Consider the following 56570-nt stretch of genomic DNA (forward strand, 5'->3'; position numbering starts at 1 on the left):
ACGAGGCCGATGAACGTTTCGTTTGCTGCAGCAACAAGGTCGGCGCGCCCATGGTGCCTGGGCTCTTCAACCCGGCCGAAATCGCGGGCCGGCGCCTCGACGACGTCCGTGTCTATTTTTCGCGCCCGTCTGGACCCATCAAGCGGCGGCATGTCAGGGCCCACCGCGATCGACTAAACGGCGTCGTCGATTTGATTGCCGTGGAGGATCCGCAAGTCCACGCGAAATTCCTGCTCTGGGGCAATGATGATGTCGTCGTGAGCACGATGAATTGGGGCTCTCAGACCGGTTCGCCCGACAATCCTCTCGACGAGATTGGCCTGCATCTGGAAGGGGAAGGCCTGGCTACTTCCCTCTTGGCGAAATTCGAGGGACAGCTCGGGGACTGATCGACCCATACGACGGGTTATATCAACTTTGTACGCGCAATGATCTGTATCTGGTGCCGAAACAAATTTGAACGCCTTTCGACTGAGCACGGCATCCCTGAGGCTCTCGGCTGCCCGGAAGACTTGGTCTTGCGCGACGTGATGTGCGTAAACTGCAACAACGCTTTGGGGACGCTGGATCAGGCCCTATTAAAGCAGTTCGAGGTGGTGACTGTCGTCTATGGTGTGCCCCGAAAGGGCGGGCGTAGACCTACAATTGACAGCTGGCGCGCCATCAGCAGCAAACACTCGGCGACTGGACAGATATTTTTCTCAACGCTGGGCCTCAAACTGTGGAAGCAGAGGGAAAGCGCCTGCGCCAGCGGCCAAGTCCAACGGTATTTTTGACACGTGGATAGAGCCGGAGGCCGGCCGGCTCGGATTCAGCCAGCAGTTCGGGAATGACCCTCGTTTTGTGCGTGCGCTTTACAAGATCGGGCTCAACCTTATCGCAAGGCACTATGGCGTAGCCGAAGCAGCTGACACACGATACGAACATATTCGTGTGTTTGTATGGGGCCGACCTGACGCGCCAGCACCGCGTGCGGCGAGGGACACAACTCAAACCTTGGGACCTGTTACGAGTGCGTCCACTCCGATCGCAAAAGACGGACGTGATTTTCCGGTGTTTAGCGTAACGATCCTTGGTCTGATGTTCTTGATCGACATGTCACCGCAGCAGCCGGGCCTTCGTGATTTGGAAGCCGCGGCGGCTCTCCGTAATGAACCGCTCGTTTTTCTGCCGCCAAGACGGCCGTTATCAAGTTGCTGAACTTCCAGGCTGGCTGCAGCCGTTTTCACTCGCCCTAACCGTATTGGGCGCCTTGAAGGATTATGGCAAATCTCGAAGCTGGCAATGCGATGGCGCGCAATCCAGCGAAACTTCTTGAGCTCGATGCAGTGCATACCGACACTACCGCTTGCCGTAACGACGCCTCAAAAGCGCCAAACATTGCCGCATCGTTTGCTCGTCCTTTGTGTGGACGGTCGGAGAGACTAGGCCGGGCAGCTCGGGATCGCCGGCTGTCATGTAGAGGCGAAGCATATCGGGCCGCGGAAGCAGCTTGGATGCTTCTCGCTCCAGCTCATCCACCCATTTCGCTTTCTTGATCAACTCTGCTTGAAAGCTGCGCAGCAGACGGGTTGCAATTTCGAGATACCCTCCAGATCGTGCAGCGGCTTCGCGCGGCGACATCCCGTCGAGGTTCGAGTGTGGTGCCTCTAGCCAATTCGAATGGGCATCGCCGATCCACGATATTGAAAGAGCCGTGATTGTCTCCAGCCGCTCCAAACGCTGCAGTCGCTCTGCTTCCTCCTCTTGGGCCTTGCGCTGGGCGGCCCGGCTGTCGTGGATCGAGCGCATCGTCTTAAGCACGCCGCGAACCGGCAGCCCAAGATCGTGGGCCTCCTGCTCAGATTCATCTTTGAGAACTGCAAGCGTGGTCGCGAGAGCTCCTTTCAACGCCTGCCAAGCAGCATCGCCCTTGATAGCGATTTGCTTCAGGGATTGCTGGCCATCCGGCGCGTGCTCCATCCAGGATGCGACTTCGAAGCCCTGTCGCTCAACATCGGATCCAAGGAGGGCTATGCTTTCGCCGAGACCTTTCAGAGATGCTAGCCGAGCCGCCAGCTGTGCAGCCTCTCGATCGGCACGATCTTGCTCAATACGGCGCTGATGCAATTCGGCGGATCGCCGCTGCGTCTGCTTCCATGCCCAGCCCGTATCTTCGACTACTCCCTTGACAGCAAGATATCGCAGGAACTTGACCACGGCCCGTTCGGCACCGCCCTTAGGAAGGTTAGCGTCCACCAGAAGCGAGTCCTCGTTCTGGCTGCGGCTAGCGAACTCTTCCGTGATCCAACCGCGCGTACGGAATTCTCCGATCACGGAGAACGGGGTGACGCCACCGAAACGCGGCACCATGTCACAAAGGATGCCAGCCTGCCATACCTTGGGATGAACCGTGAAATATCCCTCTCCCACGGACGGTCCGTCGAGGAGCTCGGCATCTCCCGCCGCAGCAACAGCTCGTACTTGGGGCGAGTGCTGCCAGGCATAGCCTAATGCCTTTCGTCGGGCGGAAGCGTAGGCTGCTTTGACCTTCTCGATCTGGTTTCGACGCCTCTCTTCCGCCGCAGCTGCTTCCTGTCCAGCTATTCGCTCCAGTTCATTTCTAACGTGAGCGGCCCTGCGATTGTAGATCCATTCGCGCGGAGCCGATGTTAGAATTGCCTCGTCGAGGCCAGCTATCGTCGTGTCTCGGGACAGCGCGGACAGATCAATTTCGACTGCCGAGATGCCCGCAGCCGCGATCTTCGTTCGCTTCTCCGGGCCACAGCGATGCGTCACATAGACCTCGACCTGCATTCGATCATCGCCTTTTCGCAGGATTACGTCCGGAATGGTTTCGCCGTCCATGGTCTCCAGCATAGCTGAGTCAAAGACGAAAGTCTTTGCTTGACGAATTGTCCTGGTGCGCGCGCCGTACGTGGCCTGCACGGGAGGAAGGACGAGGCTTTTGCGGCTATTGAGCAGTTGCTCAGCATAGTGGTGAAGCGCCGTCATATTGCCGTGCTTGCAGCTAGGGGCGATACCTGCAGCCCGCTCCGCCGCCGTGAGTGGCGCATGCGCGAAGTGATGGGCGATGTCACCGTCAGGCTTTCGCGCGACGAGCTTTCGACCGCAATTTTTGGCCGGACACTGACACCCACATGACGAGCCACGCGATGCCTGCGAAATGTGAATGATCTCCCCGTCCCACCGCTTGCCAAAGGCAAGCCTCACGCCGTCGCGGGCGAAGAAGGCGTGGCCAATTTTGGACAATGCAGCCAACGGATCCATGGCGTCGCCATTAATTGCAGCGAGTTGCTTTTTCTCGACTTATCGTTCAGTGGCTTCGTCGCTGGCGAGAAAGTCGCGAAGCTGAACCAGCTTCTGCAAGAGCTCGTCGAACGCGTAAATCTGAACGTCCTTCATGCTACGGCGGAATAATTCCAAACACTTCTGCTCGGCTTTTCCTTCCGGGGTTTTCCCCGCAACAACCACGCAATCAACGGAGTAAGATACTATGTTGGCGATCTCACTTGCATCCTTGATCTGCGCGATATTCTTTTGGAATTGATAGCGTTGGTCGAGAACTTGGGCAACCGAACCCACAAGATCGCCCGAAGCTGGATAGACGCCGCCGCGAAATTCCCTTCCGAGCAGCTGAGTGTGCGGTGTCTTGATTTCGACCAACGCCACATTGTTGGTTCCTTCATTCTTGACGAGAAAGTCGGCGATCTTTCCGCCTCGTCCAGTCAAAGCCGCCCCTCCCACATGAGCCTGTCCAAGCACCTCCACGATCGGATAGCCAAACAGCAACGACAATATGAACGGGTTCGAAGCAAATAGCTTCTGCCAAGCGCTCTCGGGCAGCTTCTTGTCGATCATTTCCCGAAACCGCTCGATTAGAACATCGAGGCTAACGAGCTCGATATCGCGTTGAAGTCCATACAACACATCGGGCGTTTCGGTCGCGATCGTCGGAGCGCTCGAGCGAATTGCAGCGACCATGCCGACCCGATCGCGTTTTGAGAGCTCGGACTTAGAGTAATCGCGACCAACCAGCAAATTGGAGATTGTGTCTTTCTTGAGCGCTCGCCGCTTTTCCGGGAATCGCTCAGGGTCCAGCGTTGTCAACAGGGCATTATGGGATTTGATCGCCCTGTCTATTCGTCCCTCGCGTTGATACCCTCGTGTGATACGCGCCAACGATAAGCGCAGTGTTTCGAATTCGCGGTAAGCGAGATGAAAACACGCGCCGTCGAGGCGGGTCACCCCTCGCTTTGTGATGATTAGGCTTGTGACGTCGTCGAGCTCCTCGATACTGTCAACGATTGAACTATATTCTTTTGGAAATCCAAGGCCAGCTTCGATATTCTTGATCAAGCCGGTAGGAAGTTGGAAGAGCACATCGTGTATGGCGTGTTCATCCTCGGGTAGCTCGAAATCAAAACCTTCCAGGACGATCTCTTCAAGCTGGCCGTACTTCGCTTCAAAATATCGCTCGGACGGATATGTGATAATGGGTCGAATGATAATTGTCGACTTAGTGGCATCGAACCAAATGACATCCTTGCTGGGCAGCGGGTTCGGGACCGGCTCATCCGGCTTGAGAGATTGGTAAATGCCAGGATCGGCTTCGCAATGGACTGCGATGCATCCTGGATGAATCTCTCTTAGACTCAGTTTCACGACATCCCCCAATTTGTCCGCCGCCTGGCAGTCCCAGGGTTTCAGCCCGCTCGTCGAGCGACGGCAATCCGAAGCTGTTACTTCTGCGATCCCGCTGTGTTCCGAAGACGGTGCTTGGCGTCGGGCGCTCGAGCTGATTCGCTAAGTTTCGTCCAATCGTCCGGCGGGTTGCCGCGCTTCAGCATCTTCCGGAACACGGCGTAGGCATCATTGGCGCTCTCGTAGGCGCGCAGCGTCGAGTCATCATTGACCCAAGCCAGCACAATGACCTTGGCGTCAGCGGATCGCTGGTAGCGAAAAAATAGTCGATACTGCTGCAGAAATTTCGCACGGAACCAGTGCTTATGTTCATCGCCCAGCGTGGCGCCCTGACGATAGATGTCCCGGGTTGGATCGCCGGGAATATCCTCGAATGCGACCTTCAGCACCGCCGCAAGGAGCTTTGCGGCGCGCTTCTTCTTATAGTCCTTTGGATCCTTTTTGCGCGCTCGCTCGACTTTTTCGATCATCGCCTCGAGTTGATCGAGGAAAAGCGGGTGCGCATAGATTTTCCAACCATTGATTTCGACGGTGTCGTCGCTCACCCTTCGTCATCCGGGAGCGTTGCGTCGAGATCGACCTTGACACCCTTGACCAAGCCCTTTCCTCGCGCAACCAGCGACTTCGGCACCGATCGAATTCGCGCTGGCTCATGAGCCATGTCACGTGCCAAGAATTCGAGGAACGTGCCTATCACAGGGTCGGCTTCGGCTTCACGCCTCTGCTTCTTCGCGATGACGACAGTGCCGTCAGCGAGGCCACGGAACACGACCTGGTCACGCTTGCCGAGAGCCAGCATCTTACGGATAGCGGCCGGCACAGTCGTCTGGCCGCGCTCGGTGATGGTGGCGGGGATTTCGAGGATTTCAGCCGTCTTGGCCATGACCCGCTCCTTGCATCTCAATATCATCCGATGTAATGCATTTGCATTGTAAGTCAAGTTCATCTCGGCTGGTGTGGCTGGCCGACGGCGGCGGAATTCTGCCCGTTCGGTGCGTATTCCCCTGACGAACGAGCAGAAAGAACGCCCAATGGCGCTGATCCGTGTGCTTGAGATTGAGAATTTTCGAGCGGTGAAGACGCTTCGCTGGGTACCTGGTCCTGGGATAAATTGCCTGATCGGACCAGGCGACAGCGGCAAGTCGACGATTCTTGATGCCATCGATCTTTGCCTCGGCGCGCGCCGATCGCTTTCCTTCACTGACGCCGATTTCCACGCTCTTGATTTCGGCCGCGCGATCCGCATTGCGGTGACACTTGGCGCTCTCGATGACCCCCTGAAGAACATGGACGCGTATGGCGACTTCCTCGTGGGCTTCGATGCAGCCACCGGGTTGGTGGAACCGGAACCCGGTGCCGGGCTCGAAACCGCCCTGACCCTCCAGCTCACAGTTCAGGACGACCTCGAGCCGGAATGGACGCTTGTCTCGCCGCGTGCCCAGGCTTCAGGTCGGGTCCGCAATCTTAACTGGGCCGATCGCACGCATATAGCTCCAGCCAGACTCGGCGTCACGGGGGGCATGCATCTGACGTGGCGGAGAGGGTCTGTGCTGACCAAGCTGACAGACGGCAAGGCGGACGCATCAAAGGAGCTGACACGGGCAGCTCGTGAGATGCGCGACGCCTTTGACCAAAAGGAACTCGAAGAGCTCGCGGAGCCTCTCAAACTCGTCACGGCAGCGGCAGGCGATATGGGCGTCCCCGTCGGAAAGGCCGTGCAGGCGTTGATCGATGCCGGTTCGGTCACTTTCACAGGCGGCACCATCTCGCTTCATGATGAAGGGGGTGTGCCGCTACGGGCTCTCGGGCTTGGTTCGTCGCGGCTGCTGATCGCCGCCCTGCAGCGGAAGGCGGCCGAGATGGCGACGACGTTTCTGATCGACGAACTGGAATATGGGCTCGAGCCGCACCGAATCATTCGCCTGCTCGGCGCGCTGGGCGCAAAGGAAGACTTGCCCCCGCTACAGGTTTTTGCCACAAGCCACTCGCCGATTGCCGTGACCGAGCTCAACGCCCACCAGCTTCATATCGTCCGCAGGAATGGCGGGCAGCATACCGTCCGCTGTGCCAGCGACGCCGGGAACGTACAGGGCACGATCCGCGCCCACGCCCATGCGCTGCTCGCCTCCTCGATTGTGGTGTGCGAGGGCGGAAGCGAAATCGGCTTGATGCGCGGTCTGGATCAGCACTTCACTGCTGCCGGCGAAAAATCGCATGCAGCTTGTGGTGCAACTTTGGTGAACGGCAACGGCGATGAAACCTTCAGCCGCGCCATCGCTCTGCAGTCTCTGGGCTACCGAACAGCGATCCTGCGAGACAGCGACAAACCCGCCCCACCGGGTGCCGAAGCTGCCTTTGTTGCTGGCGGCGGCAAGGTGTTCGCATGGGGCGGCGGTCGTGCCCTCGAACAGGAACTGTTCGCCGCACTCCCGAACGGGCCCGCGAGCCAACTCCTGAATCTCGCCATTGAGGTGAAAGACCGCGCGTTGATTGAAGCGCATGTCAAAACAATTTCCAGCGGCACAAGGACGCTCCACGATCTGGAAACCGAGGCGCTCTTTGGCAGCCTCAGCCCCGCCAGCCGTGCCCTTCTCGGGGACGCGGCGGCGCGCTTCGGTTGGCTAAAGACCATCACCACGATGGAAACGGCGGGGCAGCGTATTGTCGGTCCCGCCTACGATGAGGCCGATGCCAGCCTTACTAACGTCATGGATGGCGTTCTCGACTGGGTCGCAGATGACGGCCGCTGAAATCGACCTGCGCACGATAGGCCGTGGGCTGGTGATAGCCCCGGCCGGCTGCGGCAAGACCCAGCTCATCAGCGATGCTCTGGCAAGGCATGACGGGCCAAAGCCAATCTTGGTGCTGACACACACCAATGCGGGGGTCGCAGCGCTCCGCGGCCGCCTCGATAGAGCAGGTGTAAAGCCAAGCTCCTACCGGGCTGCAACGCTCGACGGCTTCGCGATCCGGCTCATTTCGACGTTTCCTCAGCGAGCCGGGCACGATCCGCGAATCGTAACAGCCGCCCGGCCGAATTATGAAGCCATTCGTGACGCGGCAGCGCGGCTTGTTGCTGCCGGGCATCTTTATGACATTCTCGCGGCCAGTTTCGCGCAACTATTTGTAGATGAGTACCAGGACTGCTCGATCCGCCAGCACGCCCTTGTAACCTGGTTGGCTCAAAGTCTGCCCACAGCCATCGTTGGAGATCCGTTCCAGGCCATCTTTGGATTCGGCGCTGATCCGCTGGCAGATTGGCAGAAGGACGTACTCTCGTTCTTTCCGAAAGTGCGAGAACTTGCCACGCCGTGGAGGTGGAACAACGCAGGCGCGCACGATCTGGGTCAATGGTTGCTATCGATACGACCCGACCTTGCGGCAGGCAAACCAATCGATCTTCGGAACGCACCCGGCAGCGTGCAGTGGGTTCAGCTCGATGGCCGCCAGGACGATGCCCTGCGGCAGGCTGCGGCCGCGGTCGCCGCGCCAGGCGACACGAAGGTTTTGATCATCGGCGACAGCACGGACCCTCGGGGACAGCAACGTTTCGCCCGCCAAGTCGAAGGAGCCGTGACGGTCGAGGCTGTGGACCTGCGCGACCTTACGGATTTTGGGAGTGCCCTCGACCTTGCGAGACCCGAAGCGCTCTCCACCGTGGCCCATTTTGCGGAGAGCTTGATGAGCGCCTTTTCCGCAGACGACCTAGTACGGTCGGTTGCGGCAGCCCGTACCGGGAATCTGGGACGACCTCTGTCCGGTATCGAGCAAGCGGGCATGAGTTTTGAAGCGTCGCGGTCGCTTGCAGATGTCGCAGATCTCCTTTCCGCCATCAATCGCGCCGGTGGAGTTCGATGTTACCGTCCTGCAGTGCTGGCGGCCGCACAGCGGGCTCTGCAACTTGCAACCTCTCCCGACGGGCCATCGTTTCGAGAGGCGACGGTGACGATCCGAGAATACTCTCGGCTCATCGGCCGGCCGCTCGCCAAGCGTTCCGTCGGAAGTACCTTGCTACTCAAAGGTCTCGAAGCCGACATCTCGGTCATTCTCAATGGGAGCGCTCTCAACGCGCGCAATCTCTACGTCGCAATGAGCCGTGGCTCGCGCCGAGTCGTGGTTTGCTCTCCATCGCCAATTCTCAATCCGCCCTGGTAAGCCGCGCTACGGAGGTTCGACCCACGAAACTTGTGCTGCGGACATGTAGACGATAGCGCCTCGCTCGGCCCCTGTGACGCTCAGATAGTCGCGCAGTTGCGCCACATGTGCACTGTGTGCCGCCGCCGTGGGGTTTACGTCGGACTTCCAGTCGATGACGAGTGCGATGCGCTCTCCCTCGATTGCGGCAGCATCCGCACGACCCGCAAGATAACGCGGCGGGTTTGCCGCCCAGAGCGGAACTTCGGGCACCAGTAGCGCGAGGAAGGGCGCGAGCTCCGGCAGGGCCAATGTGCGCAGCGCCACCTCGGCCATCTCGACCGCGTCTGGCCTTTCGGCATCCGTCGCGTCATCGGATTGTAGTTGAGCAAGCAACTCGGTCGCGCGAAGAGTAGCCCCTTCACGAACTTGCTCAAGTTCCCCCGTGAGTAGCTCTTCCATAAGCTTGTGCAGGATCGTACCCCGGAGGGCGCCCGCTCCTACAATCCGCGCCGTCACGTCGGTCGCCGGATCGACTACGAATGCATCAACAAGGTCGGCGCTGCGATCAGCATCGCGGTCGCTCGGACGGTCCCATACAATCGGCGGCGAAGCAGCCACCAATCGCTGGTTTTCTGCTGCAAATATCGCCACTGTCTGATCGTTGGCCATGGATTGCGACGCGCTCATAACAGGCTCGGGCAACGCGTCAGCTCGGATCTCGGAAAGTCGCTTCTGCCCCAGATTCATCACCCGCGACCACGATCGCGAGGGAGCGCCAGGCAGATCAGGGATCACCAAGAGATCTCGGGCGCGCGTCGTTGCGACGTACCAGAGCCGCTCGCGTTGCCGCGCTTCGCGAAATTCCTCCTCTTCACGGGCGGTAACCAGTTCGGGCGGCTCGATCCCTCCGACGATCCAGTGAATTGTATCGTCTGATTGCCTATAGACGAACTGATCCTGGGGCTTGAACTGCGTCGACGAATTCACGGTGATCACCACGGGCCATTCCAGCCCCTTGGCGCTGTGCATGGTGACGATCTCCACCGAGTCCTCGGACGCATCGACTCTCCCTTCTGAATGCCGGCGCTTGCTCTGCCATCCTCGCTGGAGATCGAGCGCGAACGCGCGCAGTCCGGCAACATTGTAGGGTCTGGCGAGTTCGACGATGGCATCAAGGTTTGCGAGCGCGCGCGCGTTGCGCTGGCCATGCCTAGCCGCCATGATCACTCTCAGTTTCAGGCGCTCGATTGCGAAGGCGATGAGCTGCATCGGCGTGAGTTCGGCGGCAAGGCGATGCAGCGCCTGGAGCTTCAACAGAACATCCTTTGCGAGGGGGTTGACGACCTCGTCCGCTGAGGTCCGCAACTGAAAGCGCCGGCGCCCATCTTGGTCGGGTGAGAGAGCCGCCGTAATATCAAGCAAGTCTTCATCGGTGAGTCCGACAGCCGGACCTCGCATTAGCGCGCCGAAAGCCAGAGTGTCGAGCGGATCCGACAGCGCGCGAACCAGGACGAGCATGTCCTGAAGCTCCTGGCGCCGGAAGAGCGCGTGACCTGCCTGGGAGGCGACCGCGATGCGGTGCGCTTCGAGAGCGCGTTCGTAACGCCAGAGATCGGTGTGTGTAGGAGCAAGCAGCGCTATGTCGCCTGCACGCAAGTATCGCTCAGTTCCATCCGGATGATGGATCTTCAGGGCGCCGATCAGGCGCGCGCACAGGCTGGCAACAGCTTCCGCCTCCGCTTCGCGCTGTTCCTCCGCGTTGGCATCACGCGGAACATGGATCGTCAGCTTCGCCGCCGCACTGATCGGCAGTGGCGGGAGCATAAGGGTCGGCGCGAGCGGGACGAAACCCGGTTGTCCCGCCCCTCCAAGAACGTCACTGAACACGTGGTTGACGTGCGTGATGACGTCCGGCCGGGATCTGAAGTTCGCGGTGATAGAAAGTACGCAGCCGTTGCCGGCTGTTCCAAGTACGGACTTCGCGAGGGCGTAAGACTCAACGTCAGCACCGCGAAATCGATAGATTGCTTGTTTGGGGTCTCCTACCAAAAAGAGCGCTCCTGGCCGCAAGCTTGCGCTGCTCCAAGTCGCCGGCTGCGAACGCGCAGCGAGGCAGAAAACGATTTCCGCCTGCACGGGATCGGTATCCTGGAATTCATCGACGAGCAGGTAGGCATACCGGCCGGCGAGCCAAGCGCGAATTTCGGGGTTCTCGCAAACAAGCGCCCGCGCCTGACGTAGCAAGTCGTCGAAATCGAGAACGGCCGCTTCTCGCTTGCGCCGGTCGTAGGCCTCGATCACCCCGGTTAGATGCGCATCCAGTTCATGCGCCAGACCTTGCGCAATGCAGCCAATCAACGTTCGATACGCGGCGCGAACCGTCTCGAAGTGTTCGACCGCTTCATTTGCGCGACGCCGTCCATCCGTCTCGCCAAGACTCTGCTTCCAAGCGCGCATCCTGTCATAAGCCAGCAAGTCGATGCTTCTTTGCCGCATCATGCCGATACGGGGCGGCTGGGTCAGGCGCCACAACGCGGAAAAGCCCGCGGTGGCGTGATCGCCGGCGAAGAACGAAGAAAGACGTTCAAGATCCGCGATGAGACCTGCCGTCCACGTATCTCCTGGTCCCGCGACATGCCAGCGGGCAAAGGCAGAGACGGCTTCCGCGAACGTTTTGTCCGGGCGAGTTGAGAAATCCGGCGCCGGCACGGTCGCGCTGCGATGCTCTCGCCGGAGGATGGCAAGTTCGCGGACCCGCTCGACTACCCCCAACGGGTCATCCTTGGCAAGGACACCGATGGGACCGCCGTCTGTTTCGTCAGGCACCAACCTCTCCTTCAGCCAAGTCGCGAGCACTTCGTCAAAGAGTGCATTGGCAATGATCGCGTCCACAACACGCGAACCAGGATCGAGGCCCACTTCTATCCCGTGCGAACGAAGAATTCCTTGGCAAAACCCATGGATGGTCGTGGCAGTGATTTCTCCGATGCGTGGCGCGGCCTCATCAAGATGCGCGCGCTCCGCTAGGTCTAACGGCAGTGAGAGAATTCCGGCGAGTGCGGGCGGCGTCCTTCCATGGCGAAGCTCCTCGACCGTCCAGCGTATCCGTGCCTCCAACTCGCTCGCCGCCGGTTCGGTGAAGGTGATGGCTGCAATTTTTGAAGGATCAACCCCGCTTGCGATCATCATCGCGACGCGCGCGGCCATCAATGACGTCTTGCCAGTGCCCGCCGCAGCCTCGACCAGCATGTTGGTCTCAAAATCAGTGAGCGCGCGTCTGCGGGCATCGAGATCAGGTACGCTCACGGGCTACTCCAAAGTTTGTCTAGCGCGCTGTTCACCCCAGCAAATAGACGACGCTTTACGCGACGGTAAGCATCAAGCTCAGCTGGCAGGGCGATAGCAAGCGGATCAAAGAATACAGGCGCAGGTCCTGGCGCAATCTGGCCGTTGCGTTGCAGTTGAACGCCTGAGGCCGTGAATGCAACCGCCTGGTCAATCGCCTTCTCAAGTTCCTCGTTCGTAAGGCTTAGCGTCCGCGCCGGCTCGTGCTTTAGATAAGTCAGCTGCGAGCTCACGCTCCGAACATCAGCAAGGAGAGACCGCACGGCGAGGCCGTAAAAGACGCGCTGGAGTTCTGCGCCACGATCGAACACGACTGGCTTCTTCCGCTCCGGCGCCGCCCCAACCTTATAGTCCGTGACGACTGCCGCGCCGCGTGCCGCGTCTTCATCAAGTCGATCAATTCGTCCACGGAAGACAATTCCGGTCTTTCCGATCTGGACCGGCGAGAGCGTGGTCCACGGATGAGCTCCTTTATCGGGCTCGCCAAACGAAAGCTCGGTCCAGCTCCTGCCGCGCGGTTCGTCGATTGCATCTTTGAGTCCTCGCAGCGCTCTCTCGCGTGCCATCTCCACTGTGTGGCGCCAGAGAAGGCCCGGTGGAACGGCTCTGGTGAGAGGCCAGCTTTCGGTAAGACTGTCCACCTCTCGATCTAGGGCAATCTCAATCTCATCGATATTTTTGGGCGCGCCAATCCGCAACACGCCCGCAATAAGAGCGTGAACGAGCTCGCCGAAAGCGCGATGGGTTAGAGCGAGGGGCTGGGGGTCTAGATTCGGCTCACGCCAGTGCAGGGCGTACTCCCAGACGAACCCCAACGGATCGCATAGAAGTCGATGGAGAGAGGTCGTGGATTGGACTTCAGCAAGGGCATCGACAACGAGCGGGTGGTTGGCACGAACCTTCCCGTCATGAGCCGTGTGTTGCTCACCATCCCACCATGCGCGCCAACAGGCACGACTTGCACGCACTTGGGGATCCTTGCCCGCATCGACGGGCCGGGCGTAGAGCCGATCGCTTTCGCTGAAAGCATGCGGGGGTATCGCGCTCCGCCCGATGATGCGCTCTGCTTTTCTCGGCCACAACGTACTGGCTGCTTGCAGCGATCCAGTCGCACTCCTATAGGCGCGTGACAGCGAGTAGTTGGTCGATTGGCCGACGATGATGTCATGCATAATCCGGTCCATTTCTGCTGCTTCAGCGGACGGAAGTCGTAATTGCCCAAGCAGATGTTGTGGTAGCAACGGGTTCTCGTTCGACCGTCTGGGCCACGCGTTCGCATCCAGCCCGACGAGGCGAATATATGCGCGCGGGGCCGCCGCCAAGTGACGGGCGGGTCCCCACGCGATAGAATTTCCCGGCTCGCGTCCGTCGGCAACGCGCAGAGCCTGCAGGGAGAGCTCGATTGCCTGTGGGGGCGCCATGCGCAAAGCATCCCGCCACAGGCTCAGCGCCTGCCCCTTCAAAAGACGGCGCCCTACTCCCTCTGACAATGCAATCCCGCCGGCCAAGTCTTCGAGAATCGGCAACAATGTCCGTTCCGTAAGGTCACCATTTGCCCGTTCGTCTCGAGTTTGCTCCAGAGCATGACGCCAAAGCGTCGGACTTGTCAGCGCCGCGCTTCGCCGCAAGCCCTTAGCCCAGTCACTGGGCAACTTATCCTTGGCTGGGCCGCGCGGCAGCCGGGCAAATAGGAGCCTCACACGTTCCTGAGACAGCCCGCGTAGCAGGATGTCCGCGAGTGCAGCGCAGGCCTGCCCTTCACGGGTCGCTAGCGCCGGAATGCCGTGCGTGAAATGCACGGGCATCCCTGCCTCACGCGAGAGAACCAGAAACGCATCGTCCCAAGCCGACGGCGAGGCAGCCGAAATGGCGACCTCGTGGGGCGCGGCTTTTCCGTCCGCCACAAGCGCGCGCGCCCAACGCAAAGATTCCCGCACTTCGTTTCGCGGATCGGCACAGAGGTCTGCAGAGCCAAGCAATGCTGTGCCGGATGGACGCGTTTGGATGTCCCCAGAGAACCAGTCGCGCCGGCTGTGCTGCGATGCAATCCATCGCACCGGTACGACATCGCAAAGCGCATGGATGAGCGGATACCAAACGGCCTGGATATTAGCGACGTCTTGAATAGTGACGGCGCCGAGTACTTTGGGAGCGAAACGAATTCGCGCCAAGGCAGCTCTGACCAAATCGGGAGGCGTCAGCATTCCAGACGGCAGTTCCTCTCGGACGCGGCGTTCGAGCAACACAAAGTCCCTAAGGCGGGCATTGTCGGGCAAAGAAGCCGGGGCCTCCATGTCCCACCAGTCCCGGAGCGCCGATAGCGCAGCCGCGGGCATCCCCGGCAGTTCGGCAACCTTGCCAATGTCCTCGTATCCGCCCACCTCGAGCCCCTGCCTGATAGCCAGGTACAAGACCTCGTGCGAGGCTGGCGAAACGAAGCCGCCGGCAAGGCGTGCGGCGAGAAGCGGCAGCGTCAGGACTTGCCGACCCGTGGCCCCTTCGCGAGCCGCATCAAGGCGCCGCATTCGCAGTGCTAAAGGCCCATCGACGACTACAGTATGGATTAGCATTTCGCGCCCTATCGCCGGACTGAAGGCAGCGATACCCGATCGCTGCCGAAATCGCGAATCTTTAAGGCGACGCAGTTCCCGCCGTCTAACGCGTCTCCGCTATCGCGTCCGCCATCTCGTCGACCGTCTTCTTAAAGTGTGCCGGATCATGCAGAGCGGCCTTCGCCGCTTCTGTCCATTCTGATCTTGTCGACATCCATCCGACCATCCTCCCGGCATCGATCCCGCGGTTTCGGACGAGATAGGGTGACAAGATCTTATCCGGCACCGAGTCGCGCAGTAAGTCGGCGCTCTCTGGATGGATCATTTCAAACACCCGCCAAGCTCGGTAAACGGCAACCAGTTCTCCATCCTCTGCAAGCTTGGACAACAGTTCGAGGATTGGCCCAGGCGGTGTGATTTGTGTCTCCGAGCCTTTGTCGGCGCCAGCTTCCGCTACACGCGTGGGCTGCTCAATTCCGGTTGCGGAGAGCGCCACGGCGAGCGCTTCCACTGCCTCGTCTCCGACGCCAGCGAAATACTGTGCGCGGTCGGTGAACCCTCTGGCCGCGTGCGCAGCGACCTCGTCTCTGTCCGCCGGCAGGACCCGCAGGATGCCATCTTGGTATTCAAATATGCCGGCCGCCACGAGAGAGGCGAAATCCTTCTCGAACCGAGGATGCTCCGCATCGACCCCGAAAAGATCTGCCGTGTCGCCGGAAACGACGAGCGCTAAGGTGTCCGGCTCGAGCTGTGGGATCAATATCTTGCTGCCTCTTCCTCCGAGCAAGAGAGAGACGACCATCGATTCCCGCAACCGCTGTCCGGGACTGGAGCCGGGCCGAAGCAGAGCGGACTTGGTTCGGTGAATGACAGACGACGAAAACACGTAGGGCGCGACGGCGCGGTAATAGTTGTGCGAGAGTCCTTCGCCGTCAATTGTCTCCAGTTTCCCATCATCCAACCAAAACAATACGGGTATCCAGCATGGCTGGGGCAGAAACGCGATCAGCCTGCGGCGAAACGCGCCAGGATCGACGGGTCGATCCGACCCTGCCAACGATCTGCTGAGGTCGTGCCAATCTCGAAAGCCGCCTGCGATCGCGGCGGCCTTCTGGCAGCGATTAAGCGGAAAAATGATCCCGCTATCGTCAAACAACGATTTGAGATTCTTGGCGAATTTCTTTGCGCCTTCGAGCGTCGAGAACATGCGAGCGTCCTTCATCTCGGCCGGGTCAAGACGCGCTGCTCGTCTCATCGGCCGAAAGAGGGGAAGCGGTCGCGAGAGCTGATGATTGAGTAGTCGTTGGACCAAAAGTCCTTTGCCAGGGCAGCGGCCTAGCCGACGGAGGCGGCATGAGTCGAATCTAGAGCCGTGCGCCGAAATTTTCAACAATTAGCGCGAATTGTCCCGTGATCTTTGCTCGTCCGGGATTCGCTTCCAAGGAAGACCTTCGCTCTGCGACTCTGCCGGATTCTAGACCTCACTCCGGACTGTCCGTCCCCATTCGAGCAATCGCGGCAATGTGCGTTGGGCCAAGGAAGGCATCGGTTGCCAGTAGGATTGTCTCGCGATGCGTCTTGCTCACAAGGCCCGCAATGCATTTTGAACGATCGAAATAACCGTGCTGCCCGGCATTCGGCCAGTGGTTGGCAATCGTTCGGCTAAAGCTAGCACTGCGCGCCACACGTCGGTGTTATCCATTGCGATGCATGCTTGTTCAGCTTGCTCTGCGAAGAGCCTTGTTGCCTCTGATCCGTTCAAGCCGATCCTTTGACAAGTCTCGATGACGGTCTGACGGTCATCGCTGCACCCGTAATCATGCCAAACCAAATGAAAGGAAGCGTCTATAAATTTCGCTTGTGCCGCCGCCCCAGCAGTAAGCTCAAAAACTCGCACGCTCGCCCATTCCAATGGATCGATGCCCATATACGAAAATAGCTTGCGCCATTGCTCCACCGTCCACCGGGTGCCTTCCCTTATGCCTGCGCGCTCCCCGAACTCCTTAAGGCCCGGCATATTAAGGGGCAGCTCGAACACGGAGCAGTGTGGAGTGCCCTCCTCCATTTCGATCCACCGGATCGCGTTTTCATTGGTGACGCCTACGCGACCTATCGATAAAACGCGGGCAACTGCATGGCCGGCCTCATGGACGGCTATATCTCTCTTCGTACCCCCACCAAAATCCATTGCTCGCCTCCAATGACCGGATCATTGTAAACTAAACGTACAATAAGTATCGCTCCAGGAATCCCCGCGTTCGGATCACGAAAAGCCACGCGATTTGCCCGGTCACAGTTGCCACACAATGGTCGGTCTTAGCCTAGTGGCAATGTCGAATTTCCCAGCATGAAAGCGAACAATCCAGATTGGACCGCGCCGCGCACTAACCAGGATTGGCGCGATGACGAATTGATGCTGGCAGTTGCCTGGCTGAAGTCGTTCGTTCCTCGCAAAGAGATGGAGCAGAGGCTGGACGTCGCGAAGACCAATCTTCTTGCTGCCCAAGACCGCATGCGCGCCGGCATAATGGGACCGTTGTATGACCCGGTAGATACGGCCGCTTGGTACATACTGCAGGCAGAGACCTTTGCCACCGACCGGGCCCTGTGGACGCCTTGAGGGCACAATGCGAGTTGTGCCCTTCCTTACGCGCATCGGCAAAGAGCTGAAACTTCTGCTCAGCGTGAAGGGGGTCGAAGAGCGAGCGGCTCGCATGATGTTACAGGAGAGACGCCAACCTGACAGCAGCATTTTCGAGATGCTCGTCGCCCTTGCCTACCGACGCAGAGGTTGGAGACGGGTCGAGTTCGTGCCGGAAACTCCCGGGCGCGGACGAACCCCGGACCTGCACGTTTTCAGGACAGGAAGCCGCTGGGCGGCAGAGTGCAAGCGCCTGATGCCTTCAACCTACGCCGCGAACGAGAAGTTGCGGGGCACGCGGCTTGCACAACCCATCCATCAACTATGCCTGGAGCTAGGCGAATCCGTCATTGTCGAGGTGAAGTACCAAGTCGAGCTGCGCGAAGTCGCGGACGACTATCTCGTGCGACACGTGAGACAGACCATCGAGCGGCGATCGCTGGCACCTTGGAAGGACGAGGTGGCGACCGGAAGAGTGCGACCCATAAACTGGACGTTGCTTCGGCGAATTCTCGCAAAAGACTACGTCTATTTTGATGGAAGTCGGATGATCGAACTTCTGGCCGGACACTATGATCATTCGGCCGATCACAGCATGGCAGCCAAATGGCGTCCGGCGCCTTTGAGGCCCACATATGCCGACGCTGTTTACCAAGCGAGCGTGGTCAGCTGGGTCAGTGAATCCGAAGTTGCCGTACGTCAAAAGGCGCGTCACTTTCGTAGCACCATCGCCAACGCAGAGCGTCAGCTTCCGAGCGACCGTCCGGGGGTAATTCACGTTGGCGTCGAGAGCTCGGCGGGACCGGAAGTTGATTTCGCTCGTCACTTCTTCAACACGATGCAAGCCAGAACTTTTGCGCCGGCGACCTCACGCCTCAGATGGGTTTACGCGAACTATTTTGTTCCGGAAGCAACCACGCGAGAGAACGAGACGTGGGCGATCACTGAGACGATGGTGCCATACAAGATCGGACATCATCGAACGCATTGGCCACTGCCCGACCACATGTTGGTCACGCCCGAGAACGAAAGCGAAAGCGGGGTACATTGGCATCCGATCGCAGCAGCGAATTCGAACCAAGAATAGTCTCAGAGCCAACTCTCGCACTTTCTGACCGCGATTCGCTCTGCGCGTCACGTTGGCTAGAACAGAGAGCTAATCGGATCACTGATTTAGTGTGGCGGAGTTCGCCGATGTTCGCTGGCGCATATTCGACGGATATTCGACGACTTTTCGGGCCAAGCTGTAAGTCTTTGAAATTTCTGGCGCTCCCTAGGGGAATCGAACCCCTGTTTCAGCCTTGAGAGGGTAAAGTCGATCCGCTTGATGATCATCATCGTTGAGAGTCCTGCGATGGAGCTTACGGACGTCAGGCCCGGCTCGTTTGCATAAGCAGGCGTTACCGCACCAGTTTCGCACCAGAAACGACCCAGCCAAAGCACAACGAACGCGATCAGATTCAAACAAATAGCCAGCAAAATCAACGAAGCCAATCGCTATCCCGCCGCTCATAACGGTCTGGTTGCAGGTTCGAGTCCTGCCGGGCCCACCACGCTTCGCCCTTCGGGCTACGCGTGGCGCAGCCAAGCGGAGAACGAGGGGCAAGCGCGGTGTCGTAGCCGGAGCGCAGCGGAAGCAAAGACGGACTGGCGCGGCAAGCTTCGGCTCGGCAAGCCAACGCCACACATCAAAGTAAGCATGCGAAGGTATTTCTCGCGTCCGTTCACTCGACGGTGCACTCTCGATCTTTCGCAAGCAGCCGAAGGCGCTCCCCGCTCGTTCAAGGTGAAACCAGCCGCTTGCGGACAGCATACCGAACCAGCTCGGCGGTGGAGGACATCCTGAGCTTGCGCATGGCCGAGGCGCGGTGGGTCTCGACCGTCTTGACGCTCAGATTCAGGATCGCGCTTATCGACCTGTTGGTGTGCCCCTCTGCGATCAGCTGGACCACGCTCTCCTCGCGCGAGGTCAGCAGCATGTCGGCCCGGTTCTGCTTGTTCGCCTGGTAGTCGCGGAGCAGCTTCTCCAGCAGAACACTCGTGAAGTAGGGTCTGCCGTCGAGCAGCGCTTCGACCGCGGAAATGAGATGGTTGCGAGCGTCGGACTTGAACAGGAAGCCGCGGATTCCGGCCAGAATGGCCTCTGTCAGCAACTCCTCGCTTTCATGCATCGTGAGGATAAGCACCTCGGTTTGAACGTGAAGCGCTCTGAGGCGGCGGCTGACCTCCAGGCCGTTGATGATCGGCATGGAATAATCGACGATCACGATGTCTGGCCTGGTTTCCAGCGCAAGCGTGACCGCCTGCTCACCATTGGTCGCCTCGCCGCTCACGATCCAGTTGGACCGCGTTTCAACAATCGCACGAAGTCCGGAACGCACGATTTCATGGTCGTCCGCAATCAAGATGCGTTTCACGGGTCGTTCCCGTTTGCCTGCCCTCGGCCAAGCCAGGTGGACTAGAGCGGTCATCGGCGGTCAGGTCGAACGATCATACGGCGTCCCACAAGAACGGTTATCCAGCAAAACCCTGAGAGATGCAGGCGAAGGTACTGACAGCCACGGACGGCGCACTGCCCGCGATCAGGCCTCGATCAGCCCGGTTCGCACCGCGTATCGCACGAGGCCCGCCGTCGAGTTTACCTCCAGCTTGCGCATCGCCGCTGCCCGATGCGCCTCCGTCGTCTTAACGCTCAAGTCGAGGATCGCGCTGATCCCCTTGTTGCTGTAGCCCTCGGCAACCAGCTTGACGACGAGCTGCTCGCGCGCGGTCAGCCCATGGTGGTGTCGTTCGCCGTGGAGGCCCGGCTCGCCGTCGTATTCGACAATGCTATTCGTACAGAAGAACGGCCTATGCATCAGCAGCGACTCGACAGCCGCCAGCAGCAGCTTGTTCGCATCAGACTTCACCAAGAAAGCGCGGGCGCCGGCCTCGAACGCCTGCTGCGCTATCAGACCCGAATTGTGCACGGTGAAGATCAGGATCTCGGTTTGCAGCCGATAGTCCCTCATACGCCGCGCCACCTCCACGCCGGTCATCCTCGGCATCGAGAAATCCAGGATGGCGACGTGGGGCTGGCTCTGGATCGCCGCGGCGACCGCCTTGCCTCCGTCAGTGGCCTCGGCCACCACTTCCCAATCCGCCCGTTGCTCGAGCACCGCCCGCAAACCCGATCGCACCGCTTCGTGATCGTCGGCTATGAGGATACGTTTCATGCCGCACACTCCATGTCTTTGACGGCGTTTGGGGTCGCGCTTTCGACCCGCCGCCGCTGGCTAGTGTTCTTTCGCTGATTGTGTGCCGGTCGCTGGCCTCGTATTGATCGTGGTCCTTCGTCGATTGCGCTTATTTACTGCAAGGACGTGCGGGAAGACCGCGGACAGAACGGTGCCGGAGTGCGGTGCCATCCCGTTGGACTGGATGGCGAGCGTACCTCCGATCCCGTGCAGCCTCGCGCGCATCGCGGGAATTCCGACACCGCTCGACAGCGTCTTGGTGCCCGGTCTGCCAGGGTTGGGAAAACCGCGTCCATTGTCGCTGATCGTCAACTGGAAGCGTCTGTCGACAACATCCACGACGATCGCCACCTCCGTCGCTTTTGCGTGACGGAAGACGTTCGTCAGAGCCTCCTGAACAACGCGCAGCAGCGAGCGTTGGGCCTCATAAGGTAACCCATCGACCTCCGGCACGATGTTCACCCTCACATGCAACGAGGTGCGCGCCGCGAACCCTTCCGCGTAGCCTTCGATCGTGGCCTTCAATCCGTCACCCGTCAGATCCCGCGGATGCAGCAGATAGGCAAAAGCCCGGAGCTCCCGGAGCGCTTCATCAATCGACGCGTCGATTTCGTCGCAGATCCGTTCGGCGGCTTGTGTGCCGTCAAGCTGGCCGCGGATCCGCATCAAGCCGAGACTCGCGGCAATCAGATGTTGACAGGTCGAATCGTGGAGATCGGAAGCGATCCGCTGCTGAATGCTCTCCTGAAGCGACAGCAGGCCAGCTTCGACATCCAGCCCGTTCCCCCATGTGGTGGGGTCCTCGAAGCGAACGTCGCGCGCCTCGCGATGGCAGCCGATCAACCGGACGACACCGCGGGTCGCGGGATCCAGGATCGGCGTGACCGTCGTTTCCCTCGTGCGGGATGAACCACCAAACGCCAGCCGCTGCCGGATCCTGATCTCAGCCTTCTCCGCGAGGCTCGCCCGAAGTGCTTCGCAGACAGATCTCGCGTCATCCGCGCTCAGGCAATCGGATACATCCATGTCGAGCACGTCTCGCGACGATACGCCGAGCCGGGACTCGAATGCCGGATTGATGCTCTCGTAGACGAAATGTCCGCAAAAGGAGGGGCGCGCGACGAAGAGGAGATCTGCAGAAGAGTTCCAGTAAAGCTCCTCGGTCGATGGTTGCAAACCTACGCGCAGCCAGCGCTTGGGACTGGTTTGCCTCGACTCTCTGGCGGGGGAGCCATGTGGCTTCACTGTACTACTCACTCTATTCCGGCGACTCCCGATATTGGCCACGACGACAATAGCGGGGTCTCTCCCCACCCTGCCGGCGAGAAATCCTCCACCGAATTCGGAATAGCGCACCTGCGGGGTCAATCAACTATACACCCAGCGAACCGCTCATTCAACATGAGGTAGTATTCGTGGGGGATTGAAATCTTGGCCTTCGTCAAGGGCCGCCGAATCTCAAATCCGATGCAATAGAGAGTAAAAATGGCGATGCGCGGCGAACGAGCCCGAATGGCATCGTCGCGCCGCCATTCCGTGGTCGCCGGGCGTCCTCCACCGTTCCCCCCCTAATGCGCTGACAGGTTCGCCAGGGCTATCGGCTACTGCTCGTGTCCGACTTCTTCTTTCTGGTCGCCTTCGCGGGCGGTGCCGCCGGGGCCGGCGCAATTGCGAGCGGGTGAGATGGTTGCTCCAGACGGCGCGTCGCGGCATCATCCCGAAGTGCATCGGTATCGAGTCGATGGCTACGATCGACCGCATCGCGAGGATCGGCCAGCACGACCGTCGTCATCATGCTTGAGATGATGAGGCAGGTCAGCATTAGAAGGCGTCTTGCCGGCATCTCTCGAGCACCTCTAAAAGGCAAAGTCCAGGCGAGGCCCGATCCGAACGTCCCTGTATCGCCGCAGCGGGACGTTCGAGGTTCGTGCCTCGTAGAGCACGGTCGTCGTGAGCGACACGTTGTTGGCAACGTTGTACTTCAGGCCGAGGTCAACCGAATAGAGCTGATCCTGGCGACCGGTATTGAGTCCATCGGTGAACCAATAGGCTTCAAACAGGGGCGTACTGACGATCGACCATCTGGGATCAAGCTTGACCTCGATTCCGAGCACGGCGTCAAAGCGCCAGCGGCGCGCCTCGGCCAGATCGGAGAAACGGTAGGTCAAAAGCACTAGTGGCGAGAACGTCGCGTTGCCAACGCGGAAATCGCGCGCGACTGAGCCCATCACGTCGTGGGACGTGAAGGCGAGATCGCGGTAGATGCCATCGAAATCATATCGATTTTCGTAAATGCCAGACAAGCGCCAGCCGTCCCAGTTCTCGGTCAGACGCGCGCCCATACGCGCGACGGCGAAATTGCCGTCCTTTTCCCGCGAAAAGGCTTCGTATTGAGCCCGCGCATAGAGCCGGTATGACAGATCGTTGGTGAGGTTCCCGTCAAGCCTGACGCTCACGTCTGGCGCGTAATAGACGTCGGACCTGCGGTTATCGCGGGTGAAGAGCGCGTTGTCGGTGAAAGTCGGCGAGATGGAACCAACGACGCTCCAGGACGGGGCTTGGTAATAAGGAACCGCGTAGGAGGATGTAGCGGCTCCGCTCGATTTGAAGTCGGTGAGATCGAGGTCCGCCGCCCAAGCCGTACTACTGCCGAGCAGTGCGGCAACCGGCAGAAAAGATCCAGACGGTCGCATAGGTCCCCTCCGATGCTGCAGCCGGACACCGGGATTCGTGTCACACTGCGCGCCGATTGTGGCGTGTTAATGTTCAGATGATAAATCACAGGTTGATCTGGGTCGATTCCTCCGCCGGCTAGTAGTCGACCAGATCCCTGGTAATCGGGCAGGTCATGCAGTGACCACCGCCGCGGCCGCGGCCGAGCTCCGCGCCGACGATGGTGATCACTTCGATTCCCTCCTTGCGCAGCAGCGTATTGGTGTAGGTGTTGCGATCGTAGGCGAAGACGACGCCTGGAGAGGCGCAAACCAGGTTAGCGCCGCTGTCCCACTGGGTTCGTTCGCGCAGATAGGCATTGCCACCGGTCTCCACGACGCGGAGCTTCTTCAGGCCGAGCGCCCCAGCCACGACGTCGACGAAAGGCTTCTCGTCCTTGCGCAGCTCGATTCCGGCAGAGTTGTCCGCCGGCCGGTAGGAGTACGCCGTGATGTTATTGACGATATCGGGGTAAAGCAGCACGCAATCCCGATCGGCGAACGTGAAGACCGTGTCGAGATGCATCGCCGCACGCAGCTTGGGCATGGCCGCCACGATGACGCGCTCAGCGGCCTTTTTCCTGAAAAGAGCGGCGGCAAGCTGGCTGATCGCCTGTCTCGATGTCCGTTCGCTCAATCCGATCAGGACGTTTCCCTTCCCGATCGGCATCACATCGCCACCTTCCAGAGTGGCAAGGCCGTGATCCTGAGTCGGATCGCCCCACCAGACGTGGACCTTGCCGGCAAAATCCGGATGGAACTTGTAAATGGCGGCGGCGAGGATCGGCTCCTCGTGACGCGCCGGCCAGAACAGCGAATTCAACGTTACGCCGCCATAGATCCAGCAGGTGGTATCGCGCGTGTACAGCGTGTTCGGAAGTGGCGGCAGCAGATACTCGGTCATGCCGGCCGCCTCCCGGATCAACCGGAGCATTTCACCGCCATGTGCGTCGGGGAAATCGTGGGTCGACAATCCGCCGATCAGGGTTTCCGCCAGCTCGCGGGGGGCGAGGCTTTCCAGATAGCCGCGGAGCTCGTCAATCAGGCCGAGACCGACCTGGTTTGGGACCACCTGATTGTCGAGGATCCATCGCCTCGCCTCCGGGATGGCGACGGTGTCCGCGAGCAGATTGTGCATCTCGACGACCTCGATGCCGCGGTCGCGCATCTTCTGCACGAAGTCGAAATGGTCGCGCTTGGCATTGTCGACCCACAGGACGTCATCGAACAGCAGCGTGTCGCAATTGGTCGGAGTGAGACGCTGGTGAGCGCGGCCCGGCGAGCAGACCATTACCTTGCGCAACTGACCGACTTCCGAATGAACGCCAAAAGGAAGCGCTCCGTTTGATGTCTGTTGTGTCATGAGCGCAACCTCCGCAATCGATCCGCCTAGATCGTGATGTAGCCGGTGGCGAGGCCGTGAATGCCGACGGCCGCGCCGATCGCAGCCACGATGAAGATGCCCCACTCCCACGGTGCAAAAATCCGCGCCTTCTGTTGGACCCGCGCCCAGACATACAGCGCCGTGCCGGGCACGTAGAGCAGCGCGGATAGCAGCAGGTATTTCATTCCGGCCGCGTAGATCAGGAAGAGTGTGTAGATGACGGCGATGCCGGTGAAGATCAGATCTCGTCTGTGCTCGCCCGCGCTCTTCTCGTACGTCTCGCCGCGCTTCACCAGCAGCAATCCGTAGGCGGCGACCAGGAAGAACGGAATGAGGTTCATGACGCTCGTGAGATTGAGCATCAGCGAGAAGGCATCCCGGGACCAATATGTGCTGACGACGAAGAGCTGCACCACGATATTGGTCAGCCAGAGCGCGGCGGCCGGCACCTTGTTGGCGTTCTCGGTACCGAACACGCGCGGCATGTCCCGGGTTCGACCGGCCGCCGAAAGCACCTCGGCGCAGATCAGCGACCAGGCGAGATAGGCGCCGAGCACCGAGACCAGGAGCCCGATGCTGACGAAGACGGCACCCCAATGTCCGACCACTGCCTCCAGCACCGTGGCCATTGACGGTTGCCGCATGTCTGCAATCTCCGCACGCGGCAGCACGGCATAAGGCAGCATGGTGACGAGCACCATCAGGCTCGTGACGACCAGGAAGCCCATGATCGTCGCCGCGCCGACGTCGGACCGCTCTTTGGCGTAGCGGGAATAGACGCTGGCCCCCTCGATCCCGAGAAAGACGAACACCGTGACCAGCATGGTCGCGCGGATCTGCTCGAAGAGTCCCGTGTCCGGCATGCCCTCGCCGCCCCAGAAATTGGCACGGAACAGGTCGGCCTTGAAGGCAAGGATCAGGATGACGATGAAGATCAGGATCGGCACGATCTTGGCGATGGTGACGATCGTATTGATCGCGGCGGCCTGCTGCACCCCGCGCAGGATCATGAAGTGGAACAGCCAGATCCCGATCGAGGCTACGACGATCGCGATGACCGTATTGCCGTCGCCGAACACGGGAAAGAACGCGCCCAGGGTCGATTTGATGAGGACCCAGTAGGACACGTTGCCGATGCAACTTCCCATCCAGTAACCGAGCGCCGACAGGAATCCGGGATAGTCGCCAAAGCCCTCTTTCGCATAGGCATAAACACCGGCATCCAGACCAGGCTTTCGCTCGGCCAGAGACTGGAACACGCGCGCCATGGTGTACATGCCACCGCCTGCGATGCACCAGGCGAGGATGGCGCCGAAGGGACCGGTTGCGGTGCCGAAGGTTCTGGGCAGCGAGAAGATGCCGGAGCCGACCATGGAGCCGACGACCATTCCCGTCAGTGCGAACAATGAGAGCTTCTGGGCCGATGTCGTCGCAGTCATTGAATGGCCTCGAAGAGCGAGCGAAGACCGACGCCGTCATCGATGTCTCGAACGATGCGTTGCCGACCTCCTCATTGCGAGATCGAACCATGCGCCGTGGCCTCGGCCCGGCCCATCAGGTGATTACCTAGTCGCTGTCCGGGATTACCCTCGCGCCGGGCTGGAAGCATCGGAAGCTGGCGCCATTTCTTTCCCGCCGAACCAGGCGACATACAAGGTCGGCAGCAGCACCAGAGTTAGAACGGTTGCGACGAGCAGGCCGCCCATGATCGCAAAGGCCATCGGCCCCCAGAAGACGGTCGGCGCTATCGGGATCATGCCGAGTACGGTTGAGACGGCCGTCAGCATGATCGGACGAAAGCGGGAGCTGCTTGCATCCACTGCCGCCTGCCAGGGCCCCTTCCCTTGCAAGCGCTCCGCCTCGATTTGCCCGATCAGGATCACCGCGTTCTTGCTAATCATGCCAAGCAGCGCCAACACGCCGAGGATGGCGACGAAGCCCAGCGGCCGCCCGGACACGAGCAGCGCCGCGACGACGCCGATCAGGCCGAGCGGCGCGACGCTAACGACCATCAATAGTCGCGGGAAGCTCTGCAGCTGCACCATCAGCACCGTAAACATGACGAACAACATCATCGGTACGACTGCCGTCACAGACGACCTCGAATTTCGACTCTCCTCCACCGTGCCGCCGACCACGACATCGTACGAACGCGGCAGAGTGGCCTTCAGCTTGGCGATAGCGGGAGCCAGCCGATTGACCACCGTCTCCGGCGGCATCTCGTCGGGAACGGCGGCCCGCACCGTCAGGGTCGGCATGCGATCGCGCCGCCAGATCAGCGGAAACTCCTGACCGTATTCGAAGGTGGCAAACTGGCTCAGCGGAACGGTCTGCCCTCCCGGGATCGGCACCTGCAGCGTCCGCAAGCTCGGCAGCGAGACGCGCTGCTCGTCCGTTGCGCGGGCCAGCACATCGACGAGGTAGATATCGTCCCGCACCTGGGTCACGGGCAGGCCGGAGATCACGGTGTTCAGAACGATTGAGATCGCCTGCGAGCTCAGGCCGAGACGGCGCGCCTCATCCTGGTTGACGCGAACGCGGATCTGGCGATCCGGCTCCATCCAGTCGAAATTGAGGCTCTTGGCCCTCGGATCGGAGCCGACGATCCGCGCGACTTCGACCGCGATGTCACGCACGAGCTCGACGTCGGGACCGCTGACGCGATACTGCAGCGGCCATCCCACGGGGGGACCGAGCCCAAGCGGCGAAACCGAGGAGATGGCGTTCGGGAATTCTTCCACAAGGAACCGTTCCAGCTTGGCATGCAGGCGCTCGCGTGCCGCGACGTCTTTGGCCACAACGACCGCCTGGGTGAAGAAGTCATTCGGCAGCTCGACGCTGAGCGGCAGATAGAAGCGGATCGCACCGCGCCCGACATTGGTACTCCAATGACCAACGTCGGGATCACCGGTCAGTACTTGATCGAGGCGCTTGGCCGCCGCCTCGCTGGCGTAAATCGATGCATTCTGCGGCAGGCCGATGTCCACAAGAAGTTCCGGCCGGTCGGACAATGGAAAGAACTGCTGCGGAACCAGCGGAAGCGCGAGCACAGAAGCGAGAAAAGCGCAACCGTCGCGCCGATCGTCAGCCATTTGGCGCGGATCGCCAGGACCAGGAAGCGCCGGTACAGGCGAAAGGCCATTCCCGGCGCATCGGCTGTGGTCTTGGGCGGCGCGAGGATAGCGACGCCGAGCAGCGGCGTGAAGATGACGGCGACGAACCACGACGCCAGGAGAGCGATCGTAACCACCACAAACAGCGAGAACGTGTATTCGCCGGCCGCGCTGGCTGCAAAGCCCACCGGAATGAACCCGGCGATCGTTACGAGTGTGCCCGTGAGCATGGCGAATGCATGCGTGCGAAAGGCGTAGGCCGCGGCCGCGATCTTGCCGTCGCCCAGCGCCAACCGATTAAGCGTGGCGTCCGTCGTCGTCATGGCATCGTCGACCAGCAGCGCGAGCGCGATGATGAGAGCGCCGAGTGAAATTCGCTGCATATCGACGCGAAGAAGTTCCATGCTGGGAAACACGATCGCGAGCGTAAGCGGAATAACCAGTGCGATGATGAGGCCCGGCCGAACGCCGAGGCTGATGAAGCTCACGACGAGGATGATCGCGATCGCCTGCACCAGCGAGGTCATGAACTCGCGGATCGCTTTGTCCACCACGACGGCCTGGTCGGCCACGAGGCTCGGTTCGATTCCGATCGGCAGATCGGCCGTGATCTCTGCCATCACCGCCTTGATGTTCCTGCCGAGAACGAGAATATCGCCGCCCTCGCGCATCGCGATCGCGAGCCCGATCGCTGGACGACCGCCGACCCGGAACAGCGGTTGCGGCGGATCGGCATAGCCTCGCCGTACCGTCGCGAGATCGCTCAGACGTAGCGTGCGACCGCCCGCGCTGAAGTTGATGTCGGCAATGTCCTGCTCCGACTGGAACGCCCCGGAAACCCGAAACGAAATTCGCTCGGTCCCGGTCTGGATGGTGCCGGCCGGGCTCACGATATTCTGTGCCTGCAGGGCGGCGATCAGAGCCGTGCGATCGACCCCAAGACTTGCGAGTTGCCGTTTCGAGAACTCGACGAAGATCACTTCGTCCTGCGCACCCAGCAGTTCGATCTTCGCGACATCGGGCACGTCTAGAAGACGCGAGCGGACCGCCTCGACCCGGTCACGCAGCTCGCGCTGGGTAAATCCATCACTGGTGAATCCATAGATGATCCCGAACGTGTCGCCGAAATCGTCATTGAACGCTGGTCCCACGATGCCCACCGGCAGCGTGTGACGGATGTCCCCGATGGATTTCCTCACCTGGTACCAGGTATCGGAGACGTCCCTTGCGTTGGCGCTCCCCTTCAAGTTCACGAAAATAGTGGTGAGACCGGCCCGAGTGAAGCTGCGCAGGAAGTCCAGATGTGGCGTCTCTTGCAACCGCCGCTCGAGCCGTTCGGTCACCTGCTTCATCGTCTCTTCGGCCGTCGCTCCAGGCCAGGCCGCTTGAACAACCATAGTCCTGATGGTGAATGCAGGATCTTCGTTCCGGCCCAGCCGCAGATAGGACAGCACGCCGGCGACGACGGCGGCAATCATCAGATAAATGACGAGCGAGCGGCGCCCGAGCGCCCATTCCGAGAGGTTGAGCCCGGTCATGGCTCCGACCCAAGGACGCGCACCCGCTGACCCGGATGAAGTGCCTGGACGCCCGCGGTCACCACGACCTCGCCTATGTCCAAACCTTGCGAGATGATCACCTGCGCCTGATCGAACCTCAAGACGTCGACATTGCGGATGGCGACCGTCTTCGTCGCGGGATCCAGGATCCAGACCGCCGGCTGGCGATTCATCCTGGTCAGCGCCGTTGCCGGAATGTCGATCATTGGTCCGGCGCTCATCTCGACGCGCCCCGTGACAGTCGCCCCCAGCCGCATCGCGGCAGGGGGATCACGAAGTCCTATCTTGATCTCAAAGGTTCGCGTAACCGGATTGGCCTGCGCGGCAACCTGCCGGATACGCCCTTCCGCGGTCACCGCTGGATCGTCGGTCAGACTGACGCTCACCAGCAGATTGGCCGGTGCCGCGCGGACGAATTGAGCCGGCATGTCGAAGACCGCGTCTCGGCCATCCTGCCGCGCGATCCGCGCAATCGTCTGTCCGGCCTGGACGACCTCTCCGGCGGCGGGCCCCGTTTCGGTTATCTTGCCCGGTGCATCGGCCCGCAGCTCGGTGAAGCTGACCTGGTCGTGGGCGGAATTCAACTGAGCTTCGGCCATTTCAACATTCGATTGCGCAGTCTGTTGCGCCTGCGTCGCGGCCTCGAAGTTGGCGCGCGTGGTCCATCCCTGCGCCAACAGAGTCTGCTGGCGTTCGAAATGATTGCGTGCCTGAGTGAGCTGGCCCTGAGCTGCGGCAAGAGCGGCCTGCGCCTGCCGCAACGCGCTGAGTTGGTCCTGCGATTCAAGCTGCGCCAACAGCTGGCCGGCCTCGACGCGCTCACCGAGCCGGATGTCGCTCGAGTGCAGCCGACCGGAAATTCGAAATGCCAGATTCACTTCGTCTTCGGCTTCGATGCGGCCGGAAAATGTGAGGGGCGTGAGTTGATCCCGCTTCTCGACTGTCATGGTGCGGACGGGACGCGCCGGCGCCGGAAGGGAGTCCGTCGCCGCCTCCCTCTCACAGGCGACCAGCAACAGCGCAGAAACTCCTGCAACAAGCGTCGTACTCATTGACCGCAGCTGCATGAATTGACCCATCCGTGCCGCTGAGGATTTTGCGGAGAATTCATCCTGCTTGTATCGGTAAATCTACTGAGCATCCGCGGGTGCAATCGTGAACGAACATCCGGCGGAGCCGAAAGATTCCGGCAGCGAAGTCAGGCGATCACCCGACAGCCCAAGCGCGCAGACGGTGCATAAGCCTGCAGCTGCCGCCGTTGCGGCGCATGCGATCCCTTCGTCAAAGCCGCGGCGGGTTTGACGAGCCTGCGATCCGCGGCTCCACGTGATTGCTCAACGACAAGGAGAAACCAAGATGACAAAGCTGGCTTTGCTCTCCGCTGCCGTCTTCATTGCGCTCAGTGCCATGGGCTCGTGGACGCCAGGACAAGCGCAGGATCTGGCATGGTGCAGAAAGTTCAGGGGAACGCTGACCTGTGTGTATGACACTCGCGCCCAATGCCGCGCGTCGGTGAGCGGGCGGTCCGGCACCTGCGTCCCGAATCCGCGCCGCTAGATGCCGCAATTGATCGCCGAGGTAGCATCGATCGGGCGGCGCCAGCAATTTCACTTTGCGCCGCCCCTTCGGGACGCAGTCTACAGCGTCCAATCTCATTCGGAACATTCCCCACCGGGACCGAGGGTTTTCTCCGATCCCCTGAGGCAGCTCTCGCGCGGTAGCTTCCTCGGGTCCGCTTGCATGCTCCAACGGGAGGTCTTCATGTCAGATCTGGTCGCCATCGTATATCCGTCCGAGGCGAAGGCCGAGGAAGTGCGTCAGCAATTGCTCAGGCTGCAGAAGGAATATCTGATCACGATCAGTGACGCCGTGATCGCCGTAAAGACGGACCAGGGCAGCATCAAGCTCAACCAACTCGTCAACACGACCGCCATGGGCGCGGTGACGGGAAGCTTCTGGGGCCTTTTAATCGGTGTCCTCTTTCTCAATCCGATCCTCGGAGTTGCCGTAGGCGCAGCGTCGGGTGCGCTCGGCGGCGCACTTTCGGACGTCGGCATCGACGATGCCTTCATGAAGAGTCTCTCCGCCAGCCTTCAGCCCGGCAACGCCGCCCTGTTCGTCCTGATCAAGCACATGACCGCCGACAAGGTGATCAAGGAGATCAAGGACGCGGGCGGCGTCGTACTCAAGACCTCCCTCGACGAGACGAAGGAAAAGGCGTTGCGCGATGCCCTCGCCAGCACGGTGGAGCGGCCGGCGGCCTGAGCCGCCGCCCTTCCCTTCTCAACGGCGGCCGCCCGCAAGACGCAGCAGCATCAGGAACAGGTTGAGGAAATTGAGATAGAGCGACAGCGCGGCAAGGACCGACTTTCGCCCCGAAGCGGTTTGGTCATCCGCGCTGTCGTACATCGTCTTGATCCGCTGCGTGTCATAGGCCGTCAAGCCGGCAAACACGCCGACTCCTACGATCGAGATCAGCCAGTCGAGCGCAGTCGACCACAGGAACAGGTTGACGACGCTCGCGAAGATGATCCCAATCAGCCCCATGAACAGGAAGGTACCCAATCCCGAAAGGTCGCGCCGGGTCGTGTAGCCTAAGACGCTGAGCCCGCCGAACATTGCAGCAGCGATGACGAAGACGCGGGTTATCGATGAACTGGTGTAGATGTGTAGTAGGATCGAGAGCGAGATACCGACCAGGGCAGCATAGAGGAAGAACAGCAGGCGCGCAGTTGGCACCGACAATGTCTCGATGCGCGAGTTGAGAAAGAACACCAACCCAAGCGGCGCCAGGATGAAAACCCACATCAGCGGGCTCTGCAGCAGCGCGGGGCCGGTGACCTGATAGGTCAGGCCGGCGGCGACGGCGGTCAGGGCGACACCAGCGGCCATGTAGCCATAGATCCGCAACATGTACTGGCGCAGTCCGGCATCCACGGTGATCCGGCCGCCGACGACGTCTGTCGCCGCCAAGTTCTGATCGAGATTCGACATCGCATCCTCCTGTGCAGCCCCCTAAAGCGCGACCACGCTAGGCTCTGCTTCGACGGAACAACATCGGACAATCACCCGAAGACATCAGGTGAAAACCACTCTTGCCCGAATGGGGACGGCATGGCGCTGATTGCCGATCCGTAAGACTGGAACCTGCTTCGGGGTCGTAAGACTTTTGACTGAGGCACCTTGCGCTTTTGTCACTGGAGGGCGCGATGACCTAACCGGAGGCATGCGCTTCTTCTTCCATATCACCGATCGATACGGCGTCTCGCCCGACACGATCGGATGCGATCTTAGCGAGCAGGATGCGGCCGTCCTACATGCCAGGCGCCTGGCGGCCGAACTCGCCAAGTCCGGCGAGTTCTTCCGTGGCAGCGTCGTGCTGGTCGCGCGGGATACGTTGCCGACGTCCTGGCACAAGGGCGGGGACGACACCGCCGCTTCCCGTGGCGATATCTGAACCGGCGGCCACCGATTTCCTGCCTCTCTTCCTACAGACAATCCCTGATGTGCGCACGCGGTAGGTGGCTCTAAGGTTCCGGGAGGGAGGCCGCGAATGCAGCCGCCTCGGATCGGAAGGCATCCATCATGGCTGCTTCGACAAGCGAGGCCGATCAGAAGCTTTCGCGCAATGCGCTGATCGCCCTGGTGATCGGGTCGATGGTCGGCTCCGGCATCTTCGCATTGCCGGCTCAGTTCGGGCGCACCACCGGCGCTTTGGGAGCGATCATTGCCTGGATGATTGCTGGCACCGGCATGTTGACTCTGGCCTTGGTGTTCCAATCGCTATCCCGGCGCAAGCCGGAGCTCGATGCGGGCATCTACGCCTATGCCAAAGCCGGTTTCGGTGACTACATCGGCTTTGCGTCCGCCGCCGGCTACTGGATCGGCTGTTGTCTAGCCGACGTCGCCTGCCTCATCCTGATCAAGGCCACGCTCGGCCAATTCTTCCCCGTGTTCGGCGACGGCACCACGCCGGTAGCCATCGCTTCGGCCTCCGTGCTGCTTTGGAGCGTCCATATTCTGGTGCTGCGCGGCATCAAGGGGGCTGCCGCGCTCAACATGGTCACAACTTTCGCGAAGATCATCCCCATCGTGCTGTTCATCGTGGTGGCTGCGGCCGCCCTGAACCGCGGGCTTTTCTCCGACAATTTCTGGGGAACGACCGAGCCCGACGCCGGGCAGGTGTTGAGCCAGGTCCGCAGCACGATGCTGCTCACGGTGTTCGTCTTCGTCGGCATCGAGGGCGCGAGCGTGTATTCGCGTTACGCACGAAGGCGCGACGACATCGGTATCGCGACGGTCACCGGCTTTCTGACCGTTCTCTGCCTTCTCGTGCTCGTGACACTCCTGTCCTACGGCATCCTGCCGCGGAGCGGGCTCGCGGACCTGCCGACACCATCGATGGCAGGCGTGATGGAGGCCATGGTCGGCCGCTGGGGCGGTGTGTTCATCAGTATCGCATTGCTGATCTCGATCCTCGGCAATTACCTGTCATGGTCCCTCCTTGCGGCCGAGATCCTGCACTCAGCGGCCATTCAGCGCACGATGCCGGCCTTTCTGGCGCGCGAGAACGTTCACAAGGTCCCTGTCGGCGCGCTCTGGCTCACCAACTGCGTGATACAGGCGTTGCTTCTTGTGAGTTGGTTCGCCGAATATGCCTTCACGCTCGCCCTCAAGATGACGAGCGCAATGACACTGGTCCCGTATTTCCTCGTGGCGGCTTACGGCCTGAAGCTCGCATGGACTGGTGAGGCTTATGCTTCCGGCGAGCGCGCCCGCACCAGCGAGGGGATCTTCGCGGCTGTCGCGACGCTCTACGCGGCGGGAATGATCTACGCCGGCGGGGCGAAATTTCTCCTGCTATCCGCGATCCTCTACGCGCCGGGAACGCTGCTGTTCCTGATCGCCAAGCGCGAACGCAAGGAGCGGCTTTTCAGGCCGGTCGAGTCCGTCCTGTTCGGCGCGGTGGCCATCGCCGCGGGGATCGGAATCTACGGCCTGGCTGTCGGAGCCATCGCGATCTGACCGATGTCGCTGACCGCATGGAGGCGAGGATGAAGATGTGGATCAACTATCGTACCCTGTTCCTCACCGCAGTCGTAGCCGCCACTCTGCCGTCAAGCATTTCCCCGGCTCAGCCGAAGGACGATACCGTGGCCGCGCCGAAGCAAACCGGCACGGCCGCCCCGGGCGATGCGAGGCCCAACATCAACACCAACACGAATCCATTCAAGCATCGCTATTGGCGTCATCGCGGCGGCAAGCATCCGCATTTTGGCAGCCGCCGTGTTCGCTCGTGAGGCGTGACCACATGACGGCGGACCGATCGATGAGCGACGCCAGGGTCGGATCCGAGCGGGTCCGCGGCCTCGTTCGGAATGAGAGCCCGATCGACGAGTCGGTCCAACCCGGACGACCGAGCCTGCTTGCGATCGGCCTCACCGTGCTCGTCGTGGCCGTGGCCCTCTTCCTGGTCTGGCAAACGGTGTCGAGTCTCTTGATCGTGTTCGCAGGCGTGCTTTTCGCAGCCTTTCTCGATGCCGCAGCCCGGGCTCTGGCGCCGGTTCTTCCTCTCAGCCGCGTCTGGCGTCTGACGCTCGTTCTCCTGCTGCTGTCGGCGCTGGCAGGCTTCGGGCTGGCCTGGGGGACCGGTAAGCTGCCGGAGCAGACGCGTGTGCTGCTGAAAGTCATGGATGCCCAGGTCGACATCCTGCAAGAGCATTTGTTGTCTTATGGCGTGGATCTGCTCGGCCCGGAATGGGGGCGTGACTTCGCGCAGTGGCTGTTCGCCGACCAGGGTCGGTTCCTCAGCCATGCGCAATTCCTGCTCGGCGGCGCCTCGAGCCTTTTGACCGCCGTGCTCGTGATCTTGTTCCTCGGCATTCTCTTCGCCTTCGATCCCATCAGCTACCGCGACAGCGTGGTCGTGCTGGTCAGGCAATCTTACCGGGCCCGCGCGCGCGAGGTGATGGACGAGATGGGCACCGTGATGCGGCTGTGGTTCGTCGGCCAGTTGATCCGCATCATCCTGATGACGCTCTTCGTCTGGCTTGCCCTTTACCTCATCGGCCTGCCTGGCCCATTCGTTCTCGGATTGCAGGCAGGATTGTCGAACTTCATCCCCTATCTTGGGCCAATCGTCGCCGCGATCCCGATCGCGCTCGTTGCGATGCCGCTCGGAGCCTCGCCGCTGATCTGGGCGGTCGCGGTCTACACCATCATCCAGTCGATCGAAGGTTACGTCATCGGCCCGCTGATTCAGCGGCATGCGGTCGAGACCCCGCCAGCCTGGACCCTGGTCGCCATCGTCCTGCTGGGCGCCTTGTTCGGCGTCATGGGCATTGCGCTCGCGATGCCGCTCGTCGCGGTCGGACGGGTGGCGATCATCAGGTTGTATGTCGAGGATTATCTCGGAGACAGGATCGAACCGGCAACGACCGATCCCCCAATCCTGGGTGAGCAGCCATGAGCGAAACGGATGCACAGCAGCGTGAAGACCACGTGCCTCAACAGGCTCGCTCGGGAATGGGGCGTCTTGTCTGGCAGCAGCTTCCGTACGCCGTCGCGCTGCTGCTCGCCATCGCAGGAGTTGCCTATACCAACGTCTCCCACCAGCCGCTGATCGGCTATTGGGAATTCCTGGCGCTGGCGATCGGGGTGGTCTGCGTCATCACCAAATGGCCGGAGATCGGGGGCAGGGAGGGCCAGATTCGTCTGATCTGGACCCAGGCGCTGCACTGGATCGCCGTCCTGATCACGATGAACATCATCCTGGTCTCCGGCGTTCAGCAACTGCTCCCGACGCCGGCAACCGGTCTCGTCCTGCTGACGCTGCTCGCGCTCGGCACATTCCTCGCAGGCATCAGCCTGTTGTCATTGCAGATCGCCTTTCTCGGCCTTGCAATGGGCGCAGCCGTCCCGGCGATCTCGTGGCTGAAGCAATCCATCTTCTTCTTCCTGCTCGGCGCCGTGCTGCTGATCGGGCTGGCCATTTCGTTCTGGCTGCGCCGGGACGACGGCCCGCCGCGGGCGCCGACCGAAACAAAGCACCAGGCGGAGGCTTGAATGCGACAATTGCCATATCTCGCGGCCGTCGGCGCAGTGGCGGTGCTGTTGACGATTCCCTCGCCCGCAGGAGCCGAGAGATTTAGAATAGGCAGGCTGCTATGCTTCTCGGAGCCACGCGTTGGACTGGTGCTCGGATCGACGCAGTCGCTGCGCTGCGTGTTCGATGGGGTGCGCCCTGCCCGCCGCTACATCTACGAGGGACGGATCAGACGCCTCGGCCTTGATCTCGGCGTGACCAGCGCCGGCACGCTGTCCTGGGCCGTGTTCGCCAGGACTTCGCGGATTGGTGCCGGCACTTTGCGCGGCAGCTATGTGGGCGCGAGTGGCAATTTCGCTCTAGGCCCCGGCCTCGGCGCCAACGTCCTGATTGGCGGCTCGCGCAGGAGCATCATGCTCCAGCCGATCTCGATCGAACGCTCGATCGGGCTCAATCTCGCGGCCGGCGTGACCCATCTGACACTGGGCCCGCGCGGACCGCGATGAGCCGTGTCCGCTCAGGAAAGGTCGCAACAAGTTGGAATGAGAATATTCCCGCCCCTCAACTCCGGGTTTCGTCCGATGTTGGACCTGCTGGTTCAAGTCTAGGATCGAAGGCGTGTCGATCGGAGCGTAAGCACCCAGGAGGTTCGCATGACCGTCTACGACAGCCGCGACGATCTCAACACGCTGGGTGCCCCACCGCTATGGGCTTGCGCTCTCCTCGGAATTGTCCTGATCGCCGCCGGCCTCCTCGCCCTCGGCGATCTCGCCTTCGCCACGATCATCAGTGTCAAGTTCATTGGGCTCACCGCAATCGCTGCCGGCGCCTTCGAGATCGCGCATGCGTTCTGGACAAAGGGTTGGGGCAGTTTCCTGTGGCGGATCATTCTCGGTGCGCTCTACCTCGCCTTCGGCCTGATCCTTCTCACCCAGCCGGTGTCGGGTGCACTGATCCTGACCTATTTCCTCGGCGCGCTGCTATTCGCATCCGGCGTCGTTCGATGCGTGCTGAGTTTCGCCTATTGGCGACAGAACGGCTGGATGATGCTGATCTCTGGCGTTTTCGCCATGGCCGCCGGCGTGCTCATCCTGTTTGGCTTCCCGGATATTAGCGTCTGGGCGCTCGGCTTCCTGCTCGGCGTCGACCTGATCTCACATGGCCTCGCATGGCTGCTCTACGCCCTGCAATCGCTGCGATCGACTGCGTGACAGAGGAGGACGACACATGGTTGGTTCCAGCCGCCGAGCCTTCCTAGGCTTTGCAACGAGCGCCCTTGCCGCTGCCGCGCTCGGCGCCACCGGCGTGCGCTTGATCGACGTTGCCGAAGCGCTGCCGATCGATCCAGATCCGCGACGCGCCACCACGTCGTCAGAACTGATCAAGACGCAGTGGGGACCGCCTCCGCGACCCGGCTGGGGCCCTCCACCGCGCCGTCGCCGCCACCGGCGCTGGGTCTGCTGGTGGCATCGCGGCCGACGTCGCTGCGGTTGGCGTTGGGTCTAGGCGGGTCTCCGAAGCCTTGCGAAGCTGATGGAGGTAACGATGCGCGACAGGAACCAATGGGCGATCGCCGCCTTGCTGGCCGGTCTGCTGGTCGGGGCGAGCTGGTTTTGCGTGTCGGTCTGGCGATCGACGCCGATGCCCCTCTATGGAAACGTCATCCTGACCGGAGCCGTGATTCTCATCCTGATCCTAGGCTGCGGCCTGATCGCGCTGATGTTCTACAGCCATCGCAAAGGTTACGACGAACCAGCCCGCAGCAACAGGACGCAGCGCGAGTAATGCAGTCCGCCAGACGCCGAACGAAGTGACGTCGGCGTTCGGAGCTCTGGAACACGGAGCGGACCATGAACCTTGCTGACGTCGCGACCAGATTACTGGCGGCAGGATTGGTTACGGTCTCGATCGGCGGGACTGTCCGGACCCAGCCGACGCCTTCCACGCCTGCCGTCGGCGTTGTGGAGGCAACGCGCCGGCTGATCACCGAAAGCAACGAGTTCCTCGGCCGAGTTGAGGCGGTCAACCGGGTCAACGTGACGGCCCGTGTCACCGCCGCTCTGGAGCAGCGGCTGTTCAACGAGGGTGCCGAGATCAACAAGGGCGACCAGCTCTATCGGCTGGAGCGCGGCCCATTCGAGGCCGATCTCGCAGCCAAGCAGGCGCAGGTGGCGCAACTCGAGGCGATGCTGGAAAACGCCAGGCTGACGACGGAGCGCGCGCACACCCTTCTCGGCGGGCCGGCCGGGCAGCAATCGACCTATGACGCCGCGCTCGCCACCCAGCGCAGCTTACAGGCCCAGGTCCAGGCTGCCCAGGCGCAGGTCCAGGCCTCCCAAATCAATCTCGACTACACCGTCATCAATGCTCCGATCGACGGCAAGATCGGTCGCACGGCGGTAACCGAAGGCAACATCGTCGGGCCCTCCTCCGGCGTGCTGACCACGATCGTCAGCCAGGACCCGATGCACGTCACTTTCCCGGTGCCGCTGCGAGAGGGGCTCGAGCTGCGCGAGCGGTACCTCCCACAAGGCGGTCTCGAGGCGGTGACGATCAGGCTGCGGCTGCCGGACGGCCGTACGTACGGTCAGTCCGGCAGACTGAACTTCGTCGACAACAGCATCGCCCAGAATACCGACACGATCATGGTCCGCGGCGAGATTGCCAACCCGATCTTGCGCGCCCCGTCTGCCGCAGGCGTGACCGCGCACGAGCTGACCGACGGCGAGTTCGTCACCGTTCTGCTCGAAGGCGTCCAGCCGATCGAAGTACTTGCGATCCCACGCGCGGCGGTGTTGTCCGACCAGCGCGGCGACTATGTTCTCGTCGTCGGCAAGGACAATAAGGCAGAGGAGCGGCGCGTTCAGCTCGGACAATCGACCGCAACAATTGCCGCCGTCATCGGCGGGCTTGCTGCCGGCGACAAGGTGATCGCCGAAGGGTTGCAGCGGGTTCGCGCGGGTCAGACCGTCGCTCCGGATGCAGCAAGCGCACTCCTGCGGTCGAGCATGGACGGCGCAGCGAGCGAGGCGCCACCGCGGAGCGGCCGCGGCACTCCGATCCGGCCCCACGCCGCGGACCGCACTCCATGATATCGGGCGTCTTCGTCGATCGTCCGCGCCTTGCGATAGTGATCGCACTTCTCATCACCATCGCCGGCGCGTTGGCACTCACGCAAATTCCCGTGGCGCAATTTCCGGATATCGTGCCGCCGCAGGTGACCGTCTCCGCGACCTTCCCAGGCGCGTCCGCCGAGGTCGTGGAAAGCAGCGTCGCCCAGCCTCTCGAAGCGCAGGTGATCGGCGTCGACCGCGCGCTCTACATGAAATCGACAAGCGGCAATGACGGCAGCTACACGCTCACCATTTCGTTCGCGCATGGCACCAATGCCGACATCAACACGGTCAATGTCAATAATCGCGTGCAGAGCGCGCTGTCGCAGTTGCCGACGGAGGTGCAGCAGCAAGGCGTGAGGGTGCAGAAGCGATCCTCGTCGATCCTGCAGTTCCTCGTGCTCTACAGCGCCGACGGCCAGCAGGATCCCCTCTTCATCACCAACTACGCCATCATCAACGCGCTGGACGCGATCGCGAGCACGCCGGGCGTCGGCCAAGCGAACCTGTTCGCAAAGATGAACTATTCGATGCGAATCTGGTTCGATTCGCAGCGGCTCACCAGCCTCAGCTTGACCCCGTCGGACGTGATTGCCGCCATCCGCGCGCAGAGCGTCCAAGCTGCCGTCGGCCGCATCGGCGCGCGGCCGATCAGCGACGATCAGCAGTTCCAATTCAACGTGCAGACCCTCGGCCGACTCGCCAGTGCCGATCAATTCGCCAACATCGTGCTGCGCGCAAATCCCGACGGATCCTCGCTGCTGGTGAAAGATGTCGCGCGCGTCGAGATCGGTGCGCAAAACGTCGACAGCGAGGCGCGGATCGACGGGCGCGCCGCCGTTCCGATCGCAGTCTACCTTGCGCCGGGAGCGAACGCGGTGACCACGGCGCGAGCGGTGGCCGAGACGATGCAACGGCTGTCAACGCGATTTCCGCCTGGACTGAGCTATCTCGTCCAATACGATTCCACGAGCTTCGTTCGGGACACGATCGCGGAGGTCTTGCGGACACCGGCCGAAGCCTTCGTCCTCGTGATGCTGGTGGTCTATATCTTCCTCGGTAGTCTCCGTGCGACGGTGATCCCGGCCATCGCAGTACCGGTGAGCCTGATCGGCACGTTCGCAGTTCTGCTCGCGTTCGGCTATTCGGCCAATACGGTATCGCTGCTCGCGATGGTCCTCGCCATCGGCATCGTCGTCGACGATGCCATCGTCGTCGTGGAGAATGTCGAGCGCGTCATGGCGGCGGAACCAAGCCTGGCTCCAGCCGAAGCCACCAAGAAAGCCATGACCCAGATCACCGCGCCGATCATCGCGATCACTCTGGTGCTGCTCTCCGTGTTCGTGCCGATCGCGTTCATTCCCGGCATTTCGGGCACGTTGTTCCGTCAGTTCGCCGTGACGATCAGCGCCGCAATGTTGATTTCGGCGCTGAACGCCCTGACGCTATCCCCTGCACTGTGCGCGCTGCTGATGCGCCACGGCAGACGGCCCCGCGGCATCATCGGACGTGTACTCGGCGGCATCGACTGGTTGCGCGAGCGCTACGGCAACGGCGTCCGCTACCTCGTGCGCCGGGCCGCGCTCTCGCTGCTGCTGGTTGCCGTCTTCGCCGCCGGCGTCTTCGGTGTCTCGATCATTACTCCGACGGGATTCCTGCCGGAGGAGGACCAGGGCGCCTTCTTCACCTCGGTGCAGCTCCCGGACGGCGCGTCGGTCGCACGCACCAGCCAGGTTACCCGCCAGATCGAAGACGTCCTGAAACAGATGCCGGCCGTCGATCACGTGCTCGCGGTGATCGGCTTTTCACTGCTCGATGGCGTCTCCCAATCGAACAGCGCACTGGTGGTGGCGCGGCTCAAGCCATTTTCCAACCGGACAGCGGCCGCAGACTCGGCGCAGGCGCTAATCTCCAGGACATTCGCAGCCGGTGCCCAGGTACGACAAGCCAATGTGCTGCCGTTCAACCTGCCGCCGATCATCGGCCTCTCCACCGGCGGCGGATTCGAGTACCAGCTTCAAGCTCTGGAAGGACAGGGCCCAGCCGCGATTTCGAGCGTGACAAACGCCCTGATCGGCGCCGCCAACGCCGATTCGCGGCTCACGCGGGTGTTCTCGACCTTCACCGCGACCAATCCGTCGCTCTATCTCGACGTCGACCGGCGAAAGGCCCAAGCGCTAGGCGTCGCGGTCAATGACATCTTCATTGCGCTGCAGGCGACGCTCGGCGGCGTCTACGTCAACAACTTCAACCTGTTCGGACGCACCTGGCAGGTCAACATTCAGGGCGACGCATCCGATCGCGCCCACGTCTCGGATATCTGGCGGATCTACCTGCGCAACAACAAAGGCGAGATGGTGCCGATGCGGGCGCTGGCCGACGTCATGGTCGTAACCGGGCCGCAGGTCATCACTCGCTACAACAATCATCGTTCCGTGACGGTGAACGGCAGCCCTGCGCCGGGGACCTCTTCGGGCACCGCGCTATCCGCGATGGCGCAGATCTCCGACGCCGTTCTGCCGTCCGGCTACGACTTCGCCTGGACCGGCACCGCCTTTCAGGAGCAGGGAGCGGCAGGTCAGACCGGAATCGTGCTCGCGCTGGCCGTGATGTTCGCCTATCTGTTCCTGGTCGCACTTTACGAGAGCACGGTGATCCCGATCCCGGTGCTGCTGTCGGTGGTCGTCGGTGTGCTCGGATCTTATTTCGGCATCATGATTGCGCGCCTCAATCTCGACCTCTATGGCCAGATCGGCCTCGTTGTGCTGATCGCTCTTGCCGCCAAGAACGGCATCCTGATCGTCGAGTTTGCGAGGGAACAGCGGGAGGCGGGTATCCCGATCTGTGAGGCCGCGGTTCAGGGTGCCCATATGCGTTTTCGTGCGGTCATGATGACGTCACTTGCGTTCATCCTCGGCCTTCTGCCGCTGGTCATTGCGACCGGAGCTGCCGCGCTGAGCCGCAGAGCAGTGGGCACCGCTGTCTTCGCTGGTATGCTCGCAGCAAGCTCGATCGGGATCTTCCTGGTGCCGATGCTCTACGTCACCTTCCAGCGCATACGGGAGCGCGCGAAAGGCACAATCAAAAGCGGCTAAGAATGCCCGATCCTAACAAAAACATAGAACGTAACGAAAGAATGTCGTCTGGCTTAGATGAGCTACTTCGATGATTGAGGAGTACGCTGCCGCATTACGAGAGATTATTAGTAAGCTGCGCAGAAAATTGAACCAAGTTTACCCGGGTAGAGCTTTCATAGAGCGCTATTTCCACAGTTGGCACCCCGATTCCTGCTCCGCCGGTGTACAGAGAATCCCTAATGTACGGGACAGACGGCGTCTCTAAGCTGGCGGACTGGAAGGCTCGGGGACCCCGCTCAATCCGCGGAACGTACCTCTACGCGGGTCCTTTGGTGCAACGGAGCTCACATCAAGCGGAAGCTGGCGCAAGTCGAATGTAGCAGCATAGGGACCCGACCTTGCCACGAATATTCTGATGAATGGCTCTCGCCAAATGGTCACGGTCCGATGGTCGTCGGTCGAGCGAATCGGAACGAACTCGTGTGCGGCGTGACAACTCCCGCCGGGCTCCGCGCCGCTGGCGAGAGAACACAACATGCTAGGAAGGAACACTGCAAATGCGGATAGCCGAGTGTGCCACGATCATTGTTGCGACGTGCACCTTTCTCACGCCGGCAGAGCCGCAAGAGCGAATTGCAGTCACCGTCTTCGAGAACGTGCGCATCTTTGACGGGAAGAGCGAGACGCTTTCCGTCCCATCGAATGTCGTCATCCGCGGAAACATCATCGAGCGGATCGTGACCGCTCCCATTCCAACCGATCGTCGCGTGGACGCCCGCGTCATACAAGGCGGTGGACGCGTGCTGATGCCCGGGCTCAGCGACATGCACTGGCACGCGATGATGGTCCGTCCGACACCCGCGCAGATGCTGTCGAGCGACCTCGGATATACGACGCTGCTGGCGAGCGCGGAAGCGACAGCGACACTGATGCGCGGATTCACGACAGTCAGGGACATGGGCGGCCCCACCTTCTCACTCAAACGCGCGATCGATGAAGGTCTCGTCCCGGGTCCTCGCATCTATCCATCGGGAGCCGTCATCACGGTCTCCGGCGGCCATGGAGACTTCCGCGAGCTTTGGGAGCTGCCGCAAAGTCAGGGCGGAGCAAGCCGCGTCGAACAGCTCGGCGGAAGCATCATCGCGGATGATCCCGACGAGGTCCGCAAGCGCGTGCGCGAACAGCTCATGCAGGGCGCGGCCCAGGTCAAGCTGACGGCAGGGGGAGGCGTCGCCTCGCCTTTCAGCCCACTTGATGTGACCACATTCAGCGAAGCGGACTTGCGTGCGGCCGTCGAAACCGCCACCGATTGGGGGACGTATGTTGCAACACACGCATATACACCGAGCGCAATTCGACGTTCCATCGCCGCGGGCGTCAAAGTGATCGAGCATGGTCATCTCATGGATGAACCGACTGCACGCCTCATCGCCGAGAAGCAAATCTGGCTGAGCACTCAGCCGTTCGTAGACCTCGGCGGCGCAGCCATGCTCCCGCCCGCCCAACAGGCGCAGATGCGCCAGGTTGTTGCGGGAACGGACACCGTGTACGGGTTCGTCAAGAAGTTTGGGATCAAGACCGCCTTTGGAACAGATATCCTCTTCTCGAAGCCACTGGCAGAGCATCAGGGTCAGGGCATCGTAGACCTCACGCGGTGGTTCACGCCGGCGGAAGCGCTGACGATGGCGACCTCAACCAATGGAGAGCTGCTCGCGCTTTCCGGAGCGCGGAATCCTTATCCCGGCAGGATCGGAGTGGTCGAGGAAGGCGCATTGGCCGATCTCCTGCTCGTCGATGGCAATCCGCTGGAAGACATTCGCCTCATCGAGGACCCCGCAAATAAGCTTGTCGTCATCATGAAGGATGGGATCATCTACAAAGACAACAATCCCAAGTGACCTATTCTCACGGCTGCGCCTGTGACCGATAGTGATGGCCTGTCACCCTGCCTGACGGACATCAAACCGGATATTTCAACAACCAGCGCAGACCTTTCGCTTGGGTAAGCCGAGATGTGATGGACTCCAAGGGCCTGACCGACTTCATGAGCTCCGAGTCCACGAAGTGGGCCGGGATCATCAAGAAGATCGACATCGAGCCGATGTAGCGATGCTTGGCGAAGACCTTTCGTTCCAATCCGCTTGGCGCCTCCAACCTGACCGCATCATGATCTAGATGCTGCGCGGTTGCGTTCCTCTGCATGCCGGCCTCGCAATACGCGACCGGCACCGTCGTCGCCATCGATGGCGGCTTTCTGGCAGGATAGTCAGCCGTCTCCGATCGGCCGCAGATCGTGCCAGAGTTGAAGATGCGGAAGCTCGACAAGGATGCCGTGCGTGGTCCTCTCGCCGCCCTAGGAGTGAGCAGGCCCGGACGGCGCCACGTCCAAGCGGACCGCGATCCCGTCCAGATCCGGGGTCGGCGCTGGATAATGCATCATGACGAGCGGATCGTGACCTGGAACGATGTGGTCCGCATCCGGCGCTGCGGCGCGCAGTTTGTCGAACCCCGCCAGCATGTCGCCGACATGAAACGCCGTCGTAAAAGGACGCTCGCTGGTCAGGTTTTCGTAGAAATGACTGACGTCGGAAGCGAGCACGACCGGACCGCGGCGCGTGTTGGCCCGGACGAATTGAAGCCCGGCGGAATGTCCCCCCGCCGCATGGACCGTCAGCCCGGGAGCGATCTCAGCATCGCCATCGTAGAACAGGACTCGGCGCGCATAGTTCAGCCGCACGATGCCGCAAACGTCCTCGACCTCGAAAGAATGCGACAACCTCGGATATTGCATGTAGCGGCCGGTGGCGTAGGCAAGCTCGCGCTCCTGGAGATGAAATCGTGCGTTCGGAAAGCGGTCGAAATTGCCGGCATGGTCGTAGTGCAGATGTGTGAGGATCACGTCCTTGATCTCGGCCGGCTCGATATCGAACGCCACAAGAGTCTCCACCGGGCAGCGCAAGAATGTCCGCCTGCGCTGCTTCGCAATTTCGGCGTTGAATCCGGTATCGATGACGAAGGTGCGCCCACCTCCCCGCGCCAGCCACATGAAATAGTCCATCGGCATCGGCCCGTCATGCGGATCGCCGCCGATGAAGTGGTCGCTCCGCTGCGCATCCCGCGTTGCGTAGCGGATGGCGAAGAGTTCGTAGATCGGGTCAGCCATGGATTTGCTCAGGAGCCGGCCGCGTCGACCTCGTTGAAGGCCTCGCGCGCATTGCGGAAGGCGTCGATGCCGGCGGGCACGCCGCAATAGACCGCGACCTGGAGCAGGATCTCCTTGATCTCCTCCTTGGTCAGCCCGTTCTTCAACGCGCCCTTCACGTGCAGCTTCAGCTCGTGCGGCCGGTTCAGTGCGCCGAGCATCGCCAAATTGACGATCGAGCGCGTGCGACGGTCGACGCCGGGCCGCGTCCACAGCGCGCCCCAGCAGAATTCGGTGGACCATTCCGCCATCGTGCGCGTGAACTCGTCGGCACCGGCGATCGATTTGTTGACGTAGTCCTCGCCGAGCACCTCCTTGCGGACTTTGAGGCCCTTTTCGAACAGTTCGGTCTTGGTCATGATCGTCCCTTTCACGTCTTGCGAGAGTCTAGATGGAAGTTGTTCGGCGCATCGCCGAGGGCGGCCACAACGATCGCAGCAGTTCGGCGACGTCAGCCACCGCATCGAGACGCCAGACGGCGTCGATGACACCGTCCGCGTCCCAATTGCTCTGGCCCGTTCGCACGCTTTCGCGCAGCTTGGCCTCGAGATCGCGATCTTCAAGCGGCGCTGCCCGGCTGCCGCGCGGCGAGATGACGGTCTCGGTGAAAACCTCGCCGGACGACAGGCGCACGGTCACGCGTGCCGCACCATCCGGCATCCCGTCATCCCACTCCGCCCTCACCTTCTGCCGCAGCTGCACAATATCGGGCCGGACGACCGTCTCGCGTGCAAACTCGGCAACGCCGGCTCTGCCGAGCAGCAATCCGCACGCCACGCAATGATGGATGCTGACGCGCGCATCGCGCTCGTTGTTGACGGGGCGGTCGCCGCGCGCAAGCAGCAGCGTCGAGCCTTGAACGGTCACGGTGTCAATCTGGTCGAATCGCCGACCGATCCGCTCCCGCAACTGAAGGCAGGCATCAATGACCGCATGAAAAACGATGCCGGCGGGATAGGGCTTGTAGGTGTTCTTGGCGATCTCAAAGGTCTTGCCGAGACCATCAAGCAAGCGGGCAATATCCGGCTCGTCACCCATGGTGCGTGCCCAACCGAGCGGGCCTTCAATGGCGTGGGGGGCTGCCTCATAACCCTGCTCTGCAAGCAGCGCCGCAAACAAACCGTTGCGCGCCGCGTTACCGACGCTGACATTCTTCGCGGCACTGGGCAGGTTCTCGACATTGCCGGCCGACTGGCTCGCCGCGAGCCCGATGGCATTCGCAATGCCCTCCGCGGGCAGGCCCAATAGTTTGGCGCAAGCCGCCGCGGCGCCAAAGATCCCGCAGGTCGAAGTGATGTGCCAGCCGCGCGCATAATGGCGCGGCGAAACGGCGGCGCCGATGCGGCATTCGACGTCCACACCGAGGATGAACGCCGTCAACAATTCGCGTCCAGACAGTTTATGCGTCTCCGCGAGTGCGAGGACTGGAGCTGCGACCGGTGCCGCCGGATGAATGATCGTCTCGGGATGGGTGTCATCGAAATCGAGCAGATTGGCCGAGATGGCGTTGAGAAACGATGCGCACATCGCGTCCATCGGCTGCGAATGACCGATGACCGTCGCGGTCGCGGCGCCGCTGAACGGCGACAGGGTTCGCATCGCCGCCATCACCACCGGATCGCGTGCGGAGCCGAGTGCCGTGGCGAAGAAATTCAGAATCGAGCGTCGCGCCTCGCCGCTCTGCGCCTCCACGTCCGCCCACGACGTCGCCGCGACGAAATCGGCGAGCGTCCTGCTCACGCTGGGAATTGGGTCTTGCGGCACGCGGGGCGTCTTCCTCGTTTTTCGGACCTTATGCCGATCCGCGGCAAACTGTCGACCCCAAATGTTATGCTTGACAGCTTGTCTGACAATCATAACAATCCGGCACGCTGGCACGGGAACCCGCCGCCGCAACGACGGCGGTCGTCAGGGCCGGCCGGCGAACTGACAACGACAAGATCAAGACGGCGCGCCCCGCGTGGGATCGCGCGAGAGGGAGTGAACGATGGCGGGAGAGACGCTCGGTGTGATCGGAACGGGCCGCATGGGCGGCCCCATGGCGGGGCGGTTGATGGACGCGGGCTATTCGCTCGTCGTCTACGACACGCAGGCCTACGCGACGCAGCCGCTGGTCAAGCGCGGCGCCTTGGTCGGCAAGTCGCCGGCCGACGTCGCCTCGCGCGCCGACATCGTGCTCGCCAGTCTGCCGACGCCAGACATCGTCAAGGCCGTCACTCTCGGCGAGGACGGCATCAGCAGCGGCAACCGCGCCAAGATCGTCGTTGATCTCTCGACCTCTGGTCCCGGCGCGGCGAAGCTCGTTGCGGAAGGGCTGAAAGCCAAAGGCATGACGCTGGTCGATGCGCCCGTCAGCGGCGGCATCAAGGGCGCCGTGAACGGCACGCTTGCCGTTATGGTATCGTGCCCGCAAGCGACTTACGACATCGTGCAGCCGATCCTGAAGAATTTCGGCAAGCTGTTCTACACCGGCGACAAGCCCGGCGTGGCGCAGACCGCCAAGCTCGCCAACAATCTGATGGCGGCGGCGGCGCTGGTGATCACGTCGGAAGCGGTCGCCATGGGCGTCAAGGGCGGCGTCAACGCCAAGGTGCTGATCGATATCATCAACGCCAGCAGCGGCCGCAACAGCGCCTCCGAAGACAAATTTCCCCGTTCGGTGCTGCCGGGCACGTTCGATTTCGGATTCGCCACCGGCCTTTCCTACAAGGACGTCCGTCTCTGCGTGGACGAGGCCGAGGCCATGGGCGTGCCGATGGTCTGCGGCGCAGTGGTACGGCAGATGCTGGCGATCACCAACGCCAAATACGGCCCGTCATCCGATTTCACCTCGATCGCCAAGGTGCTCGAGGAGTGGGCCGGAGTCGAGATGCGCGGCTGAGCGCAAGAGCCTTTGGGAGAAACACTTGCGATGACGAACGGCCCGACCGGATCAGACAAGGTATCGCTCGCGCGCCAGATGGCGCGGAGCGCACTTGCCGTTGATCTCGGAGATTTCGGGCCTGAAGTGGTCGCCAAGGCCAAGCTCTGCCTGCTCGACTTCCTGTCCTGCGCCTTCGAGGCGGGCCATCATCCCTGGAGTCGTCAGGCAATCGCGATCGCACAAGGTGGCGGCAGCGCAACCATCGTCGGAATGTCGCGACTCTCCTTGCCGGCCGATGCCGCCTTCGCCAATGCCGTGATGGGGCACGGACTCGTGCGGGAAGACATGCATGCCGCCAGCATTGCGCACCACGGCGTGGTGATCTGGCCCACATTGCTCGCGCTGTCCGAACAGTCGCAGCTGCACGGCTCAAGGCTGCTCGCAGCCGCGATAATCGGCTATGAGACCGGCGCGCGGATCGGCCGCGCGTTGCTGACCTCCGATCTCGCCCGGCTCTATCGTCCGACCGGCCTCGTGGCCCCTCTGGGCGCGGCGCTCGCCGGAAGTTTCGCGCTCAACCTGTCCGAAGACGCAGCGACCAGCGCCATCGCGATCGCAGCCAACACGTCCAGCGGTCTCAACGAGTGGCCGCATGCAGGCGGCTCCGACATGTATTTTCATCCGGGCTTCGCCGCCAGCAATGCGATCAAGGCAATCGGCCTCGCCGCAGCCGGCGCTTTCGGCTCCGAAACGATCCTCGAAGGCGAAGCGGGCCTGTTCGCCGCCTATGGTCGCCGGGCCGCGCCCGACAGCATCGCGCTGTTCCCGAATGGCGAATGCGAGATCGTGGCGGTCTACAACAAGCCGGTCCCGGCCTGCAATTTCGCGCAGACCGCCGCGCAAGCGGCCCTTCGCGTCTCGCACGAACTCGCCGGCACCGAGGAGATCGACAGCGTCGTCGTTCGCGCTCCCGATGCCGCCGTGCGCTATCCTGGGTGCGCCTCCACCGGCCCGTATCGGAACGCGCTCCAGGCCAAGATGAGCATTCCCTTCAGCGTCGCGGCCACCCTCGTGAGGGGCGAGATCGAGGAAGGCAACTACGCCGAACTCGATGATGTCGATATCATCCGCCTGGTTGCGATCACGAAGCTTGAGCCGGATGTCGGCTTCACTACCGCGTTCCCCGACAAGCAGGGCGCGGATGTGACCGTGCATCTGCAGAGCGGCCGGACGATCCGGCACGCGCTACCCGACGTCATCGCCGCAACGCCTTCAGATATTCGCAAGCGCTTTCGCACTGCCGCTCAGGGAGTCCTCGGTGAGGACCGCGCGTGCCGGTTGGAGCAACTCATCGAGGACTGCGAACGGCTCGGCAATGCCGGCGACATCGCAGCACTATGCCGCCTGGACACGGCGGAACGGGTTTTACGATCGGCATCATAAGAAGTGCCGGAGAGTACGGGGGAAACATGGTCGACTTCGAGACCCGCTTAGGTTCGTCAGCCGCGCGGAGGCGAAGCTGATGGAAGGATTTTTGCAAGCGCTCGCCGCGGGCCTTCTGATCGGCGCCGTCTACGGCCTGATGTGCGTCGGGCTCGGCCTGATCTTCGGCGTCATGCGCGTCATCAACTTCGCCCATGGCGATTTCATGATGCTCGGCATGTACACTGCCTTCTATCTGTTCACCGCCGCCGGCGTTCAGTCGTTCTTCGGCAATGCGGTCGGACCGTTCGTCTCCATCCTGCTGGCCGGCCCCGTGCTTGCCGTATTCGGCTACTTCGTCCACCGGGCACTGATCTCGCACGTCTCGGGGACGCGCACCGCCTCGCTCGAAGGCGAGGGACACTACGCCCAGCTGATCCTCACGCTGGGCATCGCGCTGATCCTGCAGAACGGCGGCCTCATCGTGTTCGGCTCGGTGCTGGCCTCGATCCGCACGCCGCTGTCGAGCTCGGCCTGGGAGCTCGGCCCCTTCTTCGACATGAGCATCTTTCTCAACAAGGCGCGCAGCATCGACATGATCGTTTCGCTGATCATGATGATCCTGCTTTCGCTGCTGATCACGCGCACGCGGATCGGCAAATCGCTTCGCGCCGCCGCGGATAATCCGACCGCCGCGACCTATATGGGCATCGACGTCGACCGCGCGCACCGAACCGCCTTCGCGCTCGGCTGCGGCATCACGGCGATCGCCGGCGGCCTCCTCGCTACGAACTATCCGTTCCACCCGTTCGTCGGCCTCGAATACGTCATCGTCATGTATGCGGGCGTCGTGCTCGGCGGCATGGGCAGCATCATCGGCGCGTTCTGGGGCGGCATGACGATCGGGCTCGTGCAGCAGATGTCGACGCTGATCCTGCCGACGCAGCTGCAGAACGCCGCGATCTTCGCCGTCTTCCTCCTCATCATCTTCTTCCGACCGCAAGGCTTCTTCGGGCGGATGGTGGAGAGGACGTGATCATGCTCCGGATGCGCTCCTTTCTTCCTCCCCTGCTCTTCACCATCGCCTATGCCGCGCTGTCGCTCGGCGTCACTAATTCCTACTACCAGCTGATCCTGACGCTGGTGCCGGTGTGGGCGGTGTTCGGCCTGTCCTGGAACCTGCTCAGCGGCTACACCGGACTTGTCTCGTTCGGCCATGCCGCCTTCTTCGGCATCGGCGCCTATGCCACCGCGCTCGGCCAGATCTATTTCGACATATCGCCCTGGCTGCTGATCCCCATCGCCGCCGTGCTCGGCGGCATCGCCGGGCTGCTGATCGGATTTCCCACCTTCCGCCTCCAGGGCCACTATTTCGCCCTGGCGATGCTCGCCTACCCGCTTGCCATCCTCTACGTGTTCGAGTGGCTCGGCTTCCAGGAGGTGACGCTTCCGATCAAGCGCGACGCGCCGATCGCCTACATGCAATTCGCCGATCCGCGCATCTACACGCTGCTGGGACTCGCAATCATGCTTGCCACCATCGTGCTGACGCAATTCATCGAGCGCTCCCGCTTCGGCATGGCACTGCTCGCAATCAAGCAGAACGAGGCCGCCGCCGAGGCAGCCGGGATCAATACGCTCGCCTGGAAGCTGCGCGCGATCACGCTTAGCGGGGCCATTGCCGCGGCGATCGGCGGCTTTTACGCGCAGGTGTTATTGGTCGTGACGCCGCAATCGGTGTTCGGCATGCTGGTGTCGGCCCAGGCGCTGACGGTCGCGATGTTCGGCGGCGTCGGCACGGTCTGGGGGCCGGTGATCGGCTCCGTGATCCTGATCCCGCTCGCCGAGATACTGCATGCCGAAGCCGGCGCGCGCTTCCCCGGCATCCAGGGCGTGATCTTCGGCTTCGCCATCGTCTGCGTCATCCTGCTGGCCCCGGAAGGCCTGTTCTGGAAGCTGCGCGATCTCCTGCGCAAACGGATCGCGCCTAATGCGGCCGCCTCCGACCTGCCCGAAACATCGGCTGCCAACGTCACCACGCTGAAGCCCGCCCCCCGACAGCGGGCCGCCACCGGGGAAGTCATGCTCGAAGTCAAGAACCTGTCGCGGTCCTTCGGCGGCCTCAAGGCGGTGCAGGATGTCAGCTTCAAGCTGCACCAGAACGAGATACTCGGCATCATCGGCCCCAACGGCGCCGGCAAGACCACGCTGTTCAATCTCCTCAACGGCTTCCTGAAGCCGAGCGAGGGTGAGGTGCTGATCGATGGCCGCAACATGTCCGGCCAACGGCCGCACGTGATCTGCGAGGCCGGCATCGGCCGCACCTTCCAGGTGATGCGACCATTCCTGCGCATGTCGATCCTCGACAACGTCGTGGTCGGTGCCTATGTGCGCGCGCGGTCCGACGACGAAGCTCGCAAGCTTGCCGCCGATGCAGTTGCCCGTGTCGGGCTCTCCGCCGTCGCCGACCGCGTCGCCGGCGAGCTTTCGACCAAGGAGCTGCGGCTGATGGAGCTTGCCCGCGCGATCGCCGGCCAACCACGCATCCTGCTGCTCGACGAGACCCTCGCGGGCCTCGGCCACGGCGAGGCGGACGAGGTCGTCGCCGTGATCCAGCAGCTCGCGCGCGACGGTATGACCATCGCGATCATCGAGCACACGATGCAGGCGATGGTTCGGCTGGTCGACAGGTTCGTCGTACTCGACCACGGCGCCGTCATCACCGAAGGCCTGCCGGAAGTGGTGACGCGCGACAACCGTGTGATCGAGGCCTATCTCGGCAAAAAATGGGTGGGCCATGCTGCGAATTGAGGGATTGAGCGCGGGCTATTCCGCCAAACCCGTGCTGAACGACATCTCGATCAATGTCGGCGCCGGCCAGTTCGTCGCCATCGTCGGACCCAACGGCGCCGGCAAGACCACGCTGTTCAAGACCATCTCCGGCATCGTCAAGCCGAGCGGCGGGGCCATCACCTTCGACGGCGTCGACCTCCTCGCAGTGCCGCCGCCGCAGCGCGCCCATCTCGGCATCGCCCACGTCCCCGAGGGCCGCCAGGTCTTCCCTTCACTGACCGTGATGGAGAATCTGGAGATGGGTGCGATGACGGAGAGCGGTCGACGCGACTGGCAGAGCAACATCGAGCGCATCTTCGAATGGCTTCCGGTGCTGAAGGAGCGTCGCAGCCAGTTCGCGGGCACGATGTCAGGCGGCCAGCAGCAGATGCTCGCGATCGGCCGCGGCCTCGCCTCCTCGCCGAAACTCTTGATGCTGGACGAACCCTCGATGGGGCTGGCGCCCTCAACAGCCGACTTCATCTTCGATCGGCTGATCGAGATTCGCCGCCAGTCCGGGCTGACCATGCTGCTGGTCGAGCAGCGCGTGGCGGAAGCGCTGGAATCCGCGGACCACGGCTACGTCCTCGAAGCCGGCCATGTCGTGCTCGAAGGCAACAACGACACGCTGCGCGCCGACGATCGCGTGCGCAAGGCCTATCTCGGCATGTGACGACAAGAAAAAATGACAAGGGAGAGAACATAGTGGACAAGACATCGAAGGGCCTCTCGCGACGGACCGTGCTGTCCGGCGCCGCCGTCGTGGGCCTTGCCGGCGTGGCACGCGCGCAGACACCGGCCGAGATCAAGGTCGGACTGATCGTGCCGTTGTCGGGTATCTACACCCGCCCCGGCCAGGTGATGAAGATGGGCGCCGAGATGGGTATCGAGCACATCAACGCGCAGGGCGGCATCAAGGCGCTCGGCGGCGCCAAGCTGAAGCTCGTCGTGATCGATTGCGGCGACACCACCGAGAAGGCCAAGAACGCGGCGCAACGCATGGTGGCGCAGGAGCCGGATCTCGTCGCGGCCACCGGCGCCTATCTGTCGTCCTTCACGCTGGCGGTCACCGAGGTAACCGAGCGTGCCGAGCTGCCGGTGCTGACGCTGTCCTATTCGGACCTTCTGACCGACCGCGGTTTCAAATACATCTTCCAGACCGCCGCGACCGCGAGCCGCCAGTCCGAGCTCGGCTTGCCGACTCTGATGAAGCTCGCGGAGAACGCCTCGGGCAAGAAGCCGAAGACGGTCGCGATGTTGATGGACAACACCGCGACTTCGGTTGCCACGGCCAAGGCGCTGAAGGAGAAGCTGTTCGCGCAGGAAGGCCTCCAGCTCGTCGTCGAGGAAGTCTGGACCCCGCCGCTGTCGGATGCGACGCCGCTGATTCAGAAGGTTCGCTCGGCCAAGCCCGATCTGCTGCTGTTCATGCCGAACGCGGTCTCTGACGCCAAGCTGGGGCTCGAGAAGATCAGCGAGTTTGGCCTTGGCCAGGGCAAGATCCCGACCGTGTCCTTCAGCATCACCATCGCCGAACCGGACATGCTGCAGAGCGTGAGCCCGGAGACAGTGCAGGGCATCATGACCATCGTCGCCAATTGGGGCTCGAAAGGTCACGAGGCTCTGATCGCCGAGCTCAAGGCGAAATACAAGGAGCCCTGGATGACGCAGAACGTCATCTCGACCTATGGCGACATGTGGCTGATGAAGGAAGCCTTGGAAAAGGCCGGTAAGGCCGACCGCAATGCGGTCGCGCAGGCCTTCCGCACCATGGATGCCGGACCGTCGAAATACTATCCCGGCGGACAGCTCAAGTTCGACGAGAAGGGCCGCAGGGTCGGCGCCGGCGTCGTCATCGTGCAATGGCAATCGGGCGTGCCAGTCACCGTCTATCCGCCCGAGCTCGCGCAGGCGCAGCCGTTCTGGCCGAAGAAATAGCATCGCACGCTTTTCAGGGAGGAGGATTGTCATGAGAACAACGAGCAAGATCAGGATCACCCGTCGAACACTGCTTGCGGGCGCGTCCGGCACGCTGATCGCTTCCCGTGCCTGGGCACAGCAGCCATCTGAGGTGAAAGTCGGCCTCTTGGTGCCGATCTCCGGCATCTACGCCCGTCCCGGCACGGTGATGCGTCAGGGCGCCGAGATGGCGGTCGAGCACATCAACGCGCAAGGCGGAGTCAAGGCGCTCGGCGGCGCCAAGCTGAAGCTCGTGGTGCTCGATTCCGGCGACACAACTGAGAAGGCCAAGAACGCCGCCCAGCGTATGGTGGCGCAGGAGAGCGACCTGGTCGCGGCAAGCGGCGCCTACCTGTCATCCTTCACGCTCGCGGTCACCGAGGTCACGGAACGCGCCAACTTGCCCGTCCTCACCCTCTCCTACTCCGATCTGATCACGGATCGCGGCTTCAAATACGTGTTCCAGACCTCGGCCACGGCAGCCTCACAGGCCCGTCAGGCCTTGCCGCAAATCATCAAGCTGGCCGAGACGGCATCGGGCAAGCGGCCGAAGACGGTCGCGATCCTCACCGACAACACGGCCGCGTCGATCGCCTCGGCGAAATCGATGCGCGAGGGCCTCTTGGCAGAGAACCAGCTGCAGCTGATCGTGGACGAGACCTTCACGCCGCCGCTGGCGGACGCGACGTCGCTGGTTCAGAAGATTCGCTCGGCCAAGCCCGACCTGCTCTTCTTCCTGCCGACGGTGATCTCCGACGCCAAGCTGCTGCTCGAGAAGATGAACGAGTTCGGCCTCGGCCAGGGCAAGGTGCCGACCATCTCGTTCGGCATCGCCATCGCCGAACCGGACATGCTGCAGACCGTGAGCCCGGAACTGCTCCAGGGAGTCCTGACCTGCGTTGCGAGCTGGGGCGCCAAGGGCCACGAGGCGCTGATCGCCGAGTTGAAGACCCGCTACAAGGAGCCGTGGATGACGCAGAATGCGATCTCCACCTATGGCGACATGTGGGTGATCAAGGACGCGCTGGAGAAGGCCGGCAAGGCCGACCGCGTTGCCGTCGGCGAAGCGCTGCGCACCATGGATGCAGGCCCCTCGAAATATTACCCGCTGGGCGAAATCAAGTTCGACCAGAAAGGCCGCCGCGTCGGCGCCGGCATGACCATCGTGCAGTGGCAATCCGGCGTGCCGGTGACGGTGTTCCCGCCCGAGCTCGCGCTGGCGAAGCCGTTCTGGCCCAAGACCTGATACCGCTCGAAAGCCAAACGGAGAACAGAATGGACAAGGCGACCTACGACCGCGGTCTCGAAATCCGCAAAAGCGTGCTCGGCAGCGAGTTCGTCGACAAGGCGATCGCGTCCGCGGACGAGTTCAACCGCCCGATGCAGGATCTGACCACCGAGTATTGCTGGGGTTACGTCTGGGGCCGCGAAGGGCTGACGCGAAAGACGCGCAGCTTCCTCAATCTGGCGATGCTCTGCGCGCTCAACCGTCCGCACGAACTGAAGACCCACGTCCGCGGCGCCCTCGCCAATGGCGCGACCAAAGAGGAGATCCGCGAGGTTTTCATGCAGGTCGCGATCTATTGCGGCGTGCCGGCCGGCGTGGACGCGTTCCGGAACGCGAAGGAAGTCTTCGCCGAGCTCGACAAGAAATAAGGGCGGGCGGGCTGCGATG

General features: G+C 61.9%; 45 protein-coding genes and 1 pseudogene (1 of these 46 running past the window's edge). 25 read left to right on the forward strand and 21 right to left on the reverse strand.

Features of this window, described 5'->3' with window-relative positions:
• On the forward strand, window positions 1-389 hold the 3' portion of the coding sequence (locus I6F21_RS19965; protein ID WP_225128660.1) for a hypothetical protein. It extends 1351 nt beyond the left edge of the window; only the last 389 of its 1740 coding nucleotides appear in the window; the start codon falls outside the window, past its left edge; the stop codon is at window positions 387-389.
• Window positions 390-1341: 952 nt separating this feature from the next.
• Here the strand turns inward: I6F21_RS19965 and I6F21_RS19975 are convergent.
• The 4 genes from I6F21_RS19975 to I6F21_RS19990 all read right to left on the reverse strand — a co-directional run bounded on the left by I6F21_RS19975 (window position 1342) and on the right by I6F21_RS19990 (window position 5587).
• Window positions 1342-3270, reverse strand: coding sequence for a hypothetical protein (locus tag I6F21_RS19975; protein ID WP_225128662.1), 1929 nt, complete (start codon window positions 3268-3270; stop codon window positions 1342-1344).
• Window positions 3271-3309: 39 nt separating this feature from the next.
• Complete coding sequence (locus tag I6F21_RS19980) at window positions 3310-4665, reverse strand: Shedu immune nuclease family protein (protein ID WP_225128663.1); 1356 nt, start codon at window positions 4663-4665, stop codon at window positions 3310-3312.
• A gap of 77 nt (window positions 4666-4742) precedes the next feature.
• The gene (locus I6F21_RS19985) at window positions 4743-5249 is read right to left on the reverse strand and encodes a type II toxin-antitoxin system YhaV family toxin (protein ID WP_225128664.1); all 507 of its coding nucleotides are present in this window, start codon (window positions 5247-5249) and stop codon (window positions 4743-4745) included.
• Window positions 5246-5587 (reverse strand): type II toxin-antitoxin system PrlF family antitoxin, encoded by a 342-nt coding sequence (locus tag I6F21_RS19990; protein WP_225128665.1) that lies wholly within the window; start codon window positions 5585-5587, stop codon window positions 5246-5248. The genes I6F21_RS19985 and I6F21_RS19990 overlap by 4 nt, the downstream gene beginning before the upstream one ends.
• Window positions 5588-5735: 148 nt before the next feature.
• Here I6F21_RS19990 and I6F21_RS19995 point away from each other — a divergent pair, with 148 nt between their 5' ends.
• Both I6F21_RS19995 and I6F21_RS20000 read left to right on the forward strand, forming a co-directional pair.
• Window positions 5736-7454 (forward strand): ATP-binding protein, encoded by a 1719-nt coding sequence (locus I6F21_RS19995; protein ID WP_225128667.1) that lies wholly within the window; start codon window positions 5736-5738, stop codon window positions 7452-7454.
• The gene (locus I6F21_RS20000) at window positions 7441-8859 is read left to right on the forward strand and encodes a UvrD-helicase domain-containing protein (RefSeq protein WP_225128669.1); all 1419 of its coding nucleotides are present in this window, start codon (window positions 7441-7443) and stop codon (window positions 8857-8859) included. Before I6F21_RS19995 ends, I6F21_RS20000 begins: the two co-directional genes overlap by 14 nt.
• Window positions 8860-8865: 6 nt before the next feature.
• On the opposite strand, the gene I6F21_RS39045 is transcribed toward I6F21_RS20000, so the two are convergent.
• From I6F21_RS39045 to I6F21_RS20020, 4 genes are all read right to left on the reverse strand, one after another.
• Window positions 8866-12147, reverse strand: coding sequence for a UvrD-helicase domain-containing protein (locus I6F21_RS39045; protein WP_225128670.1), 3282 nt, complete (start codon window positions 12145-12147; stop codon window positions 8866-8868).
• Window positions 12144-14597: a PD-(D/E)XK nuclease family protein gene (locus I6F21_RS20010; RefSeq protein WP_225183378.1), complete on the reverse strand. Its 2454-nt coding sequence runs from the start codon at window positions 14595-14597 to the stop codon at window positions 12144-12146. Before I6F21_RS20010 ends, I6F21_RS39045 begins: the two co-directional genes overlap by 4 nt.
• A gap of 244 nt (window positions 14598-14841) precedes the next feature.
• Complete coding sequence (locus tag I6F21_RS20015; protein ID WP_225128672.1) at window positions 14842-15945, reverse strand: hypothetical protein; 1104 nt, start codon at window positions 15943-15945, stop codon at window positions 14842-14844.
• Between the two features lie 375 nt (window positions 15946-16320).
• Entirely contained in the window at window positions 16321-16926 is a 606-nt protein-coding gene (locus tag I6F21_RS20020; RefSeq protein WP_225128673.1) for a hypothetical protein, read from the reverse strand.
• A 159-nt stretch (window positions 16927-17085) separates the two neighbouring features.
• Here I6F21_RS20020 and I6F21_RS20025 point away from each other — a divergent pair, with 159 nt between their 5' ends.
• Both I6F21_RS20025 and I6F21_RS20030 read left to right on the forward strand, forming a co-directional pair.
• Entirely contained in the window at window positions 17086-17358 is a 273-nt protein-coding gene (locus tag I6F21_RS20025; protein WP_225183379.1) for a hypothetical protein, read from the forward strand.
• A gap of 7 nt (window positions 17359-17365) precedes the next feature.
• The gene (locus tag I6F21_RS20030; RefSeq protein ID WP_225183380.1) at window positions 17366-18466 is read left to right on the forward strand and encodes a hypothetical protein; all 1101 of its coding nucleotides are present in this window, start codon (window positions 17366-17368) and stop codon (window positions 18464-18466) included.
• A gap of 694 nt (window positions 18467-19160) precedes the next feature.
• On the opposite strand, the gene I6F21_RS20035 is transcribed toward I6F21_RS20030, so the two are convergent.
• The 9 genes and pseudogenes from I6F21_RS20035 to I6F21_RS20075 form a co-directional block, all read right to left on the reverse strand.
• On the reverse strand, window positions 19161-19796 hold the full coding sequence (locus I6F21_RS20035) for a response regulator transcription factor (protein WP_036035698.1): 636 nt from the start codon (window positions 19794-19796) through the stop codon (window positions 19161-19163).
• A gap of 165 nt (window positions 19797-19961) precedes the next feature.
• Window positions 19962-20594, reverse strand: coding sequence for a response regulator transcription factor (locus I6F21_RS20040; protein ID WP_225140395.1), 633 nt, complete (start codon window positions 20592-20594; stop codon window positions 19962-19964).
• A gap of 60 nt (window positions 20595-20654) precedes the next feature.
• Window positions 20655-21791, reverse strand: coding sequence for an ATP-binding protein (locus I6F21_RS20045; protein ID WP_225140396.1), 1137 nt, complete (start codon window positions 21789-21791; stop codon window positions 20655-20657).
• Window positions 21792-22209: 418 nt separating this feature from the next.
• Window positions 22210-22437 (reverse strand): hypothetical protein, encoded by a 228-nt coding sequence (locus I6F21_RS20050; RefSeq protein ID WP_141697668.1) that lies wholly within the window; start codon window positions 22435-22437, stop codon window positions 22210-22212.
• 34 nt (window positions 22438-22471) lie between these two features.
• On the reverse strand, window positions 22472-23308 hold the full coding sequence (locus I6F21_RS20055; RefSeq protein WP_225140397.1) for an outer membrane beta-barrel protein: 837 nt from the start codon (window positions 23306-23308) through the stop codon (window positions 22472-22474).
• A 118-nt stretch (window positions 23309-23426) separates the two neighbouring features.
• On the reverse strand, window positions 23427-24689 hold the full coding sequence (gene arcA, locus I6F21_RS20060) for an arginine deiminase (RefSeq protein ID WP_225140398.1): 1263 nt from the start codon (window positions 24687-24689) through the stop codon (window positions 23427-23429).
• A 26-nt stretch (window positions 24690-24715) separates the two neighbouring features.
• The gene (locus I6F21_RS20065; RefSeq protein ID WP_225140399.1) at window positions 24716-26149 is read right to left on the reverse strand and encodes a basic amino acid/polyamine antiporter; all 1434 of its coding nucleotides are present in this window, start codon (window positions 26147-26149) and stop codon (window positions 24716-24718) included.
• 144 nt (window positions 26150-26293) lie between these two features.
• Window positions 26294-29361: pseudogene (locus I6F21_RS20070) on the reverse strand (efflux RND transporter permease subunit).
• Window positions 29358-30434, reverse strand: a complete 1077-nt coding sequence (locus tag I6F21_RS20075) for an efflux RND transporter periplasmic adaptor subunit (RefSeq protein ID WP_225112299.1) — start codon at window positions 30432-30434, stop codon at window positions 29358-29360. The pseudogene I6F21_RS20070 and the gene I6F21_RS20075 overlap by 4 nt, the downstream one beginning before the upstream one ends.
• A gap of 709 nt (window positions 30435-31143) precedes the next feature.
• Between I6F21_RS20075 and I6F21_RS20085 the strand changes: the two genes are divergently transcribed.
• Window positions 31144-31647: a DUF1269 domain-containing protein gene (locus tag I6F21_RS20085; RefSeq protein ID WP_057026468.1), complete on the forward strand. Its 504-nt coding sequence runs from the start codon at window positions 31144-31146 to the stop codon at window positions 31645-31647.
• A gap of 18 nt (window positions 31648-31665) precedes the next feature.
• Here the strand turns inward: I6F21_RS20085 and I6F21_RS20090 are convergent, their stop codons facing one another.
• Window positions 31666-32376 carry a Bax inhibitor-1/YccA family protein gene (locus I6F21_RS20090; protein ID WP_225140401.1) on the reverse strand — a complete coding sequence of 237 codons (711 nt, stop codon included), beginning with the start codon at window positions 32374-32376 and terminating at the stop codon, window positions 31666-31668.
• A 232-nt stretch (window positions 32377-32608) separates the two neighbouring features.
• On the opposite strand from I6F21_RS20090, the gene I6F21_RS20095 reads away from it, so the two are divergent.
• From I6F21_RS20095 to I6F21_RS20150, 11 genes are all read left to right on the forward strand, one after another.
• Window positions 32609-32839, forward strand: coding sequence for a hypothetical protein (locus I6F21_RS20095; RefSeq protein WP_036011495.1), 231 nt, complete (start codon window positions 32609-32611; stop codon window positions 32837-32839).
• Window positions 32840-32967: 128 nt separating this feature from the next.
• Window positions 32968-34407, forward strand: a complete 1440-nt coding sequence (locus I6F21_RS20100; protein ID WP_225140402.1) for a basic amino acid/polyamine antiporter — start codon at window positions 32968-32970, stop codon at window positions 34405-34407.
• 29 nt (window positions 34408-34436) lie between these two features.
• Window positions 34437-34682: a hypothetical protein gene (locus I6F21_RS20105; protein WP_036026659.1), complete on the forward strand. Its 246-nt coding sequence runs from the start codon at window positions 34437-34439 to the stop codon at window positions 34680-34682.
• A gap of 29 nt (window positions 34683-34711) precedes the next feature.
• The gene (locus I6F21_RS20110; protein WP_036026660.1) at window positions 34712-35851 is read left to right on the forward strand and encodes an AI-2E family transporter; all 1140 of its coding nucleotides are present in this window, start codon (window positions 34712-34714) and stop codon (window positions 35849-35851) included.
• Window positions 35848-36447: a hypothetical protein gene (locus I6F21_RS20115; protein WP_225140403.1), complete on the forward strand. Its 600-nt coding sequence runs from the start codon at window positions 35848-35850 to the stop codon at window positions 36445-36447. The genes I6F21_RS20110 and I6F21_RS20115 overlap by 4 nt, the downstream gene beginning before the upstream one ends.
• Window positions 36448-36933: a DUF992 domain-containing protein gene (locus tag I6F21_RS20120; RefSeq protein WP_128262852.1), complete on the forward strand. Its 486-nt coding sequence runs from the start codon at window positions 36448-36450 to the stop codon at window positions 36931-36933.
• Between the two features lie 147 nt (window positions 36934-37080).
• Window positions 37081-37638, forward strand: a complete 558-nt coding sequence (locus tag I6F21_RS20125; RefSeq protein ID WP_036026649.1) for an HdeD family acid-resistance protein — start codon at window positions 37081-37083, stop codon at window positions 37636-37638.
• Between the two features lie 334 nt (window positions 37639-37972).
• A complete protein-coding gene (locus tag I6F21_RS20135; protein ID WP_063822473.1) occupies window positions 37973-38212 on the forward strand; it encodes a hypothetical protein in 240 nt (79 codons plus the stop codon).
• A gap of 65 nt (window positions 38213-38277) precedes the next feature.
• Complete coding sequence (locus I6F21_RS20140; protein ID WP_225140404.1) at window positions 38278-39519, forward strand: efflux RND transporter periplasmic adaptor subunit; 1242 nt, start codon at window positions 38278-38280, stop codon at window positions 39517-39519.
• The gene (locus I6F21_RS20145) at window positions 39516-42635 is read left to right on the forward strand and encodes a multidrug efflux RND transporter permease subunit (protein ID WP_225140405.1); all 3120 of its coding nucleotides are present in this window, start codon (window positions 39516-39518) and stop codon (window positions 42633-42635) included. The genes I6F21_RS20140 and I6F21_RS20145 overlap by 4 nt, the downstream gene beginning before the upstream one ends.
• Window positions 42636-43174: 539 nt before the next feature.
• Window positions 43175-44515 carry an amidohydrolase family protein gene (locus I6F21_RS20150; protein WP_225140406.1) on the forward strand — a complete coding sequence of 447 codons (1341 nt, stop codon included), beginning with the start codon at window positions 43175-43177 and terminating at the stop codon, window positions 44513-44515.
• Between the two features lie 455 nt (window positions 44516-44970).
• Here I6F21_RS20150 and I6F21_RS20155 read toward each other — a convergent pair whose 3' ends face one another.
• The 3 genes from I6F21_RS20155 to I6F21_RS20165 are packed head-to-tail and all read right to left on the reverse strand — an operon-like array spanning window position 44971 to window position 47559.
• Window positions 44971-45780: an N-acyl homoserine lactonase family protein gene (locus I6F21_RS20155; RefSeq protein ID WP_225140407.1), complete on the reverse strand. Its 810-nt coding sequence runs from the start codon at window positions 45778-45780 to the stop codon at window positions 44971-44973.
• A gap of 8 nt (window positions 45781-45788) precedes the next feature.
• Window positions 45789-46178 (reverse strand): carboxymuconolactone decarboxylase family protein, encoded by a 390-nt coding sequence (locus tag I6F21_RS20160; protein ID WP_036011521.1) that lies wholly within the window; start codon window positions 46176-46178, stop codon window positions 45789-45791.
• A gap of 28 nt (window positions 46179-46206) precedes the next feature.
• Entirely contained in the window at window positions 46207-47559 is a 1353-nt protein-coding gene (locus I6F21_RS20165) for an MmgE/PrpD family protein (RefSeq protein WP_225140408.1), read from the reverse strand.
• Window positions 47560-47806: 247 nt separating this feature from the next.
• Between I6F21_RS20165 and I6F21_RS20170 the strand changes: the two genes are divergently transcribed.
• The 8 genes from I6F21_RS20170 to I6F21_RS20205 all read left to right on the forward strand — a co-directional run bounded on the left by I6F21_RS20170 (window position 47807) and on the right by I6F21_RS20205 (window position 56551).
• Entirely contained in the window at window positions 47807-48700 is an 894-nt protein-coding gene (locus I6F21_RS20170; RefSeq protein WP_225140409.1) for an NAD(P)-dependent oxidoreductase, read from the forward strand.
• Window positions 48701-48730: 30 nt separating this feature from the next.
• On the forward strand, window positions 48731-50125 hold the full coding sequence (locus I6F21_RS20175) for an MmgE/PrpD family protein (RefSeq protein WP_225140410.1): 1395 nt from the start codon (window positions 48731-48733) through the stop codon (window positions 50123-50125).
• 79 nt (window positions 50126-50204) lie between these two features.
• On the forward strand, window positions 50205-51140 hold the full coding sequence (locus I6F21_RS20180; RefSeq protein ID WP_036011532.1) for a branched-chain amino acid ABC transporter permease: 936 nt from the start codon (window positions 50205-50207) through the stop codon (window positions 51138-51140).
• Between the two features lie 2 nt (window positions 51141-51142).
• Complete coding sequence (locus I6F21_RS20185; RefSeq protein WP_225140456.1) at window positions 51143-52915, forward strand: branched-chain amino acid ABC transporter ATP-binding protein/permease; 1773 nt, start codon at window positions 51143-51145, stop codon at window positions 52913-52915.
• Window positions 52902-53609: an ABC transporter ATP-binding protein gene (locus I6F21_RS20190; RefSeq protein WP_036011537.1), complete on the forward strand. Its 708-nt coding sequence runs from the start codon at window positions 52902-52904 to the stop codon at window positions 53607-53609. The genes I6F21_RS20185 and I6F21_RS20190 overlap by 14 nt, the downstream gene beginning before the upstream one ends.
• 32 nt (window positions 53610-53641) lie before the next feature.
• The gene (locus tag I6F21_RS20195; RefSeq protein WP_225140411.1) at window positions 53642-54874 is read left to right on the forward strand and encodes an ABC transporter substrate-binding protein; all 1233 of its coding nucleotides are present in this window, start codon (window positions 53642-53644) and stop codon (window positions 54872-54874) included.
• Window positions 54875-54905: 31 nt separating this feature from the next.
• Window positions 54906-56141, forward strand: coding sequence for an ABC transporter substrate-binding protein (locus I6F21_RS20200; RefSeq protein WP_036011543.1), 1236 nt, complete (start codon window positions 54906-54908; stop codon window positions 56139-56141).
• Between the two features lie 29 nt (window positions 56142-56170).
• Window positions 56171-56551, forward strand: coding sequence for a carboxymuconolactone decarboxylase family protein (locus I6F21_RS20205; RefSeq protein WP_036011548.1), 381 nt, complete (start codon window positions 56171-56173; stop codon window positions 56549-56551).
• Window positions 56552-56570: the final 19 nt, after the last annotated feature.

The organism is Bradyrhizobium sp. NBAIM03 (genome assembly GCF_020194055.1).
In the GTDB taxonomy this organism is placed as follows: Bacteria; Pseudomonadota; Alphaproteobacteria; order Rhizobiales; family Xanthobacteraceae; genus Bradyrhizobium; species Bradyrhizobium yuanmingense.

Bases quoted from the DNA above. Each gene is read 5' to 3' on its own strand.
- I6F21_RS20075 (WP_225112299.1), bottom strand. From the start codon at position 30,434: ATGAGTACGACGCTTGTTGCAGGAGTTTCTGCGCTGTTGCTGGTCGCC.
- I6F21_RS19995 (WP_225128667.1), top strand. From the start codon at position 5,736: ATGGCGCTGATCCGTGTGCTTGAGATTGAGAATTTTCGAGCGGTGAAG.
- I6F21_RS20160 (WP_036011521.1), bottom strand. From the start codon at position 46,178: ATGACCAAGACCGAACTGTTCGAAAAGGGCCTCAAAGTCCGCAAGGAG.
- I6F21_RS20000 (WP_225128669.1), top strand. From the start codon at position 7,441: ATGACGGCCGCTGAAATCGACCTGCGCACGATAGGCCGTGGGCTGGTG.
- I6F21_RS19975 (WP_225128662.1), bottom strand. From the start codon at position 3,270: ATGGATCCGTTGGCTGCATTGTCCAAAATTGGCCACGCCTTCTTCGCC.
- I6F21_RS20020 (WP_225128673.1), bottom strand. From the start codon at position 16,926: ATGGATTTTGGTGGGGGTACGAAGAGAGATATAGCCGTCCATGAGGCC.
- I6F21_RS20155 (WP_225140407.1), bottom strand. From the start codon at position 45,780: ATGGCTGACCCGATCTACGAACTCTTCGCCATCCGCTACGCAACGCGG.
- I6F21_RS20175 (WP_225140410.1), top strand. From the start codon at position 48,731: ATGACGAACGGCCCGACCGGATCAGACAAGGTATCGCTCGCGCGCCAG.
- I6F21_RS20105 (WP_036026659.1), top strand. From the start codon at position 34,437: ATGAAGATGTGGATCAACTATCGTACCCTGTTCCTCACCGCAGTCGTA.
- I6F21_RS20145 (WP_225140405.1), top strand. From the start codon at position 39,516: ATGATATCGGGCGTCTTCGTCGATCGTCCGCGCCTTGCGATAGTGATC.
- I6F21_RS20115 (WP_225140403.1), top strand. From the start codon at position 35,848: ATGAGCGAAACGGATGCACAGCAGCGTGAAGACCACGTGCCTCAACAG.
- arcA (WP_225140398.1), bottom strand. From the start codon at position 24,689: ATGACACAACAGACATCAAACGGAGCGCTTCCTTTTGGCGTTCATTCG.
- I6F21_RS20110 (WP_036026660.1), top strand. From the start codon at position 34,712: ATGAGCGACGCCAGGGTCGGATCCGAGCGGGTCCGCGGCCTCGTTCGG.
- I6F21_RS20055 (WP_225140397.1), bottom strand. From the start codon at position 23,308: ATGCGACCGTCTGGATCTTTTCTGCCGGTTGCCGCACTGCTCGGCAGT.
- I6F21_RS20120 (WP_128262852.1), top strand. From the start codon at position 36,448: ATGCGACAATTGCCATATCTCGCGGCCGTCGGCGCAGTGGCGGTGCTG.
- I6F21_RS20040 (WP_225140395.1), bottom strand. From the start codon at position 20,594: ATGAAACGTATCCTCATAGCCGACGATCACGAAGCGGTGCGATCGGGT.
- I6F21_RS20170 (WP_225140409.1), top strand. From the start codon at position 47,807: ATGGCGGGAGAGACGCTCGGTGTGATCGGAACGGGCCGCATGGGCGGC.
- I6F21_RS20085 (WP_057026468.1), top strand. From the start codon at position 31,144: ATGTCAGATCTGGTCGCCATCGTATATCCGTCCGAGGCGAAGGCCGAG.
- I6F21_RS20050 (WP_141697668.1), bottom strand. From the start codon at position 22,437: ATGCTGACCTGCCTCATCATCTCAAGCATGATGACGACGGTCGTGCTG.
- I6F21_RS20140 (WP_225140404.1), top strand. From the start codon at position 38,278: ATGAACCTTGCTGACGTCGCGACCAGATTACTGGCGGCAGGATTGGTT.
- I6F21_RS20025 (WP_225183379.1), top strand. From the start codon at position 17,086: ATGAAAGCGAACAATCCAGATTGGACCGCGCCGCGCACTAACCAGGAT.
- I6F21_RS20090 (WP_225140401.1), bottom strand. From the start codon at position 32,376: ATGTCGAATCTCGATCAGAACTTGGCGGCGACAGACGTCGTCGGCGGC.
- I6F21_RS20190 (WP_036011537.1), top strand. From the start codon at position 52,902: ATGCTGCGAATTGAGGGATTGAGCGCGGGCTATTCCGCCAAACCCGTG.
- I6F21_RS20180 (WP_036011532.1), top strand. From the start codon at position 50,205: ATGGAAGGATTTTTGCAAGCGCTCGCCGCGGGCCTTCTGATCGGCGCC.
- I6F21_RS20095 (WP_036011495.1), top strand. From the start codon at position 32,609: ATGCGCTTCTTCTTCCATATCACCGATCGATACGGCGTCTCGCCCGAC.
- I6F21_RS20185 (WP_225140456.1), top strand. From the start codon at position 51,143: ATGCTCCGGATGCGCTCCTTTCTTCCTCCCCTGCTCTTCACCATCGCC.
- I6F21_RS19990 (WP_225128665.1), bottom strand. From the start codon at position 5,587: ATGGCCAAGACGGCTGAAATCCTCGAAATCCCCGCCACCATCACCGAG.
- I6F21_RS20150 (WP_225140406.1), top strand. From the start codon at position 43,175: ATGCGGATAGCCGAGTGTGCCACGATCATTGTTGCGACGTGCACCTTT.
- I6F21_RS20205 (WP_036011548.1), top strand. From the start codon at position 56,171: ATGGACAAGGCGACCTACGACCGCGGTCTCGAAATCCGCAAAAGCGTG.
- I6F21_RS20125 (WP_036026649.1), top strand. From the start codon at position 37,081: ATGACCGTCTACGACAGCCGCGACGATCTCAACACGCTGGGTGCCCCA.
- I6F21_RS20100 (WP_225140402.1), top strand. From the start codon at position 32,968: ATGGCTGCTTCGACAAGCGAGGCCGATCAGAAGCTTTCGCGCAATGCG.
- I6F21_RS20200 (WP_036011543.1), top strand. From the start codon at position 54,906: ATGAGAACAACGAGCAAGATCAGGATCACCCGTCGAACACTGCTTGCG.
- I6F21_RS20030 (WP_225183380.1), top strand. From the start codon at position 17,366: ATGCGAGTTGTGCCCTTCCTTACGCGCATCGGCAAAGAGCTGAAACTT.
- I6F21_RS20135 (WP_063822473.1), top strand. From the start codon at position 37,973: ATGCGCGACAGGAACCAATGGGCGATCGCCGCCTTGCTGGCCGGTCTG.
- I6F21_RS20015 (WP_225128672.1), bottom strand. From the start codon at position 15,945: ATGTTCTCGACGCTCGAAGGCGCAAAGAAATTCGCCAAGAATCTCAAA.
- I6F21_RS20065 (WP_225140399.1), bottom strand. From the start codon at position 26,149: ATGACTGCGACGACATCGGCCCAGAAGCTCTCATTGTTCGCACTGACG.